This window comes from Brucella ciceri, assembly GCF_041930145.1.
GTDB lineage: Bacteria > Pseudomonadota > Alphaproteobacteria > Rhizobiales > Rhizobiaceae > Brucella > Brucella intermedia.
Genome location: NZ_JBHEEV010000010.1, coordinates 56347 through 113016, shown reverse-complemented (window position 1 = coordinate 113016; position 56670 = coordinate 56347). Strand labels below are relative to the sequence as shown.

Sequence of the window (56670 nt, the reverse complement as noted above, 5' to 3'; positions counted from 1 at the left end):
TGCGAACCTCTATGAAGGTCTGGTGCGCATTGTCGAGGACGGCACGGTGAAGCCGCTTCTGGCTGAAAGCTGGACCGTCTCCGACGACAAGAAGACCTATACGTTCAAGTTGCGGCAGGGCGTGAAGTTTCATGACGGCACGCCGTTCGACTGTCCGGTGGTGAAATTCTCCTATGACCGCGCCGTGGCTCCGGATTCCACCAATGCGCAAAAGGGACTGTTCGAGCCTATTGCGAGCACGGAATGTCCTGATCCCGCCACCGCCGTTGTTACGCTGAAGCGTCCGACCTCGAATTTCCTGTTCAATATGGGTTGGGGTGACGCGGTCATGGTCGCGCCCAATTCGGCTGCCGACAACAAGACCAAGCCGGTTGGCACGGGCCCGTTCAAATTCAAACGTTGGGTGCAGGGCGACCGCGTCGAGCTCGAACGCAACCCGGACTATTGGGGCGAACCGGCAAAGCTTTCCGCCGTTACGTTCCGTTTTGTGAGCGACCCGTCGGCTGCTGCCGCGGCCATCCTTGCCGGTGACATCGACGTCTTCCCGATGTTCCAGGCACCGGAACTCATCAGCCGCTTCAAGAGCGACGACAAGTTGCAGGTCGAAGTGGGTGATACTGCGGGCAAGGTCCTGCTGTCGCTCAACAATGCCACGGCTCCTTTCGACAACGTGAAGGTGCGTCAGGCGCTGGCCCACGCCATTGACCGCAAGGCGCTGATCGAAGGCGTTTATTCCGGTTTCGGCACGCCAATCGGCTCGCATTATGCGCCGGTCGATCCGGGTTATGTCGACCTGTCGGAAACCTATCCCTATGATCCGGCCAAGGCGAAGCAGTTGCTGGAGGAGGCTGGCGTTCCAGCGGGCACGTCGATCACCATCACGCTTCCACCACCGGCCTATGCGCGGCGCGGCGGCGAGATCATCGCGGCCATGCTGGCGGAGGTCGGCATCCAGGCCAATCTGGTGCCGATCGAGTTTGCGCAATGGCTGGATCAGGTGTTCAAGCGGTCGGATTTCGACGCGACGATCATCGCGCATACCGAGGCGCGCGATCTCGATATCTATGCCCGCGACAAATACTACTTCAACTACAACAACCCGGAATACAAGGCGCTCTACAAGGCCTATGCCGAGGCTGGTAGCGATGAGGAGCAGCTCGAACTCGTGAAGAAGCTGCAGGAAAAACTTGCTGCCGACGAGCCGAACATCTTCCTCTATGCGCTGCCGAAAATCGGTGTGTGGAACAAGAATGTGAAGGGCCTGTGGAAGAACATGCCGGTCCCGGCTGACGATCTGACGCAAGCCTATTGGGCGGAATAAACGAAGCATTTTCGAGCCAAAAGCGCGAAGCGGTTTTGGCTTGGATAATGCGTAGAAACAAGTAGCCGGAGCGGGTCCTATGCCCGTTTTGATTGGACACGCTCTGGCTCGCCCCGTCGCACGTTCGGCGGGGGACCAAATAGATGGCCGCGCACCCCATAAAAATAAGGGGAGGGCGTGCGGCGGATTGGAATGTGGAAAGCGGATTTCCGTCTTTTCAAGGAGGTCGTTTTGCTGGCTTACATTTCCGGGCGACTGGTTTCGCTCCTGCTTACGACGCTTGCGGCTTCCGTCATCGTCTTCCTGTTGATGCAGGTGCTGCCGGGCGATCCGGCGGCGGTGATCCTGGGCATCAATGCGCAGCCCGAGACACTGGTAGCGCTTCACAAGCAGCTTGGCCTCGACCAGCCGCTCTGGTGGCGCTACCTCACATGGATTGGCGGCTTTCTGAAAGGCGATTTCGGCACGAGCTATACCTATTCCGTGCCGATCAGCGAATTGCTCGGGCCGCGCATCATGGTCACCCTGCCGCTGGCGCTTCTGTCGATGGTCCTGTCGGTTGCGGTCGCCATTCCGGTCGGTGTCTATGCTGCTTCCAAGCGCGGCAAGACCGGTGATGTGCTCTCCATGGGCGTGGCGCAGGTCGGTGTCGCAATTCCGAATTTCTGGCTTGGTCTGCTTTTGATCCTGCTTTTTGCCTTGCAGCTTGGCTGGTTTCCGGCTTCGGGTTTCGCGGGCTGGGAAGGCGGGTTCTGGAATGGTATCCGTTCGCTGTTCCTTCCCGCATTGGCGCTTGCGCTGCCGCTTGCCGCCATTCTGGCCCGCGTAACCCGATCCGCCGTCATCGAGACACTGGGTGAGGATTTTGTGCGCACTGCCCGCGCCAAGGGCCTGACGCGCAAGGCCGCGCTCTGGCGTCATGCGGTGCCCAATGCGCTGATCCCGGTCGTTACCATCATCGGGCTGCAATTTTCCTTTCTGCTGGCGGGAACCATCATCATCGAAAATGTCTTCAATCTCCCCGGCCTTGGAAGGCTGGTGTTTCAAGCCATCGCGCAACGCGATCTCGTCACCGTGCAGTCGCTGGTGACGTTGCTTGCCGCTTCGGTGATTGCCGTCAATTTCATCGTCGATCTTGTCTATGGCTTCATCGATCCGCGCCTTTCGACGGGAGGCAGCCGATGAGCGAGGCGCAGGCTTTCCCGAAACCGGGCATATTCAAGACCATACTGACCAGCCGCAGTTTGGCCCTCGGCTCACTCATCACGATCATTCTTGTCGCGATGGCCGTCATCTCCTATGTCTGGACGCCTTATTCGCCGACGGCGATGAACTTCCGCGACAAGTTGCAGGGGCCGAGCCTCAATCACCTCTTCGGCACGGACAATTTTGGGCGCGATGTGTTCTCCATGATCATGGTCGGTGCGCGCAATTCCATCGCCGTATCAATCATCGCGGTGCTGGTTGGGGCCGGTATCGGTATTCCACTCGGGTCGCTTGCAGCGGCACGCGGTGGGCTGATCGATGGTTTCGTCATGCGCATGACCGATCTCGCCTTCGCGTTTCCAGCGCTTCTTACCGCCGTCATCATTACCGCCATTTTCGGACCCGGCGCGGTCAATGCGATGATCGCCATCGGCATCTTCAACATACCTGTGTTCGCGCGCGTCACACGCGGCGCATCGCTAGGGCTTTGGAAGCGCGAATATGTGCAGGCGGCGCGTTGTGCAGGGCGTGGCGATATATCGATCACGCTTTTGCATGTGCTGCCCAACATCAACCATGTGCTGATCGTGCAGGCGACGATCCAGTTTGCGCTGGCCATCGTCGCGGAAGCGGGCCTGTCCTATGTCGGGCTTGGCACCCAGCCGCCGATGCCGAGCTGGGGCAAGATGCTCAACGATGCGCAGACCTTCATCTATGATGCGCCATGGCTCGCCATCTTCCCCGGGCTCGCCATCACGCTCGCCGTGCTTGGCCTCAACATGCTGGGCGACGGATTGCGTGATGTGCTCGATCCGCGCGTCAGGAGGCAGAGATGACAACACCTTTGCTTGAGATGGACAATATGTCCGTCGAACTGCCCATCGGGCTCAAACTCGCGGAAATCGTGTCCGATATTACCCTGACGCTCAATCGCGGTGAACGCCTTGGCGTGGTGGGTGAATCCGGCAGCGGCAAGTCGATCACCGCCCTTGCCGCCATGGGCCTGCTGCCCGACCGGATGCGCGTGCGCGGCACGTTGCGTTTTGACGGCGAGGACCTTGCCGCCATGCCGGAAGCGGAACTCTGCAAGATGCGCGGGCGGCGCATGGCGATGATCTTTCAGGAACCGATGACAGCGCTCAATCCGGTCAAGACCATAGGCGCACAGATTGCCGAAGGACGCCGCCTGCATATGGGTGAGAGCCGCGCCGATGCGGAGCGTGAAGCGCGTCGGCTGCTTGATCGCGTCGGGCTGCCTGCGCCGCGCTTCAATCTCGAACTCTATCCGCACCAGCTTTCCGGCGGGCAACGCCAGCGCGTGATGATCGCCATGGCGATTGCCTGCGAGCCCGACCTGCTGATTGCCGACGAACCGACAACGGCACTCGACGTCACCGTTCAGGCGCAGATACTCGACCTGATGGACGAACTGATCGACGAGACCGGCACGGCCCTGATGCTTATCACCCATGACCTTGGCGTGGTTTCGGAAATGACCGACCGCATCGCCGTCATGTATGCGGGCCGCATCGTCGAGACGGGACGCACGGAAGCGGTGTTCAATCGCATGGCGCATCCTTATGCCCGCGGGCTGTTCCAGGCTTCGCCACATGGTGCGGCGCTGGTGCGCAGCCACGGCACGGGACGCCAGCGCCTCGCCGCTATCCCCGGCGTCGTGCCGGACCCGCTGGCGCGTCCGCCCTATTGTACCTTTGCTGACCGCTGCTCTTTTGTGCAGGCGGATTGCCGAAAGGCGATACCGCCGCTCGATTTCATCGGTGAGAACGACGGGATCGCGCATCGCGCCGCCTGTATTCATCCGCGAGACGGCGAGGTGCTCGCATGAGCAAGATGATCTTGCAGGTGCGCGATGTGGTGCGCGAATACCAGCTGCCGCGTCCGTCATTTTTTTCAAAGCCGGGCGCGTTGCGTGTCCTGCATGGGGTCAATGTTGAGATCGAAGCCGGGCAAAGCCTTGGCATCGTGGGTGAAAGCGGCTCCGGCAAGTCCACGCTGGCCCGCGCCGTCATGGGGCTGGAGCGTCCGCAAGCGGGACAAATTCTCATCAACGGGCAGGATATCTATGCGCTTGATCGCGCCGGCTTGCGTGAAGCGCGCAAGGGCTTTCAGGCGATCTTTCAGGACCCGTATGGCTCGCTCGACCCGCGCCATACGGTCAAGCGCATCATTTCCGAACCGATCGTATCGCTGGAAAGCGGCACCAGTGCCAAAGAGCGCGACGATCGCGTGGCGGAAGTGCTGGAAGCGGTTGGCTTGCCAAAGGCCTCGGCGGAAAAATATCCGCACGAGTTTTCGGGCGGGCAACGCCAGCGTATCGCCATCGCGCGCGCCCTGATCACCAAGCCCGCTTTGATCGTCGCGGACGAGCCGGTGTCGGCGCTTGACGTTTCCATTCAGGCGCAGGTTTTGAACCTGATGATGGATCTGCAGGAAAAGTTCGGCCTTTCCTATCTGTTCATCAGCCACGATCTGGGTGTCGTGCGCGCCATCACCGACCGCGTCGCCGTGATCTATCGCGGCAATATTGTCGAGCAGGGACCGACCAACGAAGTCTTCGACAATCCTCGACATGACTATACGCGGGCGCTGGTCGACGCCGTGCCGAAGCCGTTTTCCGGTCGCCGCAAGCGAGTGCGACGCCCAAGCTCCACACTGAAATTGCCTGAGTGATTTGAGGAAATCCCAATGTCGAATCCAGCCGATTTGTCAGCCGTCGAACTCGTGTCCGCCTATAAGGCGAAGTCGCTTTCGCCGGTCGAGGTCACGGAAGCGGTCATCGCCCGCATCGAAGCCTATGAGCCGAAGCTGAATGCGCTTTGGGCTTACGATCCCGACGCCGCACGTGTTTCGGCCAAGGCCTCGGAAGCGCGCTGGGCAAAGGGCGAGCCTGCCGGACCCATCGATGGCGTTCCGCTGACGATCAAGGAAAATATCGCGACCGAAGGCACGGCTGTTCCGCTCGGCTGCGCGGCGCTGCCGCTGGAGCCCGCCAGCGCCGACGCTCCGCCTGCGGCGCGGACACGGGAGGCTGGCGGCGTGCTGCTGGCCAAGACGACCATGCCTGATCTCGGCATGTTGTCTTCCGGCCTGTCGAGCTTCCACAAGCTAGCGCGCAATCCATGGGACCTCGGTACCAATCCAGGCGGATCAAGTGCCGGTGCGGGCAGCGCCGGTGCGGCCGGTTACGGTCCGTTGCATATCGGCACGGATATTGGTGGCTCGATCCGCCTGCCTGCAGGCTGGTGCGGCCTCGTTGGACTGAAGCCTTCCTTCGGGCGCATTCCCATCGATCCGCCATTTCTCGGTCGCGTGGCCGGGCCGATGACGCGCACTGTCGCTGACAGCGCGCTTTACATGTCGGTGCTTTCAAGACCTGATCGTCGCGATGGCATGAGCCTGCCCTATCAGGATATCGACTGGATGAGCCTCGACATCGATGTGAAGGGCTTAAAGATCGGCCTGTGGCTCGATGCCGGTTTCGGCGAGCCGGTGGGGGATGGAACCCGCGCCGCCGTCGAAGCCGCAGCGAAATTGCTTGCCGATGCGGGTGCGATCATCGAGCCTGTTGCACCATTTCTGAACCGCACCATGATCGATGGTCTGGATCGTTTCTGGCGCGCGCGGTCGTGGTCGGATATCAGGAAGATGACGCCGGAAAACCGTGCGAAGATTCTGCCTTACATCTATCAGTGGACGGAAACCGCCGAGGGCTTAACGGGCGAAGAAGTCTATCTCGGCTTTGCCCAGATGGATGCAATGCGCAATGCGGCGCTTGCCGCTTCCAAGGGCTTCGACTTTATCATTTCGCCAACCGCGCCCATGCCGACCTATCCGGCGGAATGGGCGTCTCCGGTCAACGACCCGCAGCGCCCCTTCGAACATATCGCCTTCACCGTGGCGATGAATATGTCGGAGCAGCCTGCGATTTCGATCAATTGCGGTTATACGGCCAAGGGTCTACCCATTGGCTTGCAGATTTTCGGCCAGCGTTTTGATGATCTGGGCGTGTTGCGCCTTGCAAAAGCGTATGAGGAGATGCGGCCAGAGCAGAGGCCGTGGCCAGTTATTGCGTGACTGCCAAATCCTGCCCCTCATCCTGAGGAGGCGCGAAGCGCCCTCTCGAAGGGTGAGGGGCCATCTCCTATCCTTCGAGACGGTGACCTTCGACAAGCTCAGGTCCCCTCCTCAGGATGAGGGAGATGGGCAGGCGCTCGGGATGTTGGGGGCGGTTACTTTTTCGGGCGAAGCGGCGCGCGTTCCTTGTAACGGTCCATGGCGGTGAGCTTCTGGACCAGCGGGTCGGCGTCGCGCCAGCCATAAATCTCGGTGCGCAGATATTCGAGTTCGGCGTCGAGCTCTTCTTCACCGATCTCCGTCCACCATGATTTCGGACGCCCGTCAGTGCCGTCCGACCAGCGATAGCCACGCGCTTTCAGATGATCTTTCATCTCGAACGGGCTATTCTCGGCGTAGATGCGCATCCGCGCGCGCTGGCTGGCCTTCAAGAGTTCGGCAAAGGGCGTGGTATCGCCAGACTGTTCCTTCAGCACCGCAAGCAGGGCCTGACAATCGTCTTCGGCCCGGTGACCGTTATGGAAAAAGCCGCTCTGGCCGATCAGGTACCCAAGCTTGGTGCCTTCAAAGCCGCGTGCAGTCCAGTCGATTTCCTTGACCGAGCAGGCCCAAGGCTTGTTGGCGAAGGCGATGGAAAAACGTTCAAGAAATGGACGGTCAAACCCTGCATTATGCGCGATGATGATATCGGCCTCGGCGATGAGCGCGTCCAGCTTTTCGCGGGGGATCGTCTGCCCCCTCACCATCTCGTCGGTGATGCCGGTGATGCGAGTGATGTCGGCCGGGATCGGCCGGGAAGGTTGCTGCAATGCGCCGAACGTGGCGCAGATATCGCCTATCGATCCGTCGTCGGCATAACGGAAGGCAACCGCGCCGATCTCGATGATTTCTTCCTGCGCTGGATTGAGGCCGGTCGTTTCCGTGTCCACGACAACGCCCAGACGGGGGAAGGCGATCCTGTCGGCGTCGGGAACGGTCGGCGGCGGGTCTAGCCTTTGGAGGATGCGGTAACGTCCGCTCTCCTTCAGCCGCTTCACCATCTCCGCTTCGTCTATACCGGTAGTCTTGCCGTGTTTGGCGCGGGCGGGACGCAGTTCTGCCCGTTCCTGTCCTTCCGCCGGGGAAGGAGCAAAAAGGTCGAACTGATGGCGCATGGAACTTCTCCGCATGGGGGAACGGGTTTGGCAAAGAATGCCATTTTGCGGTGCTGCAACCAAGGCCGCAATCGTATAAGTAACAGGTAATCATCCTGTCGAACCGTGGCAAGGCGGGGCGCGGGGGCGTGGGAGAGGGCTTGAGGAGGGGATTTCGTGGCGGATTATGATTATTGCGTCATCGGCGGCGGCATTGTCGGGCTTGCGACAGCAAAAGCCATGCAGGAGGCGGAGCCGGGCGCAAGGATCATTCTGCTGGAGAAGGAAAGCGATTTAGCGCGCCACCAGACGGGACACAATAGCGGCGTCATCCATGCCGGCATCTATTACCAGCCCGGTTCATTGAAAGCGCAATTGTGCCGGGCCGGTGCCGAAGCCACGAAAGCCTTTTGCAGGCAATATTCCATTCGATTCGAAACATGCGGCAAGCTTCTGGTGGCAACCTCTCAAAAGGAGGTCGAGCGCATGGAGGCTCTGGCAAGGCGTGCGGTCCAGAACGACATCGCGTTCCAGCACGTGGATCAGCAGGCGCTACGCAAGGCAGAGCCTGCGGTCGCGGGGCTGGGGGCGCTTCTGGTTCCTGCGACCGGCATCGTCGACTATGCAAAAGTATCGCGGGCGATGGCGGCGGAAATCGTCGAGCGCGGCGGTATCGTGCGGCTCAATTCGCCGGTGGCCGCCATCCGGGAGGATGACACGGGCGTTGCGGTGACGGTGAATGGCGAGACCGTGCGCGCTTCCAGACTGGTCGCTTGTGCGGGATTGCAGTCGGACCGCATCGCGCGTCTTGCCGGGCTGGATATCAGCCACCGCATCGTGCCGTTTCGTGGCGAATACTACACCCTGCCGCAATCGAAGGCGAATATCGTCAAACATCTGATCTATCCGATCCCCGATCCCGACCTGCCATTCCTCGGCATCCACCTGACGCGAACGATCGATGGCGGCGTCACGGTCGGCCCGAACGCGGTGCTCGGGTTTGCGCGCGAAGGATATGACAAGGGCAGTTTCCGTGCGGGTGACGTCGCGGACATGGCTGCATTTCCCGGCTTCTGGAAGATGGCGATGAAGAACTGGCGTTCTGCACTGTCCGAGTTCTGCAATTCCGCGTCCCGCGCGCGTTATCTCAAGGAATGCCGGAAATATTGCCCCACACTGGAGCTTTCCGATCTCGGTGCGCCGGGGGCGGGAATACGCGCGCAAGCCGTGCTCCATGACGGTACGCTGGTGCATGATTTTCTTTTCAGGGAAACAGAGAGAATGCTTCACGTCTGCAACGCGCCGTCACCGGCGGCAACATCTTCCATACCTATCGGGCGGATGATCGCCGAAAAGCTTCTGGGGATAAATCTCAAGGTAAAAACTATGTGAAAGCAGAACTTTCCTGAATGATGTTGTTTTCAGATGATTTTTAGCATTCACTTATACTCGATATTGCTCCTTTAGGCTTGAGTGCTTGTCCATATTGACAGCTATTAACTTGACTTTGCCCCCGGTTTGTAATTGCACGTTACGTTCAACCTGAAATAGCGTTTTCTGCAATCTTGTTTTGACTGATCAGGGCCAGTTCGTGAAGTTTGTGCCGCCGCTTATAGTCTTGCTGTTTGCTGCGACGATGTCGGGCGTCTGGACGCTCGACACGAAGCGCAGGCATCTCTTGTTTTTCGGCCTCAGCTTTGGCTGTTTCGCCATGGGGCTTCTGGTTCCGATATCGCTGATCTCGGACAGTCTTGCCCTGACTTCGCCGATAGCTACGGCTCTCCATTTTATGGGCGGGTGGCTGCTTTGCGAAGGTGTGATGATGCGGATGGGCATGCGTTATTCGCGGGTGGCGCCCCGCCTGATCGGGCTCGGTCTCCTAGCGGCCATGGTCTTTTTCATCGCAAATGATACGGGTTACGCGCGCATTGCGCCTGCGGTGCACCTGTCGCTGGGTAGCCTGATGGCGGTGCTTTGCATTCAGGCGCGCGATCTCGCCTGTCGAAGCTCGATCGATCGCGTGCTGTTCGGTGCGTTGCTGCTTTTGACGGTGCATTTCTATGTGCAGGCTGGAATGGCGCTGGGCCTCCCCGACGAGATTGTGCAACCGTCTGAACTGATACATACGCGCTACTGGCAGGGCGTCATGATATTCGGTTCCTTTGCGGGCGTGTTCGCCGGCCTTGTCCTTCTGACGGTAACGACTTCCGATGTGGTGGAGGAATTGCAGGCGGAACGCGACGCCGATCCGCTGACCGGCGTTCTCAACCGTCGCGGACTGGAACGCCGGGCGCGCATGCGTCTGGCCGAGGTCCAGCGCGGCGACCATGGAGTCATCATTGCCGATATCGATCACTTCAAATCGATCAATGATGCACTGGGCCATGCAACCGGCGATCAGGTTCTGGTCGAGTTCGCCCGCATCCTGCAAACCATAGCAGCCGAAACGACGATTGTCGGACGCATTGGCGGCGAAGAATTTGTTCTTCTGGTCCGGGGCGATGCCGAAACATGCGAGAGACTGGGCAATCTGCTTTGCGGGCGCGTGGCTCGGCATCAGTTCCTCATGCTGTCAGGCCGCCAACTGACATGCAGCTTTGGTATCGCCATGGTGCGCGGCGGCGAAACCTTGTGGGAAACGGCGGCACGGGCCGATCTTGCCCTGATGCGGGTCAAGCATCGTGGACGCAATCGCGTTGCCGTGGAGGGGCTGGAGTTCCCCAGCGCCAAGCAAGGCGCATTGCTTCTGACAGGCTGAACCGGCGCATGGCGATCCGGTTTTCTTCTTCCCGTAAAGGATTTGGTTACCATAATTGGCGATGCTGGAGATGACCTTCCAGTCACCGCCTTGCCATGTTGCGTTCGTCTTTTTGCCGGACTGACATGCAAGGCGGCGCAGTGAAAGTTGTTCTCCACTCGGATTTGTATCATGGCGTGTGTAACAGAAGTGTATGGCTCCGCGGTTCCGCGCGGCAAGGGCATCCGGCTTCCATTCGGTCTCAAGGGGTTTACGCGCGTTGCGGTGTTCGCCGCCACGGGCCTCGTAGCCGGAAGCTGGATGATGACCGCGCTCGGTACGCTGGAAACGGTGGTGCCAGCCTTTGCACCTGTTGCCCCTGTCATGCGCCGTGTCTCCCTGAACGCACCGCAGGCGCTTGCCGTCGTCGACCACAGGCTCGCACCGTCGCGGCGCATCAGGCAAGGCTTCATCGATGCCTATACCGCTGACGCCGCTTATTCCAATCTCGACTGGCGCCGGAGCAAAAGGGCGGATGGTGCGCCTATCATCGCCGATATCGGCCCGGATTCCGTCATCGAGGACAAGCCCGTTGATACGGCGTCCCTCATTGAACTGCGCGCTGATCGCGTTCGGCGCGAAGAGCCTGTTTTGGCGCGTGTTCAGCCACAGCAACCTGCTGCGGAGGCCGGTGCGACTGTGCTGGCCTATGCGCCGGTGCCTGCCACATCGGACGCGACAGCGGCTTTCAGCAAGATAGAACCGCTCTCGCAAGCCGAAGAAGTGGATGCGGCGGAGAAGCAGGCACATCTGCCCACCGGCAATGCCGTTCCTGTTCCGCAGCTCGCATCGGACCAGAACTCGGCTGTCGCCGCAGAAGCCGGAGCCGCCCAAGACGCATTCCTGCCCGATGACGTGCCGTTGCCTGGTGCCAAGCCTTCGCTGCGCCGTTCCCGCATGCATGAAAAGACCGAACTCGCCTATGCGCCGGAAAGCGGCGCAACCGAGGAGCCGCGCCCCGGCCTGTTCAGTCCGCTTCTCAATCAGGCTTCGCGCAGCAAGGTTGCCATCTATGATATTTCCGCGGCCACCGTTTACCTGCCGAGCGGCGAGCGCCTGGAAGCCCATTCCGGCCTCGGTCCGATGCGTGACAATCCGCGCTACGTGAACCAGAAGAACCGCGGGCCCACACCGCCGCATACCTATGATCTGCGCATGCGCGAGGCGTTGTTCCACGGCGTCGAGGCGATCCGCCTTACGCCTGTCGATGGCAATAACCGCTACAATCGCGATGGGCTTCTGGCGCATACTTTCATGCTCGGACGCCGTGGTGATTCCAATGGCTGTGTGGTGTTCAAGGACTATCCGCGCTTCCTGCGCGCCTTCAAGCGCGGCGAGTTCAACAAGCTGGTCGTCGTGACCCGGATGCAATCCTCCAAACCCGCCCGGATAGCATCGCTTTTCTGATAGATGGCCTGTTTCAGGACGATATTTCGAATATTGGCGTCACACAAAGAAATGTGATCCCCGGTTTGTTGCGGGCGGGGCGAATTTGATAGATATCTTTCATCGAAACCGATGGGAGATTTTCATGAAACTTTATTACAAGGCTGGTGCCTGTTCGCTCGCACCCCACATCATCCTGAGCGAAGCAGGCCTGCCTTATGAGCTGGAAGCCGTGGACATCAAGGCCAAGAAGACGGCTGACGGCGAAGACTATTTCGCGATCAATCCGCGCGGCGCGGTTCCGGCGCTGGAAGTAAAGCCCGACACTGTCATCACGCAGAACGCGGCAATTCTCCAATATATCGGCGACCATTCCGATGTTGCGGCGTTCAAGCCTGCCTATGGCACGATCGAACGCGCACGCCTGCAGGAAGCGCTGGGCTTCTGCTCGGATCTGCATGCGGCTTTCAGCGGCCTGTTCGCTCCCACCCTCACGGAAGAAGCGAAGGCGGGCGTCATTGCCAATATCAATCGTCGTCTGGGGCAGTTCGAAGCCATGCTGTCGGACAAGAATGCCTACTGGCTTGGCGATGATTTTACCCAGCCGGATGCCTATGCGTCTGTCATCATTGGCTGGGGCGTGGGACTGAAACTCGATTTAAGTGCCTATCCCAAAGCGCTGAAGCTGCGCGAACGCGTGTTGGCGCGCCCGAACGTGCAAAAGGCGTTCAAGGAAGAAGGCCTGAACTAAAAACAAAGCCGGAGGCCAAACCTCCGGCTTATACATTTGAGGCCGGAACGGTAAACTTCGTTCCGGCCTCGTTTGTCATTGGGGTGAATGCAACACCGCACTGACGGCTGCAAAGAGGTTGGGTCATGCCCGGCAGGAACTTTCGTTCGTAAAAAAGCAGAACCCTTTGCAGCTTTTGAGGTCTTGTCGCACCGTTGAGAGAGCTTCGCGCTCGCGTATAAGGGAGACCAGCCTCATGTCTTTTTAATTGCCGGTTTCGGATGCAGCGGTGTTTCGCTGCCTCGATCAGGACAGCAGGATTGATTTTGCAGCGCGTGCTCCCTCCGCGCGCGAGAAAAATGCACCATCCAAGCCTGAGATAAACCTCGAATATAATGTAATTCTATAATATAAAACAAAGAACACCTGATTGACAATTGTAATGACTGCTCATAGCTTGGCATTGGTTGGAGCAGATTTACTTTATTAATGGCTGACTCCTTCTTCGTTTAAGGTTCTATTAGAGGTTGTTCGAGGGGTCGTGATGAAGATAAAGTCTGCTGTCGGCGTATTGTCCGTTGCCTTTACTTTAAGTTTTCCTTTATTAGCACTCGCTCAAACATCTGCTGATGGCTCTGCCAAATCTGCGACTGCCTCAACGGATGATGGATTGGTCACCGTTTACACGGCGCGAAAAATTGTGACGATGGATCCGGGCTGGCCCGAGGCAACGGCCGTCGCGGTGAAGGACGGAAAGATTCTCTCGGTAGGGACCTTGGACGACTTGAAGCCCTGGCTCGACAAGTATCCGCACAAGATCGACAAGCAGTTCCAGAATCGCGTCATCTATCCGGGGTTTGTCGAGGCCCATTCCCATCCTATCGTCGGCGCAACCTCATTGACCCGCCCGCCGTTGAGCTACTATCCGATGCTCAACCCTTATGGGCCTGCGTTTCCCGGTGTGAAGACGCGGCAGGAAGCGCTTGCCAAGCTGGCGGAATATGTAGAGGCGTCGAAGGACCCGAACGCCGATGTGCTGGCTTTTGGCTTCGACGTCGTGGCGATGGGCGGCCATCTCGACAAAACCGAGCTCGACAAGATTTCTACCGTGAAGCCGATTTTTGTCTGGGATGCTTCCGAGCATTTCGTCTTCACCAACAGTGCCGCGATCAAGAAGCGGGGCCTTACCACCGAGGATGCCAAGAAGGTGTTGGGCATTGGGGTTGGCTCCGACGGGGAACTCAATGGAAAGTTCCTGGGTGAGCGCGCTGCTCAATATGTGCTCGCTCCAACCATCAACGCATTGCTGGCGCCGGATATCGCGCTGAAGAACGTCAAATATCTGTCTGACCTCTCCCAGCAGGCGGGTGTGACCACGATGTCCGACCTGGCGTTCGGGCTGATCAATATTCCACTTGAGCACCAGGTGCTGAAGTCTTCCTTCGATAGTTCGAAGGCCAATCAGCGCCTCGTCGTTGTGGTCGACGGGCATACTTTCGCGAGCACCTATGGCGACAATGCGATCGCCGAAGCAAACAAGCTGCGCGACTCGAGCAATGACAGGCTGATGTTCGAAGGGGTGAAATTCTTCTCCGATGATGGCCTTCTGAGCTTCAGCATGCAGATACAGAATCCGGGCTACATCCATTCCGACCGCTACAGCGGCCTCTTCATGTTTGACAAGTTGTCCGACTTCGTGGCCGACATGAAGCCGTGGTGGGAGCAGAACTTCCACATCCACGTGCATACCAATGGCAATGCCGGAAACGAGGCGACCATCAATGCGCTGGATGCGCTGCAAAAAGATAAGCCGCGCTTCGATCACCGCTTCACCTTTGAACATTATGGTATTTCCACCCCCGAGCAGGCGCGGCGGGTGAGTGCCCTTGGCGGTGTGGTGAGCATCAACCCTTACTATGTCTACGAACGCGCGGACCTGAACGGACCTGAGTTCGGTACCGATCGGGCCAATACCGCTGCCCGGCTGAAGACGCTGACGGACGCAGGGGTCGTCGTGTCGCTTCACACCGACACGCCCGTTGCGCCGCCGCGTCCGCTGGAAGAAGTGTGGATCGCTGTGAATCGTATTGGTGCGATCTCCAAGAAGGTTCTGGCTCCGGCTGAGCGCATATCGGTGGACAAGGCGTTGCGCATGGTAACGATTGATGCCGCCTATACTCTTGGGATCGATGAGAAAGTCGGCAGCATCGAAGCTGGCAAGTTCGCGGACTTCGTGGTGCTGGGCGATGACCCTGCGACGGTTGCCCCGAAAGCCATTCGTGATGTGCCGGTTTTGGCAACGATCCTCGGAGGTCGGGTGATCAGCACCAGCGATACCCGTAAGCCCGCCGAGTAAGTTACATAAAGCAAGGCCCAGTGGCGCGACGAGCGCGATTGGGCCTCCGATTTTGTGCAAAAGAGCTTTTGAAGTGGCGCCGTTCCGGTCAGAGGTGAGTGACTTCAAATAGCTCATGATTCTGCATCATCCTCTCCCCACGAAAATCAGGTAGAGATTCCGAACGAGCTCTCGCGATAACAGATGAGAGCCGCCGCGACATGCACGAACTACGGTCCGCCATAAGCGCAATTGCTTGTCACCTCTGGTCCCGGCCCCAGCGTGGGCTGTATTATCGATTTCCGCTTGGCTTGCGTGTTGTCGAACGAATGATGCTCGACCCAGCACGGTCATTCCGTATGAAATGATTTGTCGTTCAGTAAAGAAATTCGGCCCGGACTGCATGCACCGCCTTCGCATTGCGCACTTGTCGTAGAACACGCCTCACCTTTTTGGGGCTCCGGAGCATACCCAAAACCCTTGGTTTCGAACGGCGTTTTATCATCATGCCACGCACAACCGCGTTGGCAGCCGGGAGAAGCTTGCACGGTCCCGTAACTCGGTTAGATAGTCCGGAGAACCAAGATCACATTGCTCTTGCAGGCAATTTGTCCTTCTGATAAACGGGCTCCCGGTCCGCAGTTCACCTAGGCATCGCCGCCCTCTGGGCACGCTAAACCTGCTTCTTTAGTTCCTTGACGCATCGACCACCTTGTTCGTGCCGCGTCGGAATGGCGATCACCGATCTCAATTTGACAGGCACGCCTCAAGGATCAGGGACCATGCCCAGGGAATTAATACCATTACATGTCAATGACATTTCGGCTTTAGCGCGCAATATTCGTAGTGCCTATGCCGATCGCGAAAAACAGCCTTCTCACCTCGAAGTTTTGAATATTCTTGCAAAAGGTGCAGGATACAAAAACTTCCAGCACCTGCGAAGCGGTGCGAAAGAGTCTGTAAAGGAAGAAAAACACCCTGTTATCGACCGAGCGAGCGTGGAGCGTGTGGCCCGCTGCTTTGATAAGGATGGTGTTCTTACGCGCTTTCCAAGCAAACGTTCGGATCAGATATCGGTTCTATGGGTGCTTTGGTCTCGCTTGCCGGCCCGGACGAAACTGACGGAAGCCGAGGTGAACGCGCTTATGAAAGCGTGGCACAGTTTCGGAGATCACGCTTTGCTGCGTCGCGAGATCTGCGATGCCGGTTTGGTATCGAGAACACGGGACGGCCGTGTTTACATCCGCATGGAGCTGCCGATGCCGCCTCTGGCGCAAGCTATTGCCCGCCAGATCGCTGATAAATAACCCAACAGCCAATATGCTGACGAAAGCAGCTATTGCTGCTGAGGATTGTCATGACCAAATTTGAGACCGGCTTTTTGCTCGGAAGAATTCCCTATATTTGCATGGGGGATCAATCTGATCCCCTGATCGTGATCAATGGCGGGCAAAGTTTTGTCCGCAAACACAGCTTTGACAGGATGATGCATGACGCAAAACGTGTCGCACGTATGCTGCCGCCAACACAGGGCTTTATCCTGATCGGCTATGATCAGCAGCTCGACACGAAAGCAACAACTGAGACAATCGTGTCAGACTATGAGCGCGCCATCAAAGAAATGAAGGTCTCGGCTTTTTCGCTCATGGGGATATCCTATGGCGGACTGCTGGCGACAAGGCTTGCGGCAGCGCGCGAAGGGTCGGTTAAGAAGCTGATTTTGGTGGCGAGCGCTCACAAGTTCAGCGAGAATGGCGAAATCAGGATAAATCGACAAATCCAGTTCGCCCAGCAGGAGCAGTACTACGAGCTGATCAATGACTTTGCGGCAATATTCCGCAATCCCCTGCTGAATTTATTACTGAAGATAAAGCTATGGGTGGACCGTAACAAACTTCCAGAAAAAATGAACTCCGGTGACGTTATTGTGCGGTATCTTCAATTGATAATGCAGGCTGAGCCAGTCGATCTGACCGCGATCACAGCAAGGACATTGATTATCGGAGGGGAACTGGATCAGTTTTTTGGCGACGGCATGATGGAAGCCGCCCGAAATGGTATCATCGACGCTAAGCTGGAAGTTCTCGAAGGCCAAACTCACATGGCCCCGGTCGAATGCAGCCGACCGTTTCAACGTTTCCTGACGGAATTTCTCGATCAGTCTTGATCAGGGAACGTTATGAAGCCTGCGTCTGCGGGCTTCATATCCAAGTTAGATTTTTACCTTTAGGGAAAACGCCACTGCAAAGGCGATATCATCATCAAAATTGTACGTACGCTGCATCGGGTTAGGCGCGGCCTGTCGCCGGGTGGATGATAATGGCGGAGAGAGAGGGATTCGAACCCTCGATACGGTTTCCCGTATACACGCGTTCCAGGCGTGCGCCTTCAACCACTCGGCCACCTCTCCGTCTGCCTTGCTGTCGGGAAACCGTGTCTCACGGTGAAAACTGACTGCAAACGTGACACCGCTTTTCGAAACAGGCGCTGGTTAATCGCCAACTAGCGGGTGCGGCGCGAATATAGCCAGAAAATGCATATGTTCAACAGCTATTTGCAAGTTTTTGCGTCTAAATCGCCGAACCTGTGCAAAGAGCGATGTTGGCGCGATAAATATTTGAAATCATTGAATTTTATTGTGGTCGAGGAATTGTGTTCGAGCTTGGCTTTGAGTGTGGCAGGTTCTGTGTGCTATGCTTTAGCAACGTCAAAAAGACAAATCTTCGGCAGGCCGGGCTCAAAACCGGTGCCGTGAGCAGGGTAGGAATCCGGGGCGAAGAATCGTGATCCGATTTGTATTGCGTAGTTTTGCGGTTGTTTTTCTCGCTTTCGCGGTGATCTTCGCGGTCCTTGATGGTGCGCGCTCCGTTGGCGCGTCGCAGTTTATCGCCAAGCCGCTTTTATCCATGTGGTCACGCAACGCGCCCGAAACATTGGCCGATGCAGAAACCTTCGTGGCGCACTATATAGGGGCAGGGGCCTGGAATGCCGTCTGCGTTCCTTTGCTTGAGCAGCCGGGTTGGCTTCTTTTCGGCATTCTCGCCCTTTTATTCTATGCAATCGGTCATCGTCGAGAGCGCCCTTTGGGACGTTTCACCGCCCGATAATCAGGAGATGGAGACCATGAGTTTCTTGGACAGCTATCGCAAGAAGATGCAGATGCCCTCGACGGATGAGGCTTTGCCCGGGCGCGCGGCGCCGATCCCGACTGCCGCCACCCATTTCGTGAACGGGCGCCCGCTGAAAGGACCGTGGCCGGAAGACTACAAGCAGGTTCTTTTCGGGATGGGCTGCTTCTGGGGTGCCGAACGCCTGTTTTGGCAGGTGCCGGGCGTATATGTGACGGCGGTCGGTTATGCGGGCGGCGTTACGCCCAACCCGACCTATGAGGAAACCTGCACAGGCCTCACCGGCCATGCGGAGGTCGTGCTGGTCGTCTACGATCCGAAGGTTGTGAGTCTTGACGAGCTTTTGACCCTCTTCTGGGAAGAGCACGATCCGACGCAGGGCATGCGACAGGGCAACGATATCGGCACGACCTACCGTTCGGTCATCTACACTTTCGACAAGGCGGATCGTGACGTGGCGGAAAAGAGCCGTGAAAACTACACGCAGGCGCTCGCCGCTCGCGGACTCGGCCCGATCACTACGGAAATCGAGGATGCGCCGGAGTTTTATTATGCCGAGGACTATCACCAGCAATATCTGGCGAAGAACCCGAACGGTTATTGCGGCTTGCGCGGCACTGGCGTGAGTTGCCCGATCCCGCTGGCACAATAAGCGGGCCGGTAATAAAAGATCGCGCGGTTCTTACCGCGCGATTTTCTTTTGCATGATCAGCATTCCTGCATAGTCGCCATCGAGCAGCTCGAAATCGCTCCAGCCGATCTGCCGGTAGAGATCCGGCTTGTTGGTGTAGAGATAGGCCTCTCCATAGCCATGTTGCCGGGCGGCGTCCTCAATGGCGCCGACAAGACCTTTGGCGATGCCTTTGCCGCGATGGCCGGGCGCAACGAACACGCTCGCCACCCACGGCTTCAGATGCGGATGCGTTTCCAGGTCGCTATGGATCAGGAGGGCAAGCCCGGCAGGTTCCCCGTTCCACAGCGCGACCCGCGCTGCCTGCCCATCGTCTTCACGGGAGATGTCGTAAAAGGCTTGTGCGGTCTGTTCGGGGGTGGACCCGGTAAATTCACCCCATTCCGCATGGTTCCATGCGGCGCAGACGGTTACGAGATCGGGACGGTCGGCAAGCGGGACAATCTGAAGCATAATGTTCTACCAGTGCGGTGGTTTGGTGACCGGCACGTCCGGCGCGGTCTGCTCTTCCAGTTCCAGAAAGCGATCGGTCAATGCGCCGAGCTTCTTGGAAAGCTGGTCGATGGTTTTCCATTGTTCGGCCAGAACGGATGACAATTCATCGATTGTCTTTTCCTGTTCGGCTACGCGAATTTCGAGCTCGGTCAGGCGTTGGTCCGCTGTCATGGCTGGCTTCCATCGGTCTTGAGGCTTTCTGGTCAGTGGATGTAACCGCTTTTGACCTGTATCGGAAGTACGCTATCACATCATTGCGTCAGCATGAGTGCGCCATTCGATACTTCATAGTGACGCAGACGCTTCAGAAAACTCATGCCAAGCAGCGTATCCGAGAGCGCGTCGTCCCGCAGGACCATCGCGTCCACATTCTCCACACGGATACGTCCGATTTCGATACTCGGCAGGACGGCATGTGCTGCAAGGGTCTGGCCATTGGCGGTCGAGACGCGATATCTGAAATCATCGGGTTTGAGCGACAGGCCGATGCGCCGCGCGGCGTTTGCGTTGATTGCAACGACGCTTGCCCCGGTATCCACCATGGCGCGAAGGGTTTGACCGGCGATCCTGACGTCCGCGATGAAATGGCCGCGGCTGTCCGGCGTGATCTGCGCGCGGCGGCCGCTATAGGCAGTGGAGGACGACGAAGAAGCGGATGAGGCTGTCGCGGCTGTGCTTGAACCGGCTTTCAGTTGCGGGCTGAATTTTTCAAACAGGAGCGGGAAGGCGATTGCCAGTCCCGCGAATACCAGAAGGATCGTAAACGCCCGCGCCATGCTGTCCCCGTTTGGAGCACGATAGCAGGCGCGGGTTAATGCTTACTTGGTGCCGTACATGCGGTCGCCGGCGTCGCCGAGACCGGGAACGATATAGCCCTTTTCATCGAGGCGCTCATCGATGGACGCGGTAAACACGTCGACATCGGGATGGGCTTCGGTGAAACGCTTGATGCCTTCCGGCGCCGCCAGCAGGCAGAGGAAGCGGATATTGGTCGCGCCGCGTTCCTTCAGCTTGTCGATGGCTGCAATTGCCGAATGTCCGGTGGCCAGCATCGGGTCCACCACGATGATGAGGCGGTTTACGATGTCTTCGGGGGCCTTGAAGTAATATTCGACCGGCTGCAGCGTGTCGTGATCGCGATAAAGCCCGATATGGGCGACGCGGGCAGCAGGCACCAGATCGAGCATGCCTTCCAGAAGGCCGTTGCCAGCGCGCAGGATCGACGCGAAGACGAGCTTCTTGCCTTCGAGCACCGGTGCGTCCATCGGCATCAATGGCGTTTCGATGGGCATGGTGGTCAGTTCGAGATCGCGCGTCACTTCATAGCAGAGCAACAACGAGATTTCCTTCAGCAGCCGCCGGAAGCTGGCCGTGGACGTTTCCTTCTTGCGCATGATGGTAAGCTTGTGCTGGACAAGCGGATGGCTGACGACTGTAACGCCCATGATCTTTCCACTTTTCTTGTTATCTTTTTGACTTTAGCGGCAGTTTGCGCCGGAGAAAACGCGTGGCGAGCGCGCACGCACAGTTTTATGTCTCTTTGGCCATTTTTAAACGCTAACGCAAGACGGTTCGCAAGGTCCCTTCACAAAAGGGGTAGTGGAGGGCGGTCTCTGCTTGTATCGTCCGGCACAAGCTTTATATGCATTACGGAAATCGTTTTCGTCTTAATAATCAGAAGCAGGATGAGCTATGAGCCAGCAGAACGGCAATGCGGACCGCGTGGGCGCACAAGGCGGCATGGAGCATTCATTCGGTTTCAAGGCGGTTGACGAAAGCGAGAAGCAGGGCCTGGTCAACGACGTTTTCCATAAGGTCGCCAGCAAGTACGACGTGATGAACGATCTCATGTCGGCGGGCATGCACCGCGTCTGGAAAGATGCGATGATCGCATGGCTGGCGCCGTCGAAGCGCCCGGGCTGGACCTCGCTCGACGTTGCTGGCGGCACCGGCGATATCGCCTTCCGCATCGTCGAGGCTTCCGGTCGTCAGGCCCATGTCACCATTCTCGATATCAACGGCTCGATGCTGGGTGTCGGGCGTGAACGCGCGATCAAGAAGGGCCTTGCCGACAATCTCGAATTCGTCGAGGCCAATGCCGAAGAACTGCCTTTCCAGGACAACAGCTTCGACGCCTATACGATTGCTTTCGGCATTCGCAATGTGCCGCATATCGACAAGGCGCTGTCCGAAGCCTATCGCGTGTTGAAGCCGGGCGGCCGGTTCCTGTGCCTCGAATTCTCCGAGGTTGAACTGCCGGTTCTCGACAAGATTTATGACCAATGGTCGTTCCACGCTATTCCGCGCATCGGCAAGATGATTACGGGCGACGCGGATTCCTACAGCTATCTGGTCGAGTCGATCCGCAAATTCCCCAAGCAGCAGGATTTTGCGGTGATGATCGAGAAGGCTGGTTTCGAGCGCGTCAGCTATCGCAATTTCACCGGCGGCATTGCCGCGCTCCATTCCGGCTGGAAGCTTTGATCGTGCCTGTGATGAAACGGGGTCAGGAACGGGGCATCGGGGCATGAGCAGTTTTTCCGCCGCTTTCCGGTTGATGCGGGCCGGATGGATATTGACGCGCGAAGGCGTCATCAGTGCATTGCCTGTTGAGGGGCTTTCCGGTCTTCCGGCGTTCGGGCACAAGATTGCGGGCATTCTGGCGCGTCCGCGCGCGCGCCACATGCAGCGTTCCGAGCGCATGTCGCGCGCCATGAACAAGCTCGGCCCATCCTATGTAAAGCTCGGCCAGTTTCTGGCGACGCGGCCAGATATCGTGGGGCGCGATGTTGCTGCCGACCTCGAACTTTTGCAGGACAGGCTCGACTTCTTCCCGCAGGTTGATGCCGTTGCGGCAATCGAAGGTTCGCTGGGCCGCAAGATCGATGATCTTTACATGCAATTCGATGCGCCGATAGCCGCCGCTTCCATGGCGCAGGTGCATCCGGCCGAAATCATGAAGGACGGAGCGCGCCAGAAGGTTGCCGTCAAGGTCATTCGTCCGGGTGTGCGCCAGCGTTTTGCCCGCGATCTCGAAGGTTTCTACATGGTCGCGCGCATGCAGGAGCGCCATGTTCCTTTCACCCGCCGCCTGCGTCCGGTTCAGGTTGTGGAGACACTCCAGCAGACCACCCGCATCGAGATGGATTTGCGTCTTGAAGCGGCAGCGCTTTCCGAGATTGCCGAGAACATCAAGGACGATGCGGGGTTCCGTGTTCCCAAGGTCGATTGGGAGCGCACGGGCCGCGATGTGCTCACGCTCGAATGGATCGACGGCATCAAGATGTCGGACATTTCAGCGCTTGAAGCCGCCGGTTTCGATCTCCGGAAGCTTGCTGAGACGCTGATCCAGTCCTTCCTGCGCCATACGCTGCGTGATGGTTTTTTCCATGCCGACATGCATCCGGGTAACCTGTTCGTGGACCATCAGGGCCTGATCGTTGCGGTCGATTTCGGCATTACCGGGCGGCTCAACAAGCAGCAGCGGCGGTTCCTTGCCGAGATTCTCTACGGCTTCATCACACGCGATTACATGCGCGTGGCGGAAGTGCATTTCGAAGCCGGCTACGTCCCGCATACGCATGACGTGGCAAGCTTTGCACAGGCCATCCGCGCCATTGGCGAGCCGATCCATGGCCAGCCCGCCGAAACCATTTCCATGGCCAAGCTTCTGACCTTGCTGTTTGAAGTGACCGAGCTTTTCGATATGGAAACCCGCCCCGAGCTTCTGATGCTGCAGAAGACCATGGTGGTTGTGGAAGGTGTTTCACGCACGCTCGATCCGCATTTCAACATGTGGAAGGCGGCGGAGCCGGTGGTCGGCGACTGGATCGCCAGGAACCTCGGGCCGCAGGGTATGCTTCTCGATGCGAAGGACAGCGCTTATTCGCTGCTGCATTTCACGCGCAAGACGCCGGAACTTGTGGCGCGCGTGGAACGTGTTTCCGTTGCGCTGGACGACATGGCGGTGAATGGATTGCGCTTTGACGAGGCGACCGCGGAAGCTATCGGTCGGGCAGAGGCGCGCCATTCGCGCTGGGGCCGCATCGCGCAGGTCGTGATTGCGATTTCGCTCGCTGCAATCGCTATCAAGCTTTATATTTGGCTATGAATCACTTTTAAAGTGACAATCTAACTTTTAAGGTGACAGCCAGCTTTTAAAGTGATTTCAATGATTGCACTTGTAACAGGCAGGTGCAATCACATGGCCAGCATTACCATCCGTAATCTTGATGACACCGCCAAGGAACGTCTCCGTATTCGGGCGGCACAAAATGGGCGCTCCATGGAAGAAGAGGCGCGCATCCTGCTGGCCGGGCTGAATGAAGCCGCGCCGGTCGTGGCGGGGTCGCCCGGGGCAGGGGCTTCTCTGGCCGGAAGGCGCATTCTTCTCATTATCGGCGGTGGCATTGCAGCCTACAAGACGCCTGATCTCATCCGCCGTCTGCGTGAGCGTGGCGCGCATGTGCGCCCGTTGATGACTGCTGCCGCGCAGCAATTCGTGACGCCGCTGACCATCGGCGCGGTGTCCGCCGACCATGTCTTTACAGATCTGTTCTCGAGGGAGGACGAGCAGGATGTTGGGCATATCCGGCTTGCGCGCGATGCGGACCTGATCGTCGTCGCGCCGGCGACCGCCGATCTGATGGCGAAGATGGCCAACGGTCTTGCCGACGATCTGGCAAGTGCCGTGCTGCTGGCCCGTAAGGTGCCGGTTCTGATCGCGCCTGCCATGAACCCGGCCATGTGGGACAATCCCGCGACAAGACGCAACCGCCTGACGCTTGAAAAGGATGGCGTTCGCTTCGTCGGACCCGAGAGGGGCGAAATGGCGGAAAGCGGCGAGGCTGGAACGGGCCGCATGAGCGAGCCGCTGGCAATCGTCGCGGCCATTGAAAACCTGCTCTCACCGCAGGCGAAACCACTTGCGGGCAAAACCATCGTCATGACGTCAGGGCCGACGCACGAGCCTATCGATCCGGTCCGCTATATCGCCAATCGCTCGTCGGGCAAGCAGGGCCATGCAATCGCGGCAGCACTCGCGCGGCTTGGCGCGACGGTGCATCTGGTGTCCGGCCCTGTAACCATTCCCGATCCCGAAGGCGTTGATGTCGTTCATGTCGAGACGGCGCGTGAAATGCAGGCTGCGGTGGAGCGGCATCTTCCCGCCGATGCGGCGGTTATGGTGGCGGCGGTTGCCGACTGGCGCACGGCCAATGAAGCCGGGCAGAAGATCAAGAAGAAGCCCGGGGAAAGCGCGCCGACGCTCGCCATGGTCGAAAACCCCGACATTCTGGCCGGTGTCGGCCATAGCGACAGGCGTCCCGGCCTTGTGGTCGGCTTTGCCGCCGAAACGCAGGATGTGGCCGGAAATGCGAGAGCCAAGCTTGAGAAAAAGGGCGCGGACTGGATCGTTGCCAATGATGTTTCGCACGCACCGGATGGCAGCAGCGTGATGGGTGGCGACCGCAATCATGTCCGTATCCTCAGCCGGTCCGGTATCGAGGAATGGCCGGAAATGAGCAAGGAACAGGTCGCTGAAAGACTGGCCGGAAAGATCGCCGAAAGGCTGCTGGAAGCAGACAGGTAAATTTCTCTGCAAGCCATGTCACATCTGCGGTGCCTGTTTCGTCTTGATGGTGAACGACTTCAAATCGTAAGCCCCAAGGAGACATATCATGGAAGCAAGACTCGTTCCGTACAAGCTGGCACCGAAGATCATGCAGGCTATGGTCGAGGCGGAAAAGGCCGTGTCGGAGGCCGGGCTGGAATATAGTCTTTATGAGCTCGTGCGTATTCGCGCATCGCAAATCAATGGCTGTGCTTATTGTATTCACATGCACACGCGCGATGCCCGCAAGGCGGGAGAGACTGAAGAACGCCTCTACCTCGTGGCCGCGTGGCGCGAATCGCCGTTGTTCACGCCGCGTGAACGCGCTGCGTTGGCCTGGACCGAAGCCTTGACGCTGATTGCGCAGACCCGCGCGCCGGACGAGGATTACGAAGCGTTGAAAGCGCATTTCACCGATGAGGAGATCGTGAAGCTCAGCATGGCCATCAATATGATCAACCTCTGGAACCGTGTAGCGGTCGGGTTCCGCACCGTGCATCCGGTCACGACCGATGCGCCAGCAGGCTGAAACGGGCAACAGCTTCGATGCGGACGCGTTCGAGGCCCTGAGGCCCCGGCTCGTTCGCATCGCTTACCGCATGATAGGCTCTCATGCGGAAGCCGAGGACATTGCGCAGGAAGCCTGGTTGCGGTGGAATACGGCAGCCCAGGAAGCCGTCCGGGAACCGGAGGGCTGGCTGGTGCGGGTCGTAAGCCGGCTCGCGCTCGATTATCTGAAATCCGCGCGCGTGCGCCGTGAGACCTATCCCGGTTTATGGCTTCCCGAACCTCTGGTCGAGGAAGAGGAAGACCGGAGCGACGATATCACGCTGACGCTCATGCTGGCGCTTGACCGGCTGTCGCCGCTGGAGCGGGCGGCCTTTCTGCTGCACGATGTTTTCGGCATGGACTTTGGGGAAGTCGCGCGAGTGCTCGACCGTGACGCGGCGGCCTGCCGACAGCTTGCAAGCCGGGCACGGATGCATGTGCGCCAGGAAAAGCCGCGATTCACCCTGCCGGAAGACCGCGGACGCACCATTGCGGAAGCCTTCTTTCAAGCCTCACGCAGTGGCGATCTCAGTGCATTGCAGGGCCTTCTGGCGGAAGATGCCATCATGTATTCCGATGGCGGCGGTGTTCGCAACGCGGCGCTCAATCCCATCTATGGGCGAGCGAAGATCATGCGCTTCTACGAGGGGATCTCCCGCAAGGCCGATGGTGTGCCTCCCGCCATCCGGCAGTTCGCCGTGTTCGACGGTCTGCCGGGGCATATCAGCATGGAAGCGGATGGATTGCCGCAGGTCGCCGCACTGGAGATTGCCGAGGGGCAGGTTCACGCGATCTATCTCGTTCGCAATCCCGAAAAACTGCGCCATCTGCAATTCGGTGACGATATGCGGAGTTTCAATCGAGCTGAACCGGATTTCAAAAGAACTCGTCCAGCAGGCGATAATAGCTGATCTTTGCTTCTTCGATTGCCGGCCCGCCATAGGTGGCCAGAAACGGCGTTACCCATTCTTCGCCCAGATTGTAACGGATGCTCCAGCAGGCGAGCGCCAAATCCTGATGGCGATCGGCGAGGCCGAGCCTGCCGCAATCGATGAAACCGGTGAAGGCATCCTTGTCGGCCATGAAATTCGGCAGGCAGGCGTCGCCATGGGTGACTACAATATCTTCGCTTTGGGGCTTCAGGCGAAGCAGTTCTTCGAAAACTCCCTGCGGTGTCCGCCCTTCACGTTCCTCGTCGAAATCCTCTTCATCGACCGCGCCCGCTTCGACACGCTTGCGGGCGTCTTCGATGCGGAACTCCAGCCGGTGATCGAACGGACAGGAAGCCGGGTCGATGGCATGCATCGATTTCAGGGCGGTCGCCAGAATATCGACAATACGCTCCGGCGCGAGCGTGCCGACTGCCGAGGCCAGATCCTGACCCGGCAGGCGCGTCATCAGCAAAAAGCTGTGTTCCGGCGCGATTTCGAAAGCGAGGACTTCTGGGCAGGCAAGGTTTTGCTGTCTGAGCCAGCGAAGCCGTGCTGCTTCATCGGCAAGTTCGCCGACCGGGCTTTGCGGCTCCACTTTCAGAACCAGAGGTTCTCGTTCGGGATGGTCGAGCAGATGCACATTGGCCGTTGAGCGGCCAAGCTCGTCCTGCCGACTGCGATAATCCCGCAATTCCTGCCGCAGCGCCTGAGGCAGATCAAGCGCAGCCAGAACCGGATCGTTCATTTTCTCTCCAAAGGATCAGGCCTTGCCGCGGACCTGATAATCCTTGACGGTGGCAAAGCGGATGTCTTTCCAGCGCTCGGCCTCGTAGTTGAGCGAGAAGCCGTTCTGGGCCAGAAATACCGGGTCACGGTCAAGATCGTGTGCGATATCGGCGCGATGGGCGGCAATGAAGCGGTCGACTTCAGCCGGATCGTCGGCGGAAATCCACCGGCAGACCGAAAAGCGCGACATTTCAAAGCCGACCGGCAGCGAATATTCGACCTTGAGGCGTTCGGTCAGGACGTCGATCTGCAGCGCACCGACAACGCCGACGATAGCCGGCGAACCGTCATCGGGCAGGAAGAGCTGCACGACGCCTTCTTCCGCCATCTGCTGCAGCGCTTCGCGCAGCTTCTTGGCCTTCATTGCATCATCGAGGCGAACGCGGCGCAGGATTTCCGGCGCGAAGTTCGGCACTCCGCGGAACAGGATATCCTCGCCCTCGGTCAGCGTATCGCCGATGCGCAGCGTGCCGTGGTTGGGGATGCCGACCACGTCGCCCGCAAAGGCTTCGTCGGCAATCTGGCGCGAACGGGCAAAGAAGAACTGCGGTGCGGAAAGGCTCATCGGTTTGCCGGTGCGCACCAGCTTTGCCTTCATGCCGCGCGACAGCTTGCCCGAGCACACGCGCAGGAAGGCGATGCGGTCGCGATGGTTCGGGTCCATATTGGCCTGAATCTTGAACACGAAGCCGGTCATCCTGTCTTCGGTCGCCGCCACCATGCGGGCATCGGCCTGCTGGTCGCGCGGGGAAGGGCCGAAATCGCAGAAGGCTTCGATCAGGTCGCGCACGCCGTAGTTCTTCAGCGCCGAGCCGAAATAGACCGGGGTCATGTGGCCTTCGCGGAAGGCGGCGAGGTCGAACGGGCGGCAGACGCCACGCGCCAGTTCGACACCTTCCAGCCACGCTTCACGCTCGTTTTCCGGCAGAAGCCTTGCGGCTTCTTCCGGTCCGCTGACCTTGGTCGGCTGTTCTTCATTGTCCTGGCGGCGCAGCGTATCGCTGTGCAGGTCGAAGGTGCCTGCAAAGCTTTTTCCCGAACCGATGGGCCAGGTGATCGGGGCCGTGTCGAGCGCCAGCTTCTCCTCGATCTCATCGAGGATTTCCAGTGGGTCTCGCGCCTCGCGGTCCATCTTGTTGACGAAGGTGACGATGGGAATGTCGCGCATGCGGCAGACTTCGAAAAGCTTGAGCGTGCGCGGTTCGATACCCTTGGCGGCGTCGATGACCATGACGGCGGAATCGACCGCGGTCAGCGTGCGATAAGTGTCATCGGCAAAATCTTCGTGGCCCGGCGTGTCGAGCAGGTTGAAGATGCAATCCTTGTATTCGAAGGTCATCACGGAGGTGACAACGGAAATGCCGCGGTCGCGCTCGATGTTCATCCAGTCGGAGCGGGTCTGGATGCGGTCCTTCTTGGCCTTCACCTCACCGGCAAGCTGGATGGCGCCGCCGAACAGCAGCAGCTTTTCGGTCAGCGTGGTCTTACCGGCGTCCGGGTGCGCGATGATCGCGAATGTGCGGCGCTTGGAAACGGGATGGTCAGCGGGCATGAAGAAACTCGTGATGGCGAAATGTTGGGCTGCGCGTGAAGGCGCGCCGCGAAGATGTTGGCCAGCATCTAGCAGGAGTTGGCCAGAATCTCAACAAGCGCCATGTTACAAGTCTCGTGGCGGATGAAAGCGGCGCAGTCTGCGCCGCTTTGCCGATGGTGCGCGGCGCTTTTAGCGGCTCTTGATGCCGAGGGCGAAGGCGATGAAGGACCAGCCCTGGAAGATCAGGTCTATCGCCAGGAAAAGGCCAAGGACGAACAGGCTGTTGACCGGCCATTTGATGGCGATGATGAGGCCAAGCAGCAAGGTGACGACACCGCCCGCAACGATCCACCCCCAGCCAGCCGATGGTTTTGATTTGAAGCCGAGCCAGATGCGGAATGCGCCGGAACCGAGAAGTGCCGCCGCCAGAAGGAAGGTCAGCACGCCGGCCGCCAGCACCGGATTGATGAAGGCGACGATGCCCGCCGCCGTATAAAGCAGGCCGCTCAGGAGCCAGAAGAAGAAGCTGCCCCAGGTTTTGACGCCGAATGCATGAACGATTTCCATGGCGCCGCCGATGAGCATCATCAGGCCGACATAGTAGACCGAGACCACGGTGGCGAGAACCAGATTGCCGAAGGCGATGCCTCCGAGGATCAGCAGCGCCACCCCAAGGGCGAGAAACCAGCCCCACTTGCTGGAAAGTTCTGCCGGAAAGGTCGGGCGGTCGATATCATTATGAGCTGTTGCCATGAGACGTCCCTCAAATTGTCAAGCCTCATGACCAGTATAGAGCATGTATTGAATTTGACCAGCTTATCACAACCGCCGCGTTCTTCGTGATGCGGGGCTGCAAGGCGCAGTTTTCTGTGGTCCGGTGCTAAGGCGCCTCCAAGTCATGCGCAGGTTTGGCGGATCGTTGTCGCAGCCCCTGTTCGTTTGGGGGGCGCAGCATTATATCCCTTTGCTATTACAGTCGTTTTCCGCTTAAAGTCTACCGATGTTCGATCTCGTTTCCCACTACTGGCCGCATATCCTGTTTGTCCTGTCGGTTGTTCTCGGAGCGATCGCCGCCATTCACGCGACCATGACGAAGGAAGAAGTGCGCACCGCCATCGGCTGGGTAGGCGTGATCGTGCTTTCGCCGATCGTGGGAGCGGTGGTCTATGCCATTGCGGGTGTGAACCGCATCCGCCGTTCGACCCTCAGCCACCAGCGCGCCAACCGGGGCAAGATTGCGCTTTATCACCTGTCGCACTTCGATACGACGAATGACCTCGTGCGCGCAGCCTTCGGGCGTCAGTTCGGAGCGATGAAGATACTGGGCGATGCGGTGAGCCTCTATGACTTCACGAGCGGCAACAATATCGACATGCTGGAGACGGGCGACGAAGCCTATGCCGCCATGCTCGACGCCATAGGCCGCGCCGAGCGCAGCATCATGCTGGAAACCTATATTTTCGACCGGGATGGGATTGGGGAAGTATTTGCCGATGCCCTGGGCGATGCGGTCCGGCGCGGCGTGGAAGTGCGCGTGCTCGTCGATGCGGTCGGTGCGCGCTATTCCTTTCCGAGCATCGTGAAGCTCCTGAAAGACAAGGGCGTCGCGGTCGATGTGTTCAACGGCAATATCATCATCGGGCTGCGCCTGCCTTACGCCAATCTGCGCACCCACCGTAAAATCCTCATCGTCGACGGCAAGATCGCCTTCACCGGCGGTATGAATATTCGTGCGGGCTTCGTGCGAAGGATAGCCGGCGACGCGGTTGCCTTCGATACGCATTTCAAGCTGGAAGGTCCGGCGATTGCCGATCTCTTTCATATCGCATCGGAAGACTGGCGCTTTGCGACCGGCGAGCTTCTCACCGGGGAAGCATGGAAGATCGCACCGCCGGAAAACCCGCCGGGCACCGGAACGCTGGTGCGCGTCGTCGGATCCGGGCCGGACAAGAACGTGGAAACCAACCAGCGCATGATGATGGGCGCCTTCTCGATTGCCGAGCAGCATATTCTCATCATGACGCCCTATCTCTTGCCGGACCGCGAATTGATCAGCGCGCTGGTGACGGCTGCGCGGCGCGGCGTGTCGGTGGATATCGTCGTGCCGGGCGTCAATAATCTGAAGCTCGTCGACCGCGCCATGCGCGCCCAGTTCGACCAGTTGCTGAAGGACGGCTGCCGCATCTGGCGGGCGGGCGGTGCCTTCAATCACTCCAAGCTGATGACCATCGACGGCGCATGGTCCTATGTCGGATCGTCCAATATCGATCCGCGTTCGCTGCGGCTGAATTTCGAGGTCGATCTGGAAATCCTCGACCGCGATGTGGCGCGTCAGGTGGAGGAGCGCATCGGCAAGGTGATAGAGGACAGCCGCGAGGTCAACCTTGCGCGTCTCAAGAGCCGGCCTTTCCTGGAGCGCCTTCTGGACCGGATTATCTGGCTGGGTTCGCCTTACCTCTAATTATCATCCCGTTCGGCTGTTAAATATTTCCGGGCTGAGTTCCTCGAGCAGGCTCGTTGCCGATTTGAGGTCGAGATGTGCCTTGACCGGCAGGTGATCGGATGCCAGCCGCGCCAGCGGCGTGTTGTGCACTTCAACCGATGTGACCAGATTGTGGGGTGCGCCAAGCACGCGATCCAGCGCAAAAACCGGAAACCGCGAGGGGAAGCTCGGTACTGCCGTTGCGACATGGTTGAATGTCGGCATGAGGGCCGCGAGCGAGGAACGCTTGCCGACGCGCCATTCGTTGAGGTCGCCGATCAGCAGGGTCGGCAGCGTGTCGGCCTCCTGCAGGACGGTAAGGATGCTTTCGGCCTGCTGCTCGCGGGAGCGCTTCAGGAGGCCAAGATGCGCGGCGATGACGCGCAATGGTCCCGCCGGGAATTGCAGGTCCGCGACCAGCGCGCCGCGCGGCTCGACACCGGGCAGCTTGAGCTGCTGCACATTGCGCACCACGCCTTCGCGGAACAGAAGCACGTTGCCGTGCCAGCCGTGACCCTTGGGCATGGTGGCGGTTATCGGCACCGGCACGAGCCCGTGGCGGCGTTCGAGCAGGCCCAGATCAAGCAGGCCGGAACGCTCGCCGAAACGCCTGTCGGCTTCCTGCAAGGCGATCACGTCCGCGTCGATTTCGCTGATGACTTCAGCCGTGCGCTGCGGATTGAACTGCTTGTCGATGCCGATGCATTTGTGGACGTTGTAGGATGCAATGACGACATCCCCGCCGGTAATGTTGGCGTTGAGCGGCCTGTAGCCCGGCCTGTTCCGGATCGCAGTCAGGATGGTCTTCGATATCCGGTTTGGTTCTTTCTTTTTCAGCACCCGTTTTTCACCAGTCAGCTATTCGGTTCCGAAAGACAATGACTTCTGCCAGTGAGATAAACTCGCATCCGTCTCTATATAGTCGGATTGTACATCTGTTTGAATAGCAATTGCCTACACAATTCGATGAGAGCCAGACGCGAGTGCACTGTTAGAGCGCTTCGTGCCTGATCAAACTCACCTAGGTTCCAGGTCTCATCTTGCAATGAAGCGGATCAGCCGGTCGGTGAGGCCGGTATAAGGCGGCTTGATGAGATCGCTCGGCGCCGGGGCATATTTGGTCAGGACCGGCATTGCCTTGGAAAAGGTCAGGAAGCCGTCATGGCCGTGATACTGGCCCATGCCGCTTGCACCCACGCCGCCGAATGGCAGGTTGCTACAGGCGAAATGGTAGAGCGTATCGTTGACACAGACACCGCCTGCAACGATGCGGCTCAACACCATTTCAATTTCTGCGGTGTTGTCGCTGAAACAGTAAAGTGCCAGCGGACGATCAAGCTTCAGAACGAAACCGATCGCATCGTCGAGCAGGCGGTAACTGATGATCGGCAGAAGTGGGCCGAAAATCTCCTCCTGCATGATGGCGCTGTCGGGGTCGGGCTCCAGCACGAGAGCGGGCGGCATCAATCGCGGTTGACCGGAACCGGGGAGAAGCTCGATGACGGATTCGCTCTTGCTGGCGGCATCCATCAGCAGGTTCGCGAGCCGTGTCTCCTGCGCGTCATTGATGATCGTGGTGCGGTCTTTTTCCGCTGGTGAACCGCCATAGCGCGCCTGCATTTCGGCGCGCAGGAGGTTCACGAATTCATCGCGCTGGCTGTGGTGGATCAGAACGTAATCGGGCGCGATGCAGGTTTGCCCGGCATTGAAGAACTTGCCCGTCGCGATTGCGCGGGCCGCGCGTTTGATATTGGCGATTTCGCTGACGATGGCGGGCGACTTGCCGCCGAGTTCCAGCGTCACGGGCGTCAGGTTTGGTGCCGCCGCCGCCATGATCTTGCGCCCGACAGCGGTCGAGCCGGTGAAAAAGAGATGGTCGAATGGCAGCGATGCGAATTGCGCGGAAAGCGCTGCGTCGCCAAGGGCAACGGCAACGCGGTCCTCCGGGAAGACTTCCCCAAGCAGGCTTTGCAGAAATTGCGCAGTGCGCGGCGTATGTTCGGATGGTTTCAGGAAGACATGGTTTCCAGCCGCGATTGCCGCGACGAGCGGTGCCAGTGCCAGATTGACCGGATAGTTCCACGGCGCGATGATCCCCACCACGCCCAGCGGAACATAGCGGATTTCCGCTTTTGCCGGCCACATTTTCCAACCGGCCTTGCGGCGTTTCGGTTTCATCCAGCGCTTGAGGTTGTGCAGGGCATCGTCGATTTCGGCAAAGACGACGCTGGCCTCGCCAAGCAGGGTTTCGTGCAGCGAGCGATTGCCGAAATCCGCGCTGATGGCCTTCGCCATCTCATCCTGCCTTGCTTCAAGCCGCTCCCGCAGGCGTTTCAGATCGTCCAGACGCTGCTCGCAGGCCGGACGGCTCTCAAGCCAGGCGTGACGCAGGCGCTCGAACGGCAGTTGCAACATCTGTTCTTCAACCGCCATAGGCAAAATCCTCGGTCGAGCGGGCAAAGAGAAATTGCGCGGCATAATAGGTTGCCAGCACCCAAAGGCCATTCAGCGGAATGTCGAGGCTGAACCGGCCATAGGCAAGCAGCGTGTCGCTTGCCATGAAGAACAGGCCGCCCGCTGCGGCAAGCCATGCGGCGTAGCGTTGCGGCGTTTCAGGTTCGGTGCCGAGCGCACGGCTCATCGCCTGTGCCGCCATGATGCCAAGGGCCGCGGCATAGATGATGACCGGAACTATCAGCGGGGTCGGCAGCGACGGCCAGAGGCCAGCTATGATGGCAAGGGCTGCGATGGCGAAAATGGCGAAAACGCCTTTGTGCGCCGCAAAGCGCGCATGACGGCAAAGGGCATAGATATAGGCGCAATGGGTGATGAGAAAGCAGATCAGGCCCGCCATGAAGTAGTCGCCGGGCAGCATCAGGAAAAAGTCGCCCAGTGCCGCGAAAGCCAGACCGAAGGCCACGGCAAAGCCATAGGATTTCGATTTGGGCCGCCCGGCGCAAAGGACAGCTGCGAGCAGCAGCAGTGTAGCGGTTGGCTTGGTCAGATAATGCAGCCAGCGCCAGCCTGAAACCTCGCCATTATAGCTCATCACGCTCCCTGCGATGGCGCAGATCGCGCAGAGCAGGAACAGGCCATAGAGCGTTCTGTTTCCTGCGAATTCCAGCAAGCCTCTTCGGCGCATATTCGCTCCCCGTTATTATATCTGAGCAAAGGGATTGTGCAGCCAATTGCGAGATCAGCGCAATAGGCACAATTCCGGGAGGCGCTTGCCCTGTTGACAACGTTCTGTTGAAGAACGCTCAGGCGCGCCGCCAGACCGTCGGCTTGTTTTCCTGCCAGCCGTTTTTGTGCAGCAAGGGTGTGTCGTCATCAGCCAGCGGCCAGCCGATGCATAGGTAAAGGCTGAAGCGCCAGCCCGGCTGGGCCTGAAACAGCTTTTCCATGGCCTGCGGATCGAGAATCGAGACCATGCCGACGCCAAGCCCGAACGATCTTGCCGCCAGATTGAGGTTCTGGACCGCCATCGCCGTGCTGTGCTCGAGGGTGACGGCCATGGACTGCCTGCCGAGCCCATGTCCTTCGGTCGGCGCAGTTTCGGTGAAAATGGCAAGCTGCACCGGGGCGACGCTGATGCCTTCCAGTTTCAGGTCCCGGTAGTGCCGTGCGCGCTCGCCGTCATAGATCTGCGCGGCTGACCGGTTGGCCTTAAGAAAGATGTCGTGAACCGCCGCGCGTTTTCCAGCAGTTTCAACCGAAATCACCCGCCAGGGGCGGGCATTGCCGACGGAAGGGGCATAATCCATCGCTTCCTGCAAAGCCTCGATGATTCCATCGTCCACGGGTCGGTCGCTGAAGTGACGGACATCCCGCCGCCATTTCAGCAATTCAAAGAAAGCGGTGCGTTCGGAAGGAGAAAACTGCATCGACTGCCAAATATAGGTTGAAATAACGGGAGCATGTCTCCCAAACCGTTTCACACTTTTGCTGGAAATGCTCTGAAGCATGTCGCCTGAATACGATAAAGTACGACATGCTTGAGCGCAAAGCGTGAGACGGCCGGACCATGCTCCAGAAACAAAAAAGCCCGCTCGCGCGGGCTTTTTGGGGTGCTTCTGAACCTTGGTAGTGGTCCGAAGACTTGGAAATGGTGCCCAGAAGAGGACTCGAACCTCCACGCCCTTGCGAGCGCCAGCACCTGAAGCTGGTGCGTCTACCAATTCCGCCATCTGGGCGACGAGGACCCATCTAAGGGGTCGACCTGCCTCTGTCAATCGCGTTTTCGACATTCAGCCAGCTTTTTTTCAGCCGATGCTTTTTTCGCGTTGAAAAGCTCGTCGGGCGCGCGGGCGCGCCCGAAAAATTCACAGCCAAACGGCTATCAGGCTTCGAGAATTTCCTTCGAAGCAACGGTCGAATCAGCATTGAGCCGGTAAATGACCGGAACGCCGGTGTTGAGTTCCTGCTTGAGAATCTGTTCCGGGGTCAGGCCGTCCAGCGCCATGATGAGCGCCCGCAGAGAATTGCCGTGTGCGGCGACCAGAACCGTCTCGCCGCGCAGCACATGCGGCTGCACCGTGTGCAGATAATAGGGCCATACGCGCGCGCCGGTATCCTTCAGGCTTTCGCCGCCCGGAGGCGGGACGTCATAGGAACGGCGCCAGATATGGACCTGTTCCTCGCCCCATTTGGCGCGGGCATCGTCCTTGTTGAGGCCGGACAGGTCGCCATAGTCGCGTTCGTTCAGGGCCTGGTCGCGAATCGTTTCGAGGTTCGACTGGCCAAGCTCATCGAGAATGTGCTGGCAGGTCACCTGCGCCCGCGACAGCGCGGACGTGTAAGCGATATCGAACTTGAGACCGGCGGCCTTCAGGCGCTGGCCAGCGGCCTTGGCTTCGGCATGGCCCTGTTCGGTCAGGCCCGGATCGCGCCAGCCGGTGAACAGGTTCTTGAGGTTCCATTCGCTTTGACCGTGGCGGACCAGGACGAGAGTACGAGACATATGCAACGCTCCGTTAGAGAGCGCATCCCGAAAAGTGTGAGGCGGTTTTCGGATAGGATGCGCGATAAAACAAAACTCTGGAGCGCCGATCTGAACAGGATCGGTGCTCCGGTGGAAAAATCAGTCGTTCAGCCCGAGAACATCGAGCATCGAATAGAGGCCGGGCTTTTTGCCATAGGCCCAAAGTGCGGCCTTGATCGCACCGCGCGCAAAGATCGAGCGGTCTTCGGCATGGTGGGAGAGAACAATGCGCTCACCGGGACCGGCAAGAATGACTGAGTGCTCGCCGATGACCGAACCGCCGCGCAAGGTGGCAAAGCCGATGGAGCCGGTTTCACGCGGTCCCGTATAGCCGTCGCGCACGCGGACGCTGTTTTCCGCCAGTGCAATGTCGCGTCCCTTCGCTGCCGCTTCGCCAAGCAGCAGGGCGGTGCCGGATGGCGCATCGACCTTGTGCTTGTGGTGCATTTCAAGGATTTCGATATCGAAATCCGCCGGATCAAGCGCTTGCGCCGCCTTCTGCACCAGAACGGACAGAAGATTGACGCCGAGGCTCATATTACCCGACTTGACGATGGTTGCGTGGCGGGCAGCGGCGCGGATCTTGTCCTCGTCCTCAGCCGAGCAGCCCGTCGTGCCGATGACGTGCACGATGCGCGCCTGTGCGGCGAGGCCCGCAAATTCGACGCTTGCCGCCGGGCTTGTGAAATCAAGAACGCCGTGCGCGCCGGCAAAAACCGGCAGCGGATCGTCGGTGATGCGCACGCCGAGCGGGCCGATGCCGGTGACTTCGCCCGCATCCCTGCCCAGAAGGGGAGAGCTGGACCGTTCGATGGCGCCGACCAGTTTCGCGCCTTCGATGGCCTGGATGGTGCGGATCAGGGTCTGGCCCATGCGTCCGCCAGCGCCGACGACGACCAGGCCCATTTCGCTGTTCTGCGTTTCTCCGCTCATCGTGGTTCTCCTGTCCGCAGTTCTTCTGTCGTCTTTTCGGTGATGAAATCGCCGTTGCCGCTCTGCAACTGATAGAAACGGGCATAGACGCCGTTCGGGATGGCGATGAGGTCGTCATGACGGCCTTCCTCCACCACCCGGCCGGCCTCCATCACCACGATGCGATCCGCATTGACCACGGTGGAAAGGCGATGCGCAATCACGACCGTGGTGCGGTTCTGCATGATGCCTTCCAGCGCCTGCTGGACCCGCTTCTCCGATTCATTGTCGAGGGCTGAAGTCGCCTCGTCGAGCAGGAGAACCGGTGCATTGCGAACGATGGCGCGAGCGATGGAAACGCGCTGGCGCTGGCCGCCGGAAAGCGTCACGCCGTTTTCGCCGACCGGCGTATCGTAGCCCTGCGGCTGCTGCAGGATGAATTCATGCGCATGGGCAAGCTTGGCTGCCTCGACGATTTCCTCATCCGTCGCGTCCGGGCGGCCATAGCGGATGTTGTCGGCAATGGTGCCTTCGAACAGATAAGGCTGCTGCGAGACATAGGCGATGGCATGGCGCAGCGACTGCTTCCTGACGTGCGCAATGTCCTGCCCATCGAACAGGATCTGGCCGCGGTCGAGATCGTAGAAGCGCTGGACAAGGTTGATGAGCGTCGACTTGCCGGCACCCGAAGCGCCGACCACGGCGGTGGTTTCGCCCGCCCTGGCGACGAAGCTGACGCCGTGCAGCACCGGCGCGGCCTCGTTATAGGAGAAATAGATATCCTCGAAGCGGATTTCGCCGGGACCGGCTTTCAGCTCCACCGCGTCCGCAACATCGCGCTGGCGCGGTTCGATATCCAGCACCTCATAGATCATGCGTGCGTTGACGAGCGCCTTTTCCAGCCCGACCTGAAGGCGGGCAAGACGGCGGGCCGGGTCATAGGCGAGCAGCATCGCGGTGATGAAGGCGAAGGTTGCGCCGGGAGGCTGCTGTTCGAGAATGGCGCGATAGCCGCTATAGGCCAGCACGCCCGCCACGGCAAAACCGGCCAGCATTTCGGAAATGGGCGTCGTCCGCTCGGATACCTTGGCGATCTTGTTGCTGCGGCCTTCCGACTGGTCGATCAGCTTGCCGATCTTGGCGCGCAGCTGGTCTTCCATCGTAAAGGCCTTGACGATGGCAATGCCTTGAATCGATTCCTGCATCGCACCCAGCAGATGTGAATTGAGATGCACGAGATCGCGGGTGACGGAGCGAATGCGGCGCGAAATATAGGCTACGGCCAGAATGAGCGGCGGTCCGATCAGGAAGATCGCAACGGACAGGATCGGGTCCATGTAGAACATGGTGGCGACGAGACCGATCAGCGAGATAAGGTCACGCGCGATCGACGAAATCGTCATGTTGAGGAGATCGCGGATGCCGGAAACATTCTGGTTGATCTGTGCCGCCAGATGGCCGGAACGGGTATCATTGTAGAAATCGAGACCGAGCTTCATCAGATGGTCGAAAATACGCTTCTGATAGCGCGCGACCAGATTGTTGCCGATCTTGGCGAGCTCAACGGCCTGTATGTAGCCGGAAATGCCGCGCAAGATGAAAATGCCCAGCAATGCGCCGCAGATGACCCAGACCAGACCGAGATTCTGCTCGTAGAAAATCTTGTCGATCATCGGCTTCATCAGATAGGCGAGCGCGCCGTTCGATCCGCCGACGATGAGCGATGCCAGTATGGCTATGATGTAGTTCTGCTTATATTCGCGGATGTTTTCCGACATCATGCGCCGGATTACGCGGGTGGCTTCGCCCGTATCGATCTTCTTGTTTTTCTTCTTGAATAGACTCACGTGCAAAAGCGCTTTTTGTCTCTTGGCCCTCCGGCTGGACCGGCGGCTATCGTTGAAAATACGACTTCCATACGGAAACGCTGCACTGAAAAAGCTCTCGGCAATTTCGGTGCAGCGTTTCTATAACGTTATCCGCGCGGCTTGACCATCCTCAAGCTTTAGCGGCTGGAGCGGTTCAGGTTAAAATGGAGCCGTCGGCACCACTCTGATATTTGCCCCGTCGCTCAGTCGATCCGCCAGCGGCGCCCTTCGGTCGAGACTTCGAAACGGGCGGGGGCCTGTGCGAAGGCGGAAAGCCCGGCAAGGGCTGCAAGCTGATGGGTGATCACGCGGACAGGAATGTCGCGCATGATGGCCTTGTGCGGGGCCTTGTCCTCGAACGCCTCGCGGAAAGCACCCGCCTTGAGCGCGGAAAGGATGCGCTGCGGAATGCCGCCGGAAAGATAGACGCCGCCTTGCGCCTTGAAAATCAGCGCCAGATCGCCTGCCAGCCGCCCGAGATAGGTGACGAACAGATGCAGGGTTTCTTCCGCCTGCGCATTGCTGCCGTCGAGCCCGGCGGAGGTGATGTCGGCGGGGGTTTCCAGCGTCGGCGTCACCTCGTCAGCGGCGCATATGGCCAGATAGAGATTGCGCAGTCCGCGCCCGCAAAGAATCTGTTCGCCAGCGACGCGGCCCTCGATGCGCTCGATATGCGGGAAGACCTGATAGTCGCGTTCGCTGCGCGGACCGATGTCGATATGGCCGCCTTCGCCCGGCACCGGCACCCATGCGTGGCGCGTGCGGACAAGACCGGCAACGCCAAGCCCGGTGCCCGGCCCGAGCACGACGCGGGTAGCAATCACTTCTTCGGGCCTGCCGCCGATCTGTTCCAGATGTTCGCTGCCCAGAGACACGACGGCCAGCGCCTGCGCCTCGAAATCGTTCAGCACGGTCACATCCTCGAAGCCGAGATCGGCGATCATCTTCTTCGGGCGCACGACCCAGTCGCAATTGGTGAGGTCGATCTCGTCGCCGTCGACGGGACCAGCCACAGCCAGAATGGCGGAACGCGGACGGATCGAGATATGATCGAGAACAGCGTCCTGTATGGCCTCATCGATGGTTGCATAATCCGCCGTCTGGAGAACGGGAAACTCCTTCGGCTCGGCATTGGAATCCACCAGGATGGCAAAACGGGCATTGGTGCCGCCGATATCGCCGACAAGTACCGGAAACCGGAAACCCTGTTCGGCCCGCTCTATCTCTTTGTTTTCATGCATGTCTTTGTCCCAGAACCGGTTCCCGTTTTTGGGACATGCGATCGTCGCGGGCATGTCCTCTCCCTGGTCATGTCATCCGTCCGCAGAAAAACGCCCGCGGCGGATCAGTGCTTTTGTTTCAGTCGAGCGCCTTGATCAGCCTTTCGGCGGTTGCGCGATTGAGCGCCATCGGAATGTCGTAGACGCTGCCGAGGCGCGTCAGCGCCTTCACATCGACATCGTGCGGAAGCGGAGACAGCGGGTCGATGAAGAAGATGAGCACTTCCACCGTTCCTTCCGCAATCATGGCGCCGATCTGCTGGTCGCCGCCGAGCGGCCCGCTTTTCACGCGCTGAATGCGGAGGGAAGGGCAGGCATCAAGTATGAGGCCGCCGGTCGTTCCCGTCGCCACGATGTCATAGCGGGACAGTGCCTGCTCATGCGCTTTTGCGAAGGCGACCATGTCGTCCTTCTTCTGGTCGTGGGCGATCAATGCGATGCGCAGGCGTTCCGTCATGAATGAGCAACCTTACGAGTTGATAACCTTGTCATTGGCATTCTAAATCGTTTTAAACCTATAGCGAAGTGCCCAGGACCTGAAAAGCGCTAAAAGCCTCACTGCACGCCGTAGGTGACATCGGCGATCGAATTCGGGGATGGACCGTTGAGCACGGCGGCGCAAGCCTTCGGCAGATCGGAGACCATCACCGGGCGCGGCTTTTTCGGCGGTTCCGTCGATGGCTTTGCCGGCTTCCACGGTTCATCCGTAAACCACCAGGCGAGCGACTTGTCACAACCGTCACCGGCAGCCACTTTCGGCTGTCCCTTGCACTGGGGCGAACCGGGCTGGCAGGTCAGGCGCACATGGAAATGGTAGAAGTGACCCCAGTAAGGGCGAACCTTGCCGAGCCAGCTCCTGTCGCCCTTCACCGTGTCGCAAAGCTCCTTCTTGATGCCGGGATGCACGAAGATGCGCTCGACTTCCGGGTAGCTTGCGGCATGTTTGATAAGGGCCGTGCGGGCAGGGGTCCATTTCTTCGGATCGACATAGAGCGAATCCGGTTTCAGCATCGAAACGGCGGAAACGCTTTCACGTTCGGCATCGGTAAACCGCTTTTTGGGCATTGGCGTCAGCCAGATATCGGCATCGAGGCCGACCTGATGCGAGGCATGGCCGGTCAGCATCGGGCCACCGCGCGGCTGCGAAATGTCGCCGACGAGCAGGCCGGGCCAGCCGTCCTTTGCCGCATCGCGGGAGAGTTTTTCCAGAAGGCCGATCATGCGCGGATGGCCCCACCGACGATTGCGCGAAAGCCGCATCACCTGCCAGTTCGGTCCGTCCGTCGGCAGAGCCACGGCTCCGGCGAGGCATCCCTTGGCATAAAAGCCGATGGATTGCGGGTCTTGCGCCAGAACAGGAAGCGCCTGCGCACCAAAAGCCTGTTTGGCGGGCATGTCTTCCGCGACGGCCATGGGCACGAAGTCGGGGGCGATCATTGCGGCAAGCGAAGCTGCGAGAACGATCTTCTTCAATCTGTTTGCGATCATGGGGCAATTCCATGTTTTGCCGGGGCTGTGGCTGCGAATCAAAGCGGCCGGATTGCGGGCATTATGCTGTGTCAACGGCGGGGCTTCAATGGCGGTCGGCAGTTTGTGCTGCCGACCGCATTTTCGTCAGTGCTGCCGCAGCCTTGCCAGCAAGGCCAGAACCAGCAATGGCATCACCGTGCAGAAGGCGATCAAGGGCCATGCGGTATCGCCGGGCAGGAAGATTACCAGTGCTGTTCCTGCCAGGCTGACGATCAGGCTCTGGATGCAGAAATAGACCGCGACCGCCATGCCCGCGCTGTCGTCAAAGGCGGCAAGCGCACCGTTTGCCGTCATCGATGCGGTGAGAACGATGCCGACAGCGGCAAGCCACATGGGGACGATGAGGCTCAGGAACGAAGGCGCCAGCAATGTTTCGCCGAGGACCAGAAGCAGGGCGCTGGCAAGAAGTGTGGCCATGCCCAGCGCCACGCTGGTGCGCGCGCCCCATTTCTGCGTCTTGCGGGGCAGGACGCGGGTGGCGGCGATCATGACGAGGGCAACGCTTGCAAAGGCGAAGCTGAAGCCGGTTTCACCAAAGCCGCCGCGTTCGATCAGAATGCGCGGTGCGGTGGAAAAGAACACGAAGAACGTGCCCATCGCCGTCGCGAAGCCGAGCGTATAGGTCCAGAAGCTGAAGTCGCGCACGATCCGGCGGAGATTTCCGACACTTGGAGCAGCGCCGGGTGGCCGCGTCTCCTGCCAGTGGCGCATGGCGCGCAACGTCACGGCGAGGCCGAGGAGGCCGAGCATGGCGAAGATCGCCCGCCATCCAAAACCCTTTGCGACAAGCGCACCGGCAATCGGCCCGAGCGCTGGGACGAAGGAAAGCATGGCGCTGAAAAGGCCGTAGATCGTCGCACCTTCCGGACGGGCGGCATAAACATCGCGGACCGTTGCGAAAGTGGCGACCAGCGCCGCCGATGCGCCCGTTGCCTGTACGAAACGAAGCGCCACGAAAACCGCTGCATTGTCTGTGATCGCCAGGGCGAAAGACGAAAGGGCGAAAACCAGCCCGCCGCCGATCAGGACGGGCCTGCGCCCGAAACGGTCCGACAACGGGCCGAACAGCAACTGCCCGACGCCCAGCATCACCATGTAGAGGCTGAGGGTCAGCTGCACCATGGCGGGGGTCGTTCGCAGGATGGAGGGCATGGACGGCACGACCGGCAGGTAGATGTCCATGGCCAGCGAGGCGAGAATGTCGAAAGGAGCCATCAGCGCGAGCGCGAAAGGCAGGGAATAGCTCCACTGTGGAGTTTGTTTGTTATCAAAAGGCATGACTAAGCATCCGCTCGAGAAAAATCGGGCGGCTATCTGCCTTTTATAAACGCGCATCTTCGGGATGCGTTTTAAGGGGAATTGGTCCGGGGCAGACGCCGCAACAGGTCGGAAAGGCTGTTGCGGCTTATATGGTTGCGAGTTCGGTGCTGCTCATTCTGTGTTGTCCCGGTTCTGTTACGAGTTTGCTTTTAGCAGCAGCACGGCTTCAGCGCCAGCGATCATCGCGCCACATGGCCGAAAAGGCCGTCCGGTAGTCGGGATAGGCAAATTCGTAACCCAGATCCCTGATGCGCCGGTTGGAGACACGTTTGTTCTCGCCATAGAAGGAACGGGCCATCGGCGTCAGATCGGCATCCTCGAAGGCGACTTCCGGCGGTGGCGTCACGCCCATCAGTTCGGCGGCGTAGGTGACGACATCCTGCGGGGGGCTCGGTTCATTGTCGGTGATATTGAAGATGCCGCCCGTATCGGTGCCTGCCAGAAAGCGCAAGGAACCGGCAATGTCATCGACATGGATGCGGTTGAAAATCTGGTTTTCCTTGATGACGCGCCGCGCGGTGCCGCGATTCAGATTGACGAAGGCATTGCGGCCCGGCCCATAGATGCCGGAAAGCCTTAAGATCGCGAGCGGCGTTCCGTGCCGTTCGCTCAATTGTCCCCACGCCTTTTCGGCTTCGACGCGTTCCAGATTGCGGCGCGAGGAAGGTTTGCAGGCCGTGGTTTCGTCTACCCATGCGCCCTGATGGTCGCCATAGACGCCGACCGTCGACAGATAGCCGATCCAGCGGATGGTGTTGTCGGAACGGCGAAGCGCCTCCTCGACGATGGCGACAGCGGGATCGCCGCTTTCGCCGGGAGAGATCGAAACGACCACATGGGTCGACTGCGCAAGCCTGTCCAGAAGTTCGGGCGAGGGTGTTTGGCCGTCGAAAAGCAGCGGCTTTATGCCCGCCTGTTCGAGGAGGGGGAATTTCTGCTCGTGCCGCGTGGTCCCGTCGATGCGTTCCGCTTCGCCGGTCACCCTGCGTGCAAAGGCCTGGGCGGAATAACCGGCTCCGAACAGAAATATGCGCATCAAACTTCCTCCATATCCCACTCTGCCTGCACCGTAGCATCCTCTTCCGATGAGGCCAGGCGTTTCTGAACACTGGCCGCGTGGTCGGGGCTTGCCAGTTGCTTCAAGGCCCATATCGCTGCGCCGCGCACGACCGGCGCTTCGTCTTCCAGCAATCGTTCGACATCCGGCAGAAGCGTCGCATCGCCGGAATTGCCGGTAGCGATCAGCACATTACGGATGAAGCGATCGCGCCCGATCCGTTTCACCGGGGAGCCGGAAAAGAACGTGCGGAAAGCCGGATCATCCAGCGCCAGCAGATCGTGGAGACGCGGTTCCTTCAGGTCTTCGCGGGCTTTCAGCTTCATTTCGCTGGTCGCCTGCGCGAACTTGTTCCAAGGGCAGACGGAAAGGCAGTCGTCGCAGCCATAGATACGGTTGCCCATCGCTTTCCGGAACTCTTGCGGGATCGGTCCCTTGTTCTCGATGGTGAGATAGGAAATGCAGCGTCGCGCATCGATGCGATAGGGTGCCGGGAAAGCCTTGGTCGGGCAGGCGTCGAGACAGGCGCGGCAGGAGCCGCAATGGTCCCGCTCGGGCTCGTCGGGCGGAATTTCCGCCGTGGTGAAGATCGAGCCGAGGAACAGCCATGAGCCAAGCTCGCGGCTGACCAGATTGGTATGCTTGCCCTGCCAGCCGAGACCGGCAGCTTGCGCCAGCGGCTTTTCCATGACGGGCGCGGTATCGACGAAGACCTTGACATCCTGTCCGGCGCGCGCGGCAAAACGGCTCGCAATGTGCTTCAGCTTGCCCTTGATGATGTCATGATAGTCGCGGTTCTGCGCATAGACGGATATGGCCGCGCGATCCTGCTTTTCCAGAATGGCGAGCGGATTGGCGTCCGGCCCGTAATTCATGGCCAGCATCATGATGGAACGGACTTCCGGCCACAATACGCTCGGATCGGCGCGGCGGGCTTCCGTTTCCTCCATCCAGTCCATATCGGCGTGATGGCCGTCGGCAATATACTGGCGCAGCCGTTCGGGCGCTTGCGGAATTGCATCGGGCGCGGTGAAGGCAACCGCGTCGAAACCAGCCGCCTTCGCCTCTTCGATCAGGAAGCGCTTGAGTTTCTGTTCGCGGCTATCAGAAATCGAGGTCGCCATAATGGGCCACCGGGGCAAGCCCGCGCACGCGGTCGGAAAGCAACGGGCGGAAAGCCGGGCGCGATTTCATGCGTGCATACCAGTCACGCGCCGCTTTGGTTTCGCCCCATTCGATCTCGCCCAGATAATCAAGGACGGATATGGAAGCTGCCGCCGCCATGTCGGCATAGCTTGGATGCGCGCCGCCGAGCCAGTCGCGGGTCGCGGCCAGCCAGTCGATATATTTCATATGCTGGCGGATATTGGTCCGGGCGGCGCGGATGGCGGTCGAATCCGGCGCGCTGCCGCCCATCTCTGCCGCCATCTGCAACTTGAATACACGTTCGCGGGCAATGTGGCGCGTCACTTCATTTTCGAATTTCAGCAGGAACCAGTCGACCAGGCGGCGCACTTCGGCGCGCTCCATCGGGCTTTCCGGCAGGAGGCGGCGGCTGCGCTTCAATGCGCCGCGCGTCTCGTCCAGATATTCGGCGATCACCGTTGCGCCCACGACCGGAAGGTCGTTTTCGGCCAGGAGCACGGGCAGGGTTGCCGCCGGGTTCAGCGCCAGGAATTCCTTGCGGCGCGACCACGGCCGTTCCTCGATAAGTTCCGCTTCAACGCCATATTCGCCGAGGATGAGCCGCACATAGCGCGAACCCGAAGACATGGGATGATGAAAAAGCGTAAGCATGATCGACGCGAGACTCTCGACTGAAGCTTGAATTGAACGTCCGGAGTTTGCACGGCGGCTGGCGTTTGCGCATGCAGCAGGCTATTTCCTGCAATCAAGCGATTCGACGCCGCCTCAACGGAATATAAAGTCTATAAGGGCTATGTTTGCGTGAGACAAGCAATCGCTGGAAATGCGTGTTTTCAGCCGATGGCCCGCTATCCCGATCCGCCTTTTTAACCCGTCACCGTGCCCACTATCCCAAGGTACTGACTTCATGGATATTTTCAATCTACTGGAAGCTGCATTTCTCGGTCTCATCGAAGGTCTGACCGAATTTATCCCTGTTTCCTCCACCGGGCATTTGCTGCTGGTCGGGCACTTTCTTGGCTTTGAATCCACAGGAAAGACCTTCGAGGTGCTGATCCAGCTCGGCGCCATTCTGGCCATTCTGACGGTCTATTCGGCGAAACTTCTTAAAATCCTCACCGATTTCCCCCGCGATGCCCGCACGCGGCGCTTCGTTTTCGGCATTCTGGTCGCCTTCCTGCCTGCGGCCGTCATCGGCGCTCTCGCGCATGGCTTCATCAAGAGCGTGCTGTTCGAAACGCCGATGCTGGTCTGCGCCATGCTTATCATCGGCGGGTTCGTCCTGCTGTGGGTGGACCAGCTCAATCTGCGTCCGCGCTATCATGATGTGATGGATTATCCGCTGCCCATGTGCCTGGCCATCGGCTTCATCCAGTGCCTGGCGATGATACCGGGCGTGTCTCGCTCCGGTTCCACCATTGTCGGCTCGCTGCTGCTCGGCGCCGACAAGCGTTCGGCAGCCGAGTTCTCGTTCTTCCTCGCCATGCCCACCATGGCGGGCGCTTTTGCCTATGATCTCTACAAGAGCCGCGATATCCTGTCGTTCAACGACGGGGCGCTGATCGGGGTAGGCTTTGTGATGGCCTTCATCTCCGGCGTTTTCGTCGTGCGCTATCTGCTCGATTACGTATCCCGCCACGGCTTCAAGCTGTTTGCCTGGTGGCGTCTGATCGTCGGTGCGCTCGGAATGGCGGCACTGTTGATCTGGGGATGAGGTGCGGTCCGCGCAGCGGACAAAAAGCCCGTGAGCCGGACAGCAAAAAGGGGCCTTCCGGCCCCTTGTTCATTTCCGCTGCGGCTGTGGATCAAGCAAAGCCGGTCTTGGTGTACTGGCCGGCGACGCGGTAGCGCCACAGATAGGATGGCAGCACGGCGTCGACGCTTTCCGGCGTGATGCCCATGCCCTGCAAAGTGCGACCTTCCTTGATGGCTTTTTCCGAAACCACATTGTCGAATTTCAGCAGCGTCACCTGATCGTTGGTGAGCATCGGGTTCGGCAGCAGGCCGAGGATGGATGCCTGCAAACGGGCAACCCACCAGGGCATGGAAACGATGAGGCGCTTGCGGGCGATCACGCCGAGCATGTCCTTCATCCAGTTCCTGAACGGCTGCACATCGGGGCCGCCGAGTTCATAGACGCCGCCCGGCATCAGCTTGCCGTCGACGGCACGCGCCACGGCTTCCGCCACGTCGCCGACATAGACCGGCTGGAGCTTCGTTTCGCCGCCGCCGATTGCAGGCAGGAATGGCGAGAAGCGCGCCATGTTGGCGAAGCGGTTGAAGAAGCGGTCCTCGGGACCGAAAATGATCGACGGGCGCAGGATGACGCTGTCCGGCAGGACGGAAAGAATGGCCTTTTCGCCTTCCGCCTTGGTGCGCGCATAATCCGACGGCGAATTGGCGTCGGCTGCAAGCGAGGACACATGCGTCATGCGGATGCCTGCGGCCTTGGCGGCTTCGGCGATGTTCTTCGCGCCGAGCACCTGGACCGTGTTGAAACGCTGGCGGCCGCTTTCGGACAGAATGCCGACGAGGTTGACCACATGGTCGGAACCCTTGATGACATGTTCCACGGAGCCGCGATGGCGCACATTGGCCTGCACCATCTGGATCTGGCCGACATTGCCGAGCGGCGCCATGTAATAGGCAATTTCCGGCTTGCGCACGGCAACGCGCACGCGGTAGCCGCGCTTGGTGAGAGCCGCAACCACTGCGCGCCCGACAAAGCCTGAGCCGCCGAAAACGGTGACCAGTTTCGGCCTGTTATGGACTTCGTTCGGTTCGGTCTTCATCCTAAACTCCTGCATGAAAGCACGCTATTCGAGCGGTGATTTATCGCCTTTTTGCCACAAGGCAAAGGGGACTTGTTGTCACGATTGCGAAAGCTGCCGGTTTTCCCGCCTTTTGGCGCGAATACTCCTTTGAAATTTGGCGTCTTGCTGTTAAATCGCGCGCATGAGCACACCACTTGACCATATTCGCAATTTTTCGATCGTCGCCCATATCGACCACGGCAAATCGACGCTGGCCGACCGCCTCATCCAGTTGACCGGCGGGCTGGATACGCGCGAGATGAAGGATCAGGTTCTCGACTCGATGGATATCGAGCGCGAGCGCGGCATCACCATCAAGGCGCAGACCGTCCGTCTCTCCTACAAGGCGAAGAACGGCGAGGATTACGTGCTGAACCTGATCGACACGCCCGGACACGTCGACTTCGCCTATGAAGTCTCGCGCTCGCTGGCCGCGTGCGAAGGTTCGCTTCTGGTGGTGGACGCTTCCCAGGGCGTGGAAGCACAGACGCTGGCGAACGTTTATCAGGCCATCGACAACAATCATGAAATCGTGGTCGTGCTGAACAAGATCGACCTGCCCGCTGCCGAGCCCGAGCGCGTCAAGCAGCAGATCGAGGAAGTGATCGGCATCGATGCGGCGCAGGCCGTGCATATTTCCGCCAAGACCGGCCTCGGCATCGAGGATGTGCTGGAAGCCATCGTCACCCAGCTGCCCGCGCCGAAGGAAGGCGACCGCAATGCGCCGCTCAAGGCCATGCTGGTCGACAGCTGGTATGACTCTTATCTCGGCGTCATCGTTCTGGTGCGCATCATCGATGGCGTCCTTAAAAAGGGCCAGACCATCCGCATGATGGGTACGGGCGCGAAATATCCGGTGGAGCGCACCGGTGTTTTCACGCCGAAAATGGTTCAGGTGGACGAACTCGGCCCCGGCGAGCTTGGCTTCATCACCGCTTCGATCAAGGAAGTGGCTGACACCCGCGTCGGCGATACGATCACCGAAGATCGCCGCCCGACGGAAAAGATGCTGTCCGGCTTCAAGCCCGCGCAGCCGGTGGTGTTCTGCGGCCTGTTCCCGGTCGATGCCGCTGATTTCGAGGACCTGCGCGCCGCCATGGGCAAACTGCGCCTCAACGATGCGTCGTTCTCGTTCGAAATGGAAACATCCGCCGCGCTTGGCTTCGGCTTCCGCTGCGGTTTCCTCGGCCTTCTGCATCTGGAAATCATTCAGGAACGTCTTGAGCGCGAGTTCAATCTCGACCTCATCACGACCGCGCCTTCGGTCGTCTACCGTCTCAACATGCAGGACGGTTCGCAGAAGGAGCTGCACAATCCGGCCGATATGCCGGATATCGTGAAGATCAACGCGATTGAAGAGCCATGGATCAAGGCAACCATCATGACGCCGGATGACTATCTCGGCGCTATCATGAAGCTTTGCCAGGAACGCCGCGGCATCCAGATCGACCTGACCTATGTCGGCCCGCGCGCCATGATCACCTATGATCTGCCGCTCAACGAAGTGGTGTTCGATTTCTACGACCGGCTGAAGTCGATCTCGAAGGGTTATGCCTCGTTCGATTACAATCTTTCGGATTACCGCGAGGGCGATCTGGTCAAGATGTCGATCCTCGTCAACGAAGAGCCGGTCGACGCGCTGTCGATGCTGGTGCACCGAACGGCTGCGGAAAAGCGCGGCCGCGCGCTGTGCGAAAAGCTGAAAGAGCTGATCCCGCAGCATATGTTCAAGATCCCGATCCAGGCGGCGATCGGCGGCCGCATCGTGGCGCGCGAGACGATCTCGGCGCTGCGCAAGGACGTGACGGCCAAGTGCTACGGCGGCGACGTGACGCGCAAGCGCAAGCTTCTGGAAAAGCAGAAGGAAGGCAAGAAGCGCATGCGCCAGTTCGGCAAGGTCGAAATCCCGCAGGAGGCCTTTATTCAGGCGCTCAAGATGGGTGATGATTGATCCATTGTCGATTTGTTGAACATTGACTGAGAGATCGGGCGCTTCGGCGCCCTATCTTTTTGACGACACGCCGCTCGCCCTCATCCTGAGGAGCCTCCTGAGCTTGCGAAGGAGGCGTCTCGAAGGACGGGGCGACAGCGCTCCCCCTCAGCCCTTCGAGACGGCTCCCTTGAGCTGCGCTCAGGGCGCCTCCTCAGGATGAGGGGGGACGAGTTCAACAACCGATCTCATCCCCGCTTCGAAAGTTCGGGCAGACGCTCATAATCCATAGCCATTAATGCTTCTTTCTTTGCCCGCGACCATCCTTTGATCTGTCGTTCTCGCGCAATGGCATCGACGATCCGGTCATAGGTCTCGGTGAAGACAAGCTCGACCGGTCGGCGCTTCTTCGTATAGCTATCGTAGATACCTTGGTTGTGTTCCCACAACCGGGCTTCGATGTTCTGCTTGGTAAGCCCGGTATAATAAGACCCATCCGCGCAACGCAGAATGTAGACTGTTACTTCCATGACTTGCCCCCGCGCGTCTTTGGAAGCTAAATGTTGCTTCAAATTTGGCTGTCGAACAAGCCACGACTACCGGCTTCAGGATCCCTCGCGCTCGGAAGGTTGAAATCAGTGTCCGCAAATCCCCGCATTTCCGTCACCTACTGCACCCAATGCAATTGGCTGCTGCGCGCTGCGTGGATGGCGCAGGAGCTGTTGCAGACTTTCGGGCAGGATTTGGCGGAAGTGGCGTTGCGTCCGGGCACGGGCGGGGTGTTTGAAATCCGCGTTCATATGCCAGACGGCAGCGAAGAACTCATCTGGGAGCGCAAGCGCGATGGCGGCTTTCCGGAAGCCAAGGTGTTGAAGCAGCGCGTGCGTGATCTGGTCTGGCCGGAGCGCGATCTCGGTCATTCCGACCGGCCAGTCAGTTCGTGAGGGCTTCTTACCCCTGATCCTTCGAGGCTACGCTTCGCTCCGCACCTCAGGATGAGGGCGGCAGCGAGCTTGATGAGGGGAGGCCATCGAAGTTAGATATCCAGGCGGCTGATCAAGAAGGGCGCCGACTTTTTGAACGAGAGCGGATACGCGCTTCCCTCATCCTGAGGAGGTGCGCAGCACCGTCTCGAAGGATCGAAGGATCGAAGGATCGAAAGACGAGGGAAAAAGCAGCATCGCTATTCCAAACCGAAGAAACTAATCCTCATCCACCACGCGCAGGCGTAGCTGGCTGGTCGAACCGTCCGCCGGTCTTGCCTGCGAGCGAGGTGTTTCCTCGGCAGGCTTTTCGCCGAATTCCAGCGCCTCGATCTTCGCGCCGCGTTTCGTGACCTTGGCTGACGACACAAGAATATCGTCAATATCCTTGTTGGCCTGCACGAAATGGGTTTGCAGCTTGCGCACGCGCTCATCCAGACGGCCGACATCTTCCATCAGGCGGATCACTTCGCCCTGAATCACATGCGCCTGCTCGCGCATGCGGGCATCCTTCAGGATGGCCTGAATGACCTGAATCGACAGCATCAGCAGCGAGGGAGAGACGATGACGACCCGTGCCCGGTGCGCGCGTTGGATCAGCGCCTCGAAATGCTCGTGAATATCCGCAAAGATCGATTCCGAGGGCACGAACAGGAAAGCCGTGTCCTGCGTTTCGCCGGGGATCAGATATTTGTCGGACACGTCCTTGATATGAATTTCCATGTCGCGGCGGAACTGGGCGACTGCTGCCTTGCGCGCCTCCGGCTGTTCCGTCTCACGCATCGAATTCCAGGCTTCGAGCGGAAATTTCGCGTCGATCACCAGCGAGGGCGCATTGTTCGGCATGCGCACAAGGCAATCGGGACGGGTGCTGTTGGAAAGCGTTGCCTGGAACTCGTAGGCGCCTTGCGGCAGGCCATCGGCGATGATCGCTTCCATGCGCGACTGGCCGAAAGCGCCGCGCGTCTGCTTGTTGGCGAGGATCGCCTGCAACTGCACCACCTGTCCGGCGAGCGACTGGATATTGTTCTGCGCCGTGTCGATGACGGCAAGGCGCTCCTGCAATTTGGCGAGGTTTTCATGCGTCGAGCGGGTCTGCTCGGTCATGGTCTGGCCGATGCGATGCGTCATGCCGTCGAGCCGCTCGCGGATCGACTGGTTAAGCTCGGCTTGCCTTGAGCCGAACACTTCGGCCATGGTCTGCATCCGGCCCTGCATCTCGGCCTGCGCCTTGAGGATTTCCGCCATGCGATATTCCGCATCGCGGGCCCGGTCCTCCGCCTGCGCTTCTGCAACTGCGCGAAGCCGGGCGGAGCGCGCTGCCGCGATCAGAAAAATGGCAAGACACAGCACCAGCACCACGATACCCGCCAGCAGGATATTGCCGAGCGTGAAGGATGTGGCGCCGAGCTGCAGAAGCGGCTCATTCAAGAGATTCTGGTTTTCCATGAAGTGAGCTTAACTGATTCGTGTTGCCTTGATGAGATCAAAACGGGAACATTTTGCAAAGTGTAATTGACGATTCTCACGCGAGCCATTACGTGAAAGCCCATGTCTGTAAAACCGCTTGTCATCCTTCCCGATCCCGTCCTGCGCCAGGTTTCCAAGCCCGTGGAGCGCTTTGACGACCAGCTGCGCAAATTTGCCGGCGACATGTTCGACACCATGTATGATGCGCCGGGCATTGGCCTTGCCGCCATTCAGGTGGGCGAGCCGATCCGCATGCTCGTCATCGACCTCGCCAAGGAAGGTGAACCGAAAGCGCCGCATGTCTTCATCAATCCCGAAATCGTCGGCGTGACGGATGAAGCCAGCACCTATGAGGAAGGCTGCCTTTCGATCCCGGATTATTATGCGGAAGTTGAACGGCCAGCCGCCATCAAGGTCAATTATTTCGATGCTGACGGCAAGCCGCATGCAATAGAAGCCGACGGGCTGATGGCCACCTGCCTGCAGCATGAGATCGACCATCTGAACGGCGTGCTCTTCATCGATCATATTTCCAAGCTGAAGCGCGATATGGTCATCAAGAAATTCAAGAAGCTCGCCAGCCAGAGCGCGCCTAAGAAAGTGCTTTAATGCGTGTCGTTTTCATGGGGACGCCGGAATTTTCCGTGCCGATCCTCACCGCCATCATCGGTCACGGTTATGAGGTTGTTGCGGTCTATACGCAGCCGCCGCGCCCGGCGGGCCGTCGCGGGCTGGAGCTGACCAAGTCGCCGGTGCATGAAAAAGCCGAGCAGTTCGGCATTCCGGTGTTCACGCCGAAGAGCCTCAGAAGCGCGGAAGAGCAGGACGTTTTCGCAAGCCTCGAAGCCGATGTCGCGATTGTCGTGGCCTATGGCCTGCTGCTGCCGCAAGCCATTCTGGATGCGCCGCGCCTCGGTTGCTATAACGGCCATGCCTCGCTTTTGCCGCGCTGGCGCGGTGCTGCTCCCATCCAGCGCGCCATCATGGCGGGGGATGCGGAAACCGGCATGATGATCATGAAGATGGATGCGGGGCTCGATACCGGTCCTGTTGCAATGGCTGAAAAGGTTGCCATCACGCCTGACATGACGGCAGGCGAACTGCATGATCGCCTGAGCATGATCGGCGCCGACCTGATGATCCGTGCGCTGGGTGCGCTTGAGCGTGAAAGCCTTGCCTTGCAGCCGCAGGCGGAGGAAGGCGTGACCTATGCCGCCAAGATCGACAAGGCCGAGGCGCGCATCGACTGGTCGAAGCCTGCGAAGGACGTCCACAACACCATTCGCGGCCTGTCGCCCTTTCCGGGTGCTTGGTGTGAAATGGAAATCAATGGCGCTGTCGAGCGCGTGAAATTGCAGCGCTCCACCTTGGGTGAGGGCAGGGGCGAACCGGGCACGGTGCTGGATGATCGCCTGACGGTCGCCTGCGGCGAGGGTGCCGTTCGTCTCGTCACGCTGCAGCGTTCCGGCGGCAAGCCATTGCCTGCGCAGGAGTTTCTGCGTGGCGCACAGGTCACGAAGGTTCTGTAGGCGGTGCCGCGCTACAAGCTCACTGTCGAATATGACGGCACGCCCTATGTCGGCTGGCAGCGGCAGGAAAACGGCCATGCGGTGCAGAATGCAATCGAACTGGCGTTCAAGAAGTTCTGCGGCGAAGACCTGACGCTAAGCGCTGCGGGCCGCACCGATGCGGGCGTTCATGCGACGGCGCAGGTTGCCCATGTCGATCTCACCAAGGATTGGGACGCGGGCAAGGTGCGCGACGCGGTGAATGCGCATCTGGTCATGGCCGATGAGCGCGTCAGCATATTGAATGTCGAGAAGACGACGGACACATTCGACGCGCGTTTTTCGGCGCGCAGCAGGCATTATCTCTACCGCATCCATAATCGTCGTGCGCCTCTGGCGATCGACTACCAGCGTGCATGGTGGGTGCAGAAGCGGCTCGACGCCGAGGCAATGCATGAAGCGGCGAAGCGGCTTCTGGGCGAGCACGATTTCACGACGTTTCGCGCCACGCAATGCCAGGCCAAGAGCCCGGTCAAGACGCTTGACCGCCTCGATGTGACGCGCAATGGCGACATGATAGAGATGCGCGTTTCAGCGCGATCCTTCCTGCACAATCAGGTGCGCTCCTTTGCCGGCAGCCTGATGGAAGTGGGCGTGGGTCGCTGGACGGCGGATGATCTGCAAGCTGCTCTGGAAGCGCGTGATCGCAAGGCCTGCGGGCAGGTTGCCCCGCCCTATGGGCTTTATCTGATTGGTGTGGACTACGCCTTTCCGTTTTAGCGCGCTTTAGGGGATCAAAAGCAAACTTCCTGACGATTTTCCCGTCTCCAGTGCACGATGGGCTTCCGCTGCCTCGGACAGTGCATAGGTGGTGCCGACAGTTCCAGTGAGGCCTTCTTCCATCATGCCGAAAAGCTCGGTAGCGGAGTTCCGGTAGTTGTCCAGATCGTTGATGTAAGCGATCACACTTGGCCGGACGAAAGAAAGATCTGCTTGATTGCCAAATGCATCAATGACGGTCTGGGAGATTTTTCCACCGGCTTGACCGATGCTCGCCAGAGTTCCGAGATGGCGCACGCATTGCGCGGTTTTGGGCAGAGTTTCTCCACCGATGCCGTCATAGGCGACATGAACCCCCACTCCGTTCGTAAGGCGTCTGGTGGCGGTGACAAAATCACAATCGCGCCCAACGAGCACATGATCCGCGCCGTTCTCGCGCGCCGTTTCGGCCTTTTCTTCTGAACTGACTGTGCCGATTACCGTTGCTCCGAGCGCCTTGCCCCAGCGGGTCAACAGAGTACCCAGTCCGCCGGCGGCTGCATGCACCAGCATGATCGTATCCGGGCCAACGGGGAATGTATCGGTCAGGAGCATATGGGTGGTAAGACCGCGCAGCATTGTGGCTGCCGCCGCCTGCGCGGAAATTGTATTGGGCAGCATCAGGGCCCGTTGGGCGGGTAAAAGCCGGGTCGAGGCATATGCACCCACAGGGAGGCCTGCATAGGCCACCCGGTCACCCGGTTTGAGATCAGTTACGCTCGATCCGACAGCTTCCACAATGCCTGCGCCTTCGACGCCGAGCACAGCCGGAAAGGACGGCAGCGGATAAAGGCCGGTACGGTGGTAGATGTCGACGAAATTCACGCCGATTGCCTCGTGGCGGATGCGTATCTCGCCCGCACCGGGGCTTCGGGGTGTCTGCGGGACTGTCTGAAGCAGCCCTGCTTCACCGGTTTCGTTCAGAATGATCTCGTGGTCCATCAGTTTAGCCTCCGTTGCAATCCGGGGCAGTATCGGGGATAGAGAAACGGGAAAAAATTGCTGTTTTGATCGCAACCTATGGGAAAAATTTCACAATGGTGAACTGGGAGAGCGTACGTTACTTTGTAGCTTTGGCCGATAGCGGCACTCTGTCGGGCGCGGCGCGGATGCTGAATGTAGAACATGCGACGATAGCGCGACGTGTGGCTGCCCTGGAAAGCGAAACCAGTTTGAAATTGGTTGACCGTCGGGGACGACGTTTTCTGCTGACGGAAGACGGGGAACGGATCGCTGCAATTGCCCGCAAGATGCAAGACGAGGCGCAGGCTATCAGTCGGCTGGGCGCAGTCCGCGACACTGGTATAAGCGCTACCGTTACACTCACGGCGCCGCCTTCCTACGCGGTTGCGAGACTAGCCAGGCCGCTTGCTGCAATATCGGCGCAGTATCCGGGTATCCATATGCGTGTGATGGGGGAGGCGCGCTTCAGTTCCCTGAACCGTCGGGAAGCGGATATAGCGATACGCCTGACACGTCCGACGACCGGGGACCTCACCATCCGCAGGCTTGGCGAGGAAGCCTTTCGCCCTTACGCAAGTCGACACTATCTGGCGCGAACCCGCCCAGAGGAATGGCAGTTCATTGCCTATGATGAAAGTTTGGAGGACGCGCCGCAGCAGGCTTACCTGCTTGCCTTGGCTGGCACCCGGCCAATTGCCTTGCGCGCCAACACGCTGGAGATGCAGCTTGCGCTCGTGAGCGAGAACGCAGGCATCGCCATGCTGCCGGACTTCATGGCTGAAACACAGGAACATCTCGTGCCAGCGCTGCCGGATCATGCTCCGCTTCTGCGTGAGGTTTGGATGGTTGTTCACTCCGACATGAAGGCCGTCCCGGCTC

At 59.3% G+C, this 56670-nt stretch carries 54 protein-coding genes and 2 tRNA genes (2 of these 56 cut by a window edge); 28 read left to right on the top strand and 28 right to left on the bottom strand.

Annotated elements, in window-relative coordinates:
- The 6 genes from JNC63_RS18175 to JNC63_RS18150 all read left to right on the top strand — a co-directional run.
- Positions 1 to 1321, top strand: partial view of an ABC transporter substrate-binding protein gene (locus tag JNC63_RS18175; RefSeq protein ID WP_063881567.1) — the 3' portion only. 158 nt of this gene lie to the left of the window's left edge; only the last 1321 of its 1479 coding nucleotides appear in the window; the start codon falls outside the window, past its left edge; it ends in the stop codon at positions 1319 to 1321.
- A 231-nt stretch (positions 1322 to 1552) separates the two neighbouring features.
- Positions 1553 to 2506 carry an ABC transporter permease gene (locus JNC63_RS18170; RefSeq protein WP_063881581.1) on the top strand — a complete coding sequence of 318 codons (954 nt, stop codon included), beginning with the start codon at positions 1553 to 1555 and terminating at the stop codon, positions 2504 to 2506.
- Positions 2503 to 3363: an ABC transporter permease gene (locus JNC63_RS18165; RefSeq protein WP_006472197.1), complete on the top strand. Its 861-nt coding sequence runs from the start codon at positions 2503 to 2505 to the stop codon at positions 3361 to 3363. The genes JNC63_RS18170 and JNC63_RS18165 overlap by 4 nt, the downstream gene beginning before the upstream one ends.
- Entirely contained in the window at positions 3360 to 4373 is a 1014-nt protein-coding gene (locus JNC63_RS18160) for an ABC transporter ATP-binding protein (protein ID WP_063881566.1), read from the top strand. Before JNC63_RS18165 ends, JNC63_RS18160 begins: the two co-directional genes overlap by 4 nt.
- The gene (locus JNC63_RS18155) at positions 4370 to 5218 is read left to right on the top strand and encodes an ATP-binding cassette domain-containing protein (protein WP_063881565.1); all 849 of its coding nucleotides are present in this window, start codon (positions 4370 to 4372) and stop codon (positions 5216 to 5218) included. Before JNC63_RS18160 ends, JNC63_RS18155 begins: the two co-directional genes overlap by 4 nt.
- A 15-nt stretch (positions 5219 to 5233) precedes the next feature.
- Positions 5234 to 6622 carry an amidase gene (locus tag JNC63_RS18150; RefSeq protein ID WP_063881564.1) on the top strand — a complete coding sequence of 463 codons (1389 nt, stop codon included), beginning with the start codon at positions 5234 to 5236 and terminating at the stop codon, positions 6620 to 6622.
- Positions 6623 to 6777: 155 nt separating this feature from the next.
- Here JNC63_RS18150 and JNC63_RS18145 read toward each other — a convergent pair whose 3' ends face one another.
- Positions 6778 to 7776: a 3'-5' exonuclease gene (locus JNC63_RS18145; protein ID WP_063881563.1), complete on the bottom strand. Its 999-nt coding sequence runs from the start codon at positions 7774 to 7776 to the stop codon at positions 6778 to 6780.
- Between the two features lie 156 nt (positions 7777 to 7932).
- On the opposite strand from JNC63_RS18145, the gene lhgD reads away from it, so the two are divergent.
- From lhgD to JNC63_RS18110, 7 genes are all read left to right on the top strand, one after another.
- Entirely contained in the window at positions 7933 to 9147 is a 1215-nt protein-coding gene (gene lhgD / locus JNC63_RS18140; RefSeq protein ID WP_063881562.1) for an L-2-hydroxyglutarate dehydrogenase, read from the top strand.
- A gap of 199 nt (positions 9148 to 9346) precedes the next feature.
- A complete protein-coding gene (locus tag JNC63_RS18135) occupies positions 9347 to 10513 on the top strand; it encodes a GGDEF domain-containing protein (RefSeq protein WP_063881580.1) in 1167 nt (388 codons plus the stop codon).
- A gap of 171 nt (positions 10514 to 10684) precedes the next feature.
- Positions 10685 to 11959, top strand: a complete 1275-nt coding sequence (locus JNC63_RS18130) for a DUF2778 domain-containing protein (RefSeq protein WP_063881561.1) — start codon at positions 10685 to 10687, stop codon at positions 11957 to 11959.
- A 124-nt stretch (positions 11960 to 12083) separates the two neighbouring features.
- The gene (gst, locus tag JNC63_RS18125; RefSeq protein ID WP_063881560.1) at positions 12084 to 12689 is read left to right on the top strand and encodes a glutathione transferase; all 606 of its coding nucleotides are present in this window, start codon (positions 12084 to 12086) and stop codon (positions 12687 to 12689) included.
- Between the two features lie 523 nt (positions 12690 to 13212).
- Positions 13213 to 15024: an amidohydrolase gene (locus JNC63_RS18120; protein ID WP_100653057.1), complete on the top strand. Its 1812-nt coding sequence runs from the start codon at positions 13213 to 13215 to the stop codon at positions 15022 to 15024.
- Between the two features lie 710 nt (positions 15025 to 15734).
- Positions 15735 to 16310: a DUF2087 domain-containing protein gene (locus tag JNC63_RS18115; protein ID WP_245670595.1), complete on the top strand. Its 576-nt coding sequence runs from the start codon at positions 15735 to 15737 to the stop codon at positions 16308 to 16310.
- 50 nt (positions 16311 to 16360) lie between these two features.
- Positions 16361 to 17170, top strand: coding sequence for an alpha/beta fold hydrolase (locus JNC63_RS18110; RefSeq protein WP_063881558.1), 810 nt, complete (start codon positions 16361 to 16363; stop codon positions 17168 to 17170).
- Between the two features lie 153 nt (positions 17171 to 17323).
- On the opposite strand, the gene JNC63_RS18105 is transcribed toward JNC63_RS18110, so the two are convergent.
- Positions 17324 to 17413: transfer RNA gene (locus JNC63_RS18105), tRNA-Ser, on the bottom strand.
- Positions 17414 to 17786: 373 nt separating this feature from the next.
- On the opposite strand from JNC63_RS18105, the gene JNC63_RS18100 reads away from it, so the two are divergent.
- Positions 17787 to 18110, top strand: coding sequence for a hypothetical protein (locus tag JNC63_RS18100; RefSeq protein WP_025090776.1), 324 nt, complete (start codon positions 17787 to 17789; stop codon positions 18108 to 18110).
- A 16-nt stretch (positions 18111 to 18126) separates the two neighbouring features.
- Entirely contained in the window at positions 18127 to 18783 is a 657-nt protein-coding gene (gene msrA / locus JNC63_RS18095) for a peptide-methionine (S)-S-oxide reductase MsrA (RefSeq protein WP_063881557.1), read from the top strand.
- Positions 18784 to 18813: 30 nt separating this feature from the next.
- Here msrA and JNC63_RS18090 read toward each other — a convergent pair whose 3' ends face one another.
- The 4 genes from JNC63_RS18090 to upp form a co-directional block, all read right to left on the bottom strand.
- The gene (locus JNC63_RS18090; RefSeq protein WP_063881556.1) at positions 18814 to 19275 is read right to left on the bottom strand and encodes a GNAT family N-acetyltransferase; all 462 of its coding nucleotides are present in this window, start codon (positions 19273 to 19275) and stop codon (positions 18814 to 18816) included.
- Between the two features lie 6 nt (positions 19276 to 19281).
- Entirely contained in the window at positions 19282 to 19488 is a 207-nt protein-coding gene (locus JNC63_RS18085; protein WP_063881555.1) for a SlyX family protein, read from the bottom strand.
- An 80-nt stretch (positions 19489 to 19568) separates the two neighbouring features.
- Complete coding sequence (locus JNC63_RS18080) at positions 19569 to 20093, bottom strand: retropepsin-like aspartic protease family protein (protein ID WP_063881554.1); 525 nt, start codon at positions 20091 to 20093, stop codon at positions 19569 to 19571.
- Between the two features lie 42 nt (positions 20094 to 20135).
- Entirely contained in the window at positions 20136 to 20762 is a 627-nt protein-coding gene (gene upp / locus JNC63_RS18075) for a uracil phosphoribosyltransferase (RefSeq protein ID WP_006467614.1), read from the bottom strand.
- A 247-nt stretch (positions 20763 to 21009) separates the two neighbouring features.
- On the opposite strand from upp, the gene ubiE reads away from it, so the two are divergent.
- The 5 genes from ubiE to JNC63_RS18050 all read left to right on the top strand — a co-directional run bounded on the left by ubiE (position 21010) and on the right by JNC63_RS18050 (position 26388).
- Complete coding sequence (gene ubiE / locus JNC63_RS18070; protein WP_063881553.1) at positions 21010 to 21801, top strand: bifunctional demethylmenaquinone methyltransferase/2-methoxy-6-polyprenyl-1,4-benzoquinol methylase UbiE; 792 nt, start codon at positions 21010 to 21012, stop codon at positions 21799 to 21801.
- Between the two features lie 43 nt (positions 21802 to 21844).
- Positions 21845 to 23428, top strand: coding sequence for a 2-polyprenylphenol 6-hydroxylase (gene ubiB / locus JNC63_RS18065; RefSeq protein WP_063881552.1), 1584 nt, complete (start codon positions 21845 to 21847; stop codon positions 23426 to 23428).
- A gap of 93 nt (positions 23429 to 23521) precedes the next feature.
- Complete coding sequence (coaBC, locus tag JNC63_RS18060) at positions 23522 to 24907, top strand: bifunctional phosphopantothenoylcysteine decarboxylase/phosphopantothenate--cysteine ligase CoaBC (RefSeq protein ID WP_245670593.1); 1386 nt, start codon at positions 23522 to 23524, stop codon at positions 24905 to 24907.
- A gap of 88 nt (positions 24908 to 24995) precedes the next feature.
- A complete protein-coding gene (locus JNC63_RS18055) occupies positions 24996 to 25457 on the top strand; it encodes a carboxymuconolactone decarboxylase family protein (RefSeq protein ID WP_063881551.1) in 462 nt (153 codons plus the stop codon).
- Positions 25441 to 26388, top strand: coding sequence for a sigma-70 family RNA polymerase sigma factor (locus tag JNC63_RS18050; protein WP_063881550.1), 948 nt, complete (start codon positions 25441 to 25443; stop codon positions 26386 to 26388). Before JNC63_RS18055 ends, JNC63_RS18050 begins: the two co-directional genes overlap by 17 nt.
- On the opposite strand, the gene aph(3')-IId is transcribed toward JNC63_RS18050, so the two are convergent.
- The 3 genes from aph(3')-IId to JNC63_RS18035 form a co-directional block, all read right to left on the bottom strand.
- Complete coding sequence (gene aph(3')-IId / locus JNC63_RS18045; protein ID WP_063881549.1) at positions 26354 to 27154, bottom strand: aminoglycoside O-phosphotransferase APH(3')-IId; 801 nt, start codon at positions 27152 to 27154, stop codon at positions 26354 to 26356. The two genes, JNC63_RS18050 and aph(3')-IId, sit on opposite strands and share 35 nt — an antisense overlap.
- A 15-nt stretch (positions 27155 to 27169) precedes the next feature.
- Positions 27170 to 28747 (bottom strand): peptide chain release factor 3, encoded by a 1578-nt coding sequence (locus JNC63_RS18040; RefSeq protein WP_021587129.1) that lies wholly within the window; start codon positions 28745 to 28747, stop codon positions 27170 to 27172.
- Positions 28748 to 28918: 171 nt separating this feature from the next.
- Positions 28919 to 29482, bottom strand: a complete 564-nt coding sequence (locus JNC63_RS18035) for an HdeD family acid-resistance protein (protein WP_075042326.1) — start codon at positions 29480 to 29482, stop codon at positions 28919 to 28921.
- Positions 29483 to 29729: 247 nt separating this feature from the next.
- Between JNC63_RS18035 and cls the strand changes: the two genes are divergently transcribed.
- The gene (gene cls / locus JNC63_RS18030; RefSeq protein ID WP_006467607.1) at positions 29730 to 31190 is read left to right on the top strand and encodes a cardiolipin synthase; all 1461 of its coding nucleotides are present in this window, start codon (positions 29730 to 29732) and stop codon (positions 31188 to 31190) included.
- 3 nt (positions 31191 to 31193) lie between these two features.
- Here the strand turns inward: cls and JNC63_RS18025 are convergent, their stop codons facing one another.
- The 15 genes from JNC63_RS18025 to JNC63_RS17955 form a co-directional block, all read right to left on the bottom strand.
- Positions 31194 to 32051, bottom strand: a complete 858-nt coding sequence (locus JNC63_RS18025) for an endonuclease/exonuclease/phosphatase family protein (RefSeq protein WP_021587126.1) — start codon at positions 32049 to 32051, stop codon at positions 31194 to 31196.
- A gap of 195 nt (positions 32052 to 32246) precedes the next feature.
- On the bottom strand, positions 32247 to 33644 hold the full coding sequence (locus JNC63_RS18020; protein WP_063881547.1) for a coniferyl aldehyde dehydrogenase: 1398 nt from the start codon (positions 33642 to 33644) through the stop codon (positions 32247 to 32249).
- Complete coding sequence (locus tag JNC63_RS18015) at positions 33634 to 34353, bottom strand: lysoplasmalogenase (protein ID WP_025090786.1); 720 nt, start codon at positions 34351 to 34353, stop codon at positions 33634 to 33636. The genes JNC63_RS18020 and JNC63_RS18015 overlap by 11 nt, the downstream gene beginning before the upstream one ends.
- 118 nt (positions 34354 to 34471) lie before the next feature.
- A complete protein-coding gene (gene bluB, locus JNC63_RS18010) occupies positions 34472 to 35095 on the bottom strand; it encodes a 5,6-dimethylbenzimidazole synthase (protein ID WP_063881546.1) in 624 nt (207 codons plus the stop codon).
- A gap of 222 nt (positions 35096 to 35317) precedes the next feature.
- Positions 35318 to 35404 (bottom strand) — tRNA-Leu (locus JNC63_RS18005).
- A 146-nt stretch (positions 35405 to 35550) separates the two neighbouring features.
- Positions 35551 to 36171, bottom strand: coding sequence for a 2,3-bisphosphoglycerate-dependent phosphoglycerate mutase (locus tag JNC63_RS18000; RefSeq protein WP_006472278.1), 621 nt, complete (start codon positions 36169 to 36171; stop codon positions 35551 to 35553).
- A gap of 120 nt (positions 36172 to 36291) precedes the next feature.
- The gene (gene dapB, locus JNC63_RS17995) at positions 36292 to 37125 is read right to left on the bottom strand and encodes a 4-hydroxy-tetrahydrodipicolinate reductase (RefSeq protein ID WP_063881545.1); all 834 of its coding nucleotides are present in this window, start codon (positions 37123 to 37125) and stop codon (positions 36292 to 36294) included.
- Positions 37122 to 38951 (bottom strand): ABC transporter ATP-binding protein, encoded by a 1830-nt coding sequence (locus JNC63_RS17990; protein ID WP_063881544.1) that lies wholly within the window; start codon positions 38949 to 38951, stop codon positions 37122 to 37124. Before JNC63_RS17990 ends, dapB begins: the two co-directional genes overlap by 4 nt.
- 224 nt (positions 38952 to 39175) lie before the next feature.
- Positions 39176 to 40213: a glucokinase gene (locus JNC63_RS17985; RefSeq protein WP_063881578.1), complete on the bottom strand. Its 1038-nt coding sequence runs from the start codon at positions 40211 to 40213 to the stop codon at positions 39176 to 39178.
- 118 nt (positions 40214 to 40331) lie between these two features.
- A complete protein-coding gene (locus tag JNC63_RS17980; RefSeq protein ID WP_021587119.1) occupies positions 40332 to 40709 on the bottom strand; it encodes a methylglyoxal synthase in 378 nt (125 codons plus the stop codon).
- A gap of 98 nt (positions 40710 to 40807) precedes the next feature.
- On the bottom strand, positions 40808 to 41740 hold the full coding sequence (mepA, locus tag JNC63_RS17975; RefSeq protein WP_031346857.1) for a penicillin-insensitive murein endopeptidase: 933 nt from the start codon (positions 41738 to 41740) through the stop codon (positions 40808 to 40810).
- A gap of 126 nt (positions 41741 to 41866) precedes the next feature.
- Positions 41867 to 43060 carry a CmlA/FloR family chloramphenicol efflux MFS transporter gene (gene cml, locus JNC63_RS17970; protein WP_063881543.1) on the bottom strand — a complete coding sequence of 398 codons (1194 nt, stop codon included), beginning with the start codon at positions 43058 to 43060 and terminating at the stop codon, positions 41867 to 41869.
- Between the two features lie 208 nt (positions 43061 to 43268).
- Positions 43269 to 44138, bottom strand: a complete 870-nt coding sequence (locus tag JNC63_RS17965) for an SDR family oxidoreductase (RefSeq protein WP_075042321.1) — start codon at positions 44136 to 44138, stop codon at positions 43269 to 43271.
- Entirely contained in the window at positions 44138 to 45283 is a 1146-nt protein-coding gene (gene queG, locus JNC63_RS17960; RefSeq protein WP_063881541.1) for a tRNA epoxyqueuosine(34) reductase QueG, read from the bottom strand. The genes JNC63_RS17965 and queG overlap by 1 nt, the downstream gene beginning before the upstream one ends.
- Positions 45264 to 45956, bottom strand: coding sequence for a glutathione S-transferase family protein (locus JNC63_RS17955; RefSeq protein WP_006467595.1), 693 nt, complete (start codon positions 45954 to 45956; stop codon positions 45264 to 45266). Before JNC63_RS17955 ends, queG begins: the two co-directional genes overlap by 20 nt.
- A gap of 256 nt (positions 45957 to 46212) precedes the next feature.
- On the opposite strand from JNC63_RS17955, the gene JNC63_RS17950 reads away from it, so the two are divergent.
- Complete coding sequence (locus tag JNC63_RS17950; RefSeq protein WP_063881540.1) at positions 46213 to 47019, top strand: undecaprenyl-diphosphate phosphatase; 807 nt, start codon at positions 46213 to 46215, stop codon at positions 47017 to 47019.
- Between the two features lie 91 nt (positions 47020 to 47110).
- Here JNC63_RS17950 and JNC63_RS17945 read toward each other — a convergent pair whose 3' ends face one another.
- Positions 47111 to 48097, bottom strand: coding sequence for a complex I NDUFA9 subunit family protein (locus tag JNC63_RS17945; RefSeq protein WP_063881539.1), 987 nt, complete (start codon positions 48095 to 48097; stop codon positions 47111 to 47113).
- Positions 48098 to 48260: 163 nt separating this feature from the next.
- On the opposite strand from JNC63_RS17945, the gene lepA reads away from it, so the two are divergent.
- On the top strand, positions 48261 to 50069 hold the full coding sequence (lepA, locus tag JNC63_RS17940; protein WP_006467592.1) for a translation elongation factor 4: 1809 nt from the start codon (positions 48261 to 48263) through the stop codon (positions 50067 to 50069).
- Positions 50070 to 50296: 227 nt separating this feature from the next.
- On the opposite strand, the gene JNC63_RS17935 is transcribed toward lepA, so the two are convergent.
- The gene (locus tag JNC63_RS17935; protein WP_063881538.1) at positions 50297 to 50578 is read right to left on the bottom strand and encodes a GIY-YIG nuclease family protein; all 282 of its coding nucleotides are present in this window, start codon (positions 50576 to 50578) and stop codon (positions 50297 to 50299) included.
- A gap of 108 nt (positions 50579 to 50686) precedes the next feature.
- On the opposite strand from JNC63_RS17935, the gene JNC63_RS17930 reads away from it, so the two are divergent.
- The gene (locus JNC63_RS17930) at positions 50687 to 50992 is read left to right on the top strand and encodes an Rdx family protein (protein WP_063881537.1); all 306 of its coding nucleotides are present in this window, start codon (positions 50687 to 50689) and stop codon (positions 50990 to 50992) included.
- Between the two features lie 258 nt (positions 50993 to 51250).
- Here the strand turns inward: JNC63_RS17930 and JNC63_RS17925 are convergent, their stop codons facing one another.
- Complete coding sequence (locus JNC63_RS17925; RefSeq protein ID WP_063881536.1) at positions 51251 to 52480, bottom strand: DNA recombination protein RmuC; 1230 nt, start codon at positions 52478 to 52480, stop codon at positions 51251 to 51253.
- Between the two features lie 102 nt (positions 52481 to 52582).
- Here JNC63_RS17925 and def point away from each other — a divergent pair, with 102 nt between their 5' ends.
- Genes def through truA form a run of 3 tightly spaced genes read left to right on the top strand, consistent with a single transcriptional unit; the run spans position 52583 to position 54789 of the window.
- The gene (gene def / locus JNC63_RS17920) at positions 52583 to 53110 is read left to right on the top strand and encodes a peptide deformylase (protein WP_021587110.1); all 528 of its coding nucleotides are present in this window, start codon (positions 52583 to 52585) and stop codon (positions 53108 to 53110) included.
- Positions 53110 to 54030 carry a methionyl-tRNA formyltransferase gene (gene fmt / locus JNC63_RS17915; protein WP_063881535.1) on the top strand — a complete coding sequence of 307 codons (921 nt, stop codon included), beginning with the start codon at positions 53110 to 53112 and terminating at the stop codon, positions 54028 to 54030. The genes def and fmt overlap by 1 nt, the downstream gene beginning before the upstream one ends.
- Positions 54031 to 54033: 3 nt before the next feature.
- Positions 54034 to 54789 (top strand): tRNA pseudouridine(38-40) synthase TruA, encoded by a 756-nt coding sequence (gene truA, locus JNC63_RS17910; RefSeq protein ID WP_063881534.1) that lies wholly within the window; start codon positions 54034 to 54036, stop codon positions 54787 to 54789.
- A gap of 6 nt (positions 54790 to 54795) precedes the next feature.
- Here truA and JNC63_RS17905 read toward each other — a convergent pair whose 3' ends face one another.
- Entirely contained in the window at positions 54796 to 55770 is a 975-nt protein-coding gene (locus JNC63_RS17905) for a quinone oxidoreductase family protein (RefSeq protein ID WP_063881533.1), read from the bottom strand.
- Between the two features lie 95 nt (positions 55771 to 55865).
- On the opposite strand from JNC63_RS17905, the gene JNC63_RS17900 reads away from it, so the two are divergent.
- Positions 55866 to 56670: the 5' portion of a LysR family transcriptional regulator gene (locus tag JNC63_RS17900; RefSeq protein WP_063881532.1), read on the top strand. Its footprint extends 56 nt past the window's final position; the window shows 805 of its 861 coding nt (coding positions 1-805); the start codon lies at positions 55866 to 55868; its stop codon lies off the right edge, out of view.

Excerpts from the sequence above, each read along its gene's own strand:
- JNC63_RS17935 (WP_063881538.1), bottom strand. The coding sequence starts at position 50,578 with ATGGAAGTAACAGTCTACATTCTGCGTTGCGCGGATGGGTCTTATTAT.
- JNC63_RS18000 (WP_006472278.1), bottom strand. The coding sequence starts at position 36,171 with ATGTCTCGTACTCTCGTCCTGGTCCGCCACGGTCAAAGCGAATGGAAC.
- JNC63_RS18120 (WP_100653057.1), top strand. The coding sequence starts at position 13,213 with ATGAAGATAAAGTCTGCTGTCGGCGTATTGTCCGTTGCCTTTACTTTA.
- JNC63_RS17905 (WP_063881533.1), bottom strand. The coding sequence starts at position 55,770 with ATGGACCACGAGATCATTCTGAACGAAACCGGTGAAGCAGGGCTGCTT.
- def (WP_021587110.1), top strand. The coding sequence starts at position 52,583 with ATGTCTGTAAAACCGCTTGTCATCCTTCCCGATCCCGTCCTGCGCCAG.
- JNC63_RS18150 (WP_063881564.1), top strand. The coding sequence starts at position 5,234 with ATGTCGAATCCAGCCGATTTGTCAGCCGTCGAACTCGTGTCCGCCTAT.
- JNC63_RS17985 (WP_063881578.1), bottom strand. The coding sequence starts at position 40,213 with ATGCATGAAAACAAAGAGATAGAGCGGGCCGAACAGGGTTTCCGGTTT.
- JNC63_RS18165 (WP_006472197.1), top strand. The coding sequence starts at position 2,503 with ATGAGCGAGGCGCAGGCTTTCCCGAAACCGGGCATATTCAAGACCATA.
- mepA (WP_031346857.1), bottom strand. The coding sequence starts at position 41,740 with ATGATCGCAAACAGATTGAAGAAGATCGTTCTCGCAGCTTCGCTTGCC.
- JNC63_RS18020 (WP_063881547.1), bottom strand. The coding sequence starts at position 33,644 with ATGGCGGTTGAAGAACAGATGTTGCAACTGCCGTTCGAGCGCCTGCGT.
- cls (WP_006467607.1), top strand. The coding sequence starts at position 29,730 with ATGTTCGATCTCGTTTCCCACTACTGGCCGCATATCCTGTTTGTCCTG.
- JNC63_RS18050 (WP_063881550.1), top strand. The coding sequence starts at position 25,441 with ATGCGCCAGCAGGCTGAAACGGGCAACAGCTTCGATGCGGACGCGTTC.
- JNC63_RS18015 (WP_025090786.1), bottom strand. The coding sequence starts at position 34,353 with ATGCGCCGAAGAGGCTTGCTGGAATTCGCAGGAAACAGAACGCTCTAT.
- gst (WP_063881560.1), top strand. The coding sequence starts at position 12,084 with ATGAAACTTTATTACAAGGCTGGTGCCTGTTCGCTCGCACCCCACATC.
- lepA (WP_006467592.1), top strand. The coding sequence starts at position 48,261 with ATGAGCACACCACTTGACCATATTCGCAATTTTTCGATCGTCGCCCAT.
- JNC63_RS18155 (WP_063881565.1), top strand. The coding sequence starts at position 4,370 with ATGAGCAAGATGATCTTGCAGGTGCGCGATGTGGTGCGCGAATACCAG.
- ubiB (WP_063881552.1), top strand. The coding sequence starts at position 21,845 with ATGAGCAGTTTTTCCGCCGCTTTCCGGTTGATGCGGGCCGGATGGATA.
- JNC63_RS18110 (WP_063881558.1), top strand. The coding sequence starts at position 16,361 with ATGACCAAATTTGAGACCGGCTTTTTGCTCGGAAGAATTCCCTATATT.
- bluB (WP_063881546.1), bottom strand. The coding sequence starts at position 35,095 with ATGCAGTTTTCTCCTTCCGAACGCACCGCTTTCTTTGAATTGCTGAAA.
- JNC63_RS18090 (WP_063881556.1), bottom strand. The coding sequence starts at position 19,275 with ATGCTTCAGATTGTCCCGCTTGCCGACCGTCCCGATCTCGTAACCGTC.
- JNC63_RS18085 (WP_063881555.1), bottom strand. The coding sequence starts at position 19,488 with ATGACAGCGGACCAACGCCTGACCGAGCTCGAAATTCGCGTAGCCGAA.
- JNC63_RS18055 (WP_063881551.1), top strand. The coding sequence starts at position 24,996 with ATGGAAGCAAGACTCGTTCCGTACAAGCTGGCACCGAAGATCATGCAG.
- upp (WP_006467614.1), bottom strand. The coding sequence starts at position 20,762 with ATGGGCGTTACAGTCGTCAGCCATCCGCTTGTCCAGCACAAGCTTACC.
- JNC63_RS17955 (WP_006467595.1), bottom strand. The coding sequence starts at position 45,956 with ATGCTTACGCTTTTTCATCATCCCATGTCTTCGGGTTCGCGCTATGTG.
- JNC63_RS18040 (WP_021587129.1), bottom strand. The coding sequence starts at position 28,747 with ATGCCCGCTGACCATCCCGTTTCCAAGCGCCGCACATTCGCGATCATC.
- JNC63_RS17945 (WP_063881539.1), bottom strand. The coding sequence starts at position 48,097 with ATGAAGACCGAACCGAACGAAGTCCATAACAGGCCGAAACTGGTCACC.
- JNC63_RS17965 (WP_075042321.1), bottom strand. The coding sequence starts at position 44,138 with ATGCGCATATTTCTGTTCGGAGCCGGTTATTCCGCCCAGGCCTTTGCA.
- coaBC (WP_245670593.1), top strand. The coding sequence starts at position 23,522 with ATGGCCAGCATTACCATCCGTAATCTTGATGACACCGCCAAGGAACGT.
- dapB (WP_063881545.1), bottom strand. The coding sequence starts at position 37,125 with ATGAGCGGAGAAACGCAGAACAGCGAAATGGGCCTGGTCGTCGTCGGC.
- fmt (WP_063881535.1), top strand. The coding sequence starts at position 53,110 with ATGCGTGTCGTTTTCATGGGGACGCCGGAATTTTCCGTGCCGATCCTC.
- ubiE (WP_063881553.1), top strand. The coding sequence starts at position 21,010 with ATGAGCCAGCAGAACGGCAATGCGGACCGCGTGGGCGCACAAGGCGGC.
- msrA (WP_063881557.1), top strand. The coding sequence starts at position 18,127 with ATGAGTTTCTTGGACAGCTATCGCAAGAAGATGCAGATGCCCTCGACG.
- cml (WP_063881543.1), bottom strand. The coding sequence starts at position 43,060 with ATGCCTTTTGATAACAAACAAACTCCACAGTGGAGCTATTCCCTGCCT.
- JNC63_RS18035 (WP_075042326.1), bottom strand. The coding sequence starts at position 29,482 with ATGGCAACAGCTCATAATGATATCGACCGCCCGACCTTTCCGGCAGAA.
- JNC63_RS18115 (WP_245670595.1), top strand. The coding sequence starts at position 15,735 with ATGGCGATCACCGATCTCAATTTGACAGGCACGCCTCAAGGATCAGGG.
- JNC63_RS17925 (WP_063881536.1), bottom strand. The coding sequence starts at position 52,480 with ATGGAAAACCAGAATCTCTTGAATGAGCCGCTTCTGCAGCTCGGCGCC.
- JNC63_RS18145 (WP_063881563.1), bottom strand. The coding sequence starts at position 7,776 with ATGCGCCATCAGTTCGACCTTTTTGCTCCTTCCCCGGCGGAAGGACAG.
- queG (WP_063881541.1), bottom strand. The coding sequence starts at position 45,283 with ATGGCGACCTCGATTTCTGATAGCCGCGAACAGAAACTCAAGCGCTTC.
- JNC63_RS17950 (WP_063881540.1), top strand. The coding sequence starts at position 46,213 with ATGGATATTTTCAATCTACTGGAAGCTGCATTTCTCGGTCTCATCGAA.
- JNC63_RS18080 (WP_063881554.1), bottom strand. The coding sequence starts at position 20,093 with ATGGCGCGGGCGTTTACGATCCTTCTGGTATTCGCGGGACTGGCAATC.
- JNC63_RS17980 (WP_021587119.1), bottom strand. The coding sequence starts at position 40,709 with ATGACGGAACGCCTGCGCATCGCATTGATCGCCCACGACCAGAAGAAG.
- JNC63_RS18130 (WP_063881561.1), top strand. The coding sequence starts at position 10,685 with ATGGCGTGTGTAACAGAAGTGTATGGCTCCGCGGTTCCGCGCGGCAAG.
- JNC63_RS18160 (WP_063881566.1), top strand. The coding sequence starts at position 3,360 with ATGACAACACCTTTGCTTGAGATGGACAATATGTCCGTCGAACTGCCC.